Genomic DNA, 57,524 nt, shown 5'->3' with positions numbered 1-57,524 from the left:
GCGCAGTGCCGAGATCGTCTCGCGCGCCACAATACGACCACCGATGGCCGCCTGGATCGGGATCTTGAACATGTGCTGCGGGATCAGCTCTTTCAGCTTTTCGCACAGCGCGCGGCCCCGCTTTTCCGCCGCCGAGCGGTGGACCAGCATCGAAAGCGCATCGACCGGCTCTTCGTTCACAAGGATCGACATCTTGACCAGATCGCCCTCGCGGTAATCCGAAAGATTGTAGTCGAACGAGGCATAGCCCTTCGAGATCGACTTGAGGCGGTCGTAGAAATCGAACACCACTTCGTTGAGCGGCAGATCATAAGTGATCATGGCGCGCGGGCCGACATAGGTCAGATCGATCTGGATGCCGCGGCGCTCCTGGCAAAGCTTCATGATCGCGCCGAGATAGTCATCCGGCGTCATGATGGTTGCCTTGATCCAGGGCTCTTCAATCGCGTTGATCTTCACGATATCCGGCATATCGGCCGGATTGTGCAGCTCTTTCTGCGATCCGTCCTGCATGTTCAGGCGGTAGACAACCGAAGGCGCGGTCGTGATGAGGTCGAGATTGAACTCGCGCTCAAGGCGCTCCTGAATGATTTCCAGATGCAGAAGACCGAGGAAACCACAGCGGAAGCCGAAGCCGAGCGCAGCAGAGGTTTCCATTTCGAACGAGAACGATGCATCGTTGAGACGCAGCTTGCCCATGGCAGCGCGCAGATCTTCAAAATCCGCCGCATCGACCGGGAACAGGCCGCAGAACACGACCGGCTGTGCGGGCTTGAAGCCGGACAGCATCTTGCTCGTCGGGCGGCGATCTTCAGTGATTGTGTCGCCGACGCGGGTGTCCGCCACTTCCTTGATCGAAGCGGTGATGAAGCCAAGCTCGCCGGGACCGAGTTCGTCCACCTGAACCATCTTCGGCGTGAACACGCCGGTGCGTTCCACCGGATATTTCGCGCCCGTGCCCATCATGCGGATGGTCTGGCCCTTTTTTAGAACGCCATCAATGATGCGCACCAGAACGATAACGCCGAGATAGCTGTCATACCAGCTATCGACCAGCATGGCCTTGAGCGGCGCATTGCGATCACCTTCCTTCGGCGCGGGAAGCTGGGTGACGATGGCTTCCAGCACGTCTTCAATGCCGATGCCGGTCTTGGCCGAAATATGCACGGCCTGCGCCGCATCAATGCCGATCACTTCCTCGATCTGCTGCTTGACGCGCTCAGGCTCGGCAGCGGGCAGGTCGATCTTGTTCAGCACGACCACGATTTCATGATTGTTGTCGATGGCCTGATAGACATTGGCCAGCGTCTGCGCTTCCACGCCCTGAGAGGCGTCCACCACCAGCAGCGAACCTTCGCACGCGGCCAGCGAGCGCGAGACTTCATAGGCGAAGTCGACGTGTCCGGGCGTGTCGATCAGGTTCAGCACATAATCTTCGCCGTTCTTCGCCTTGTAGGTGAGACGGACGGTCTGCGCCTTGATGGTGATGCCGCGCTCGCGCTCGATATCCATCGAGTCGAGAACCTGATCCTTCATCTCGCGCGTGTCCAGCCCGCCGGTCAACTGAATGAGGCGGTCGGCCAGCGTCGATTTGCCGTGGTCGATATGGGCGACGATCGAAAAATTGCGAATATGGTCAAGTGGTGTGCTCATGCGCGCGATTTAACAGCAAGAAGCGGAATCTCAAAGCGGTTTTCGGATAAGATCATGCCGAAACCAAAAAACGAACATGGGAAAAACAGCCGCTAGCGTACTCGTGACAAGAAGTCCCCTTTGCCTTGTGGCCAAAAGGCGATAAATCACCGGCAATATAGATGCATCGTGGCCGCTCATTGCAAGCGGCACAACTGGCTTTCATGCAGGAGTTTAGGATGAAGACCGAACCGAACGAAGTCCACAACAGGCCGAAACTGGTCACCGTTTTCGGCGGCTCCGGCTTTGTCGGGCGCGCGGTCGTCGCAAGTCTTACCAAGCGCGGCTATCGCGTGCGCGTTGCCGTGCGCAAGCCGGAAGTTGCCTATTACATGGCTCCGCTCGGCAATGTCGGCCAGATCCAGATGGTGCAGGCCAATGTCCGCAACCGCGCTTCGGTCGAACATGTCGTCAAGGGCTCCGACCATGTCGTGAACCTCGTCGGCATTCTCGCCGAAAGCGGTCGCCAGCGCTTCAATACCGTTCAGGTGCTGGGCGCGAAAAACATCGCCGAAGCCGCCAAGGCCGCAGGCATCCGCATGACGCATGTGTCCTCGCTTGCTGCCGACGTCAATTCGCCATCGGATTATGCACGCACCAAGGGCGAAGGCGAAAACGCCGTTCTTTCCGTTCTGCCGGAAAGCGTCATCCTGCGCCCCTCGATCATTTTTGGCCCCGAAGACCGCTTCTTCAACCGCTTCGCCAACATGGCGCGCTTCTCGCCGTTCCTGCCGGCTATCGGCGGCGGCGAAACGAAGCTCCAGCCGGTCTATGTCGGTGATGTTGCGGAAGCCGTTGCCCGCGCCGTCGATGGCAAGCTGATGCCGGGTGGCATCTATGAACTCGGCGGCCCGGATGTGCAGCCGTTCAAGAACTGGATGAAGGACATGCTCGGCGTGATCGCCCGCAAGCGCCTCATCATTTCCATGCCCTGGTGGGTTGCCCGTTTGCAGGCAGCGATCCTCGGCCTGCTGCCGAACCCGATGCTCACCAACGATCAGGTGACGCTGTTGAAATTCGACAATGTCGTTTCCGAAAAGGCTATCAAGGAAGGCCGCACGCTGGAAGGCATGGGCATCACGCCGGAAGGCGTCGACGCCGTGCTGCCATCCTATCTGTGGCGCTACCGCGTTGCCGGCCAATACACCAAGACCGGCTTTGCGTGACTATCGCCAAGCTATAATTATCGCTGAATAAAAAAGCGCCACCAATCAATAATTGGTGGCGCTTCTTTTTTATATAGAAGCATGCACCTTATATTTAAATGATAGTACTCTGCAATCTATTGGTATTTCCAAACTGAAAGATTAGGCGCAATCTCGCTTCATGAATGAAGGGAGATTTGACGATCAAGTAAAATTATCAAGTTTTATTTCTTATTATTCAATTTTTTTGGAATTTAATATTGGAGAAATAATCATGAATAGTACGATTATGAAGATCGCTCTTGCATCTGCTTTACTTGCAGGAAGCATCCAGGCCAGTTCTGCCTGCATGTTGCAGACACCGCTGCCAGCATATTGTCACGTCAAATGCGTTATAGACACTTGGGGTCAAGGTTTCTGGCCCTTTGAAAAATGCTATATCGGCGCACCTGCCCCTAATCCAAATGCACATTGAAAAAAGCAGGGCGCAGTGTTTCTGCGCCCTGTCATCCTTGTTCATCCCCATACAAGCAATGCTGCCAGGCCCACCGATCCGACGATCAGGCGCCACCAGGCAAACAGCTTGAAGCCATGGCGGGACACGTAGTCGAGCAGATAGCGCACGACGAAAACGCCCGAGATGAAGGCCATCACGAAGCCGACGCCGATCAGCGCGGCATCGTTGAACGAGAGCATATCCCGGCTCTTGTAAAGGTCGTAGGCAAATGCGCCTGCCATGGTCGGCATGGCGAGGAAGAACGAAAACTCTGCCGCCGAGCGCTTGTCGGCCCCCAGCAGCAGCGAGCCGACAATAGTGGAGCCGGAGCGCGACACGCCGGGTATCATGGCCAGGCACTGGATGAAGCCGATGGCAAGGCACATGGGCAGCGGATAATCCATCACATCGTGATAGCGCGGACGCAGATTGAGCTGATCCACCCAGAGCAGAATGAAACCGCCGATGATCAGCATGATGCAGACCAGCATCGGCGTTTCAAACAGCACGCTCTTGATGAAGCCATGCGCCAGCGCACCGATAAAGGCGGCGGGGAGGAAGGCAACCAGAATGCCGAAGACGAAACGCCGCGTGCGGGCATCGCGGGGGAAATCGGTCAGGATTTTCAGAAGTTTTGCCGAATAGACGGTCAGGATGGCCAGAATGGCACCGAGCTGGATCAGTACCTCGAAAGTCTTTCCTGTGGATTCAAAACCGAGAAAATGGCCTATCAGCAGCAAATGCCCGGTGGACGAAACCGGGATAAACTCGGTCAACCCTTCGATGAGACCGAGAAACGCGGCTTCCAGCAGATTAAAAATATCCATGAAGTCAGTACCTTAGAATGGTTGGCACGATGATGGCATCTGAACCGGCTCGCATTAGCGGCTGTGGCGACTAAAACGGGCACTTCCAGCGATTGCTTGTCTCACGCAGACATAGCCCTTATAGACTTTATATTCCGTTGAGGCGGCGTCGAATCGCTCGGTAGCAGGAATAGCCTGCTGCATGAGCAAACGCCAGCCGCCGTGCTATCTCCGGACGTTCAATTCAAGCTTCAGTCGAGAGTATCGCGTCGATCATGCTTACGCTTTTTCATCATCCCATGTCTTCGGGTTCGCGCTATGTGCGGCTCATCCTCGGCGAGTATGGCGTTGAAGCAGAGTTGATCGAGGAACGACCGTGGTCGCGCCGCAAGGAATTTCTGGCATTGAACCCGGCGGGCACCCTGCCTGTTCTTCTGGCTGAAAACGACCTTCCGGTCGTCGGCGCGACGGTGATTGCCGAATACCTGGACGAAACGCGTGGCGCCTTGAAACGCAGCCGCCGACTTTTGCCGGAAAGCCCGATGGAGCGCGCCGAAGTGCGCCGCCTCGTTGACTGGTTCCTGCTGAAATTCGAAAATGAAGTGACCCGTCACATCGCCCGCGAACGTGTGTTCAAATTGCAAATGGCCGCCGAAATGGGCGGCAGCGCGCCGGATTCGACCGCTATCCGTGCCGCCCGCACCAATATCCGCCAGCACATGAAATATATCGACTGGCTGGCCGCAACCCGCGACTGGCTTGGCGGTGCGCATCCAAGCTATGCCGACATGGCTGCTGCAGCATGCATTTCCGTGCTGGACTATCTCGGCGAAATCGAATGGGGCGAGACCAAAGCGGCGCGTGACTGGTATGCACGCATGAAATCGCGCCCGGCTTTCCGCCCATTGCTTTCTGACCGCGTGCGCGGCCTTGCCCCGGTGGCCCATTATGGCGACCTCGACTTCTAGTTTGAAGACAGACAAGCTGAAGCGCTTCCTGATTGAAGAGGCGAAGGCGGTTGGTTTCGATGCCGTCGCCTTCACAACGCCGGATGCAATTCCGCAAGCGCCTGAACGGTTGCGCCAATATATTGCCGATGGCCACCATGCCGACATGGAATGGATGGAGGAAACCGAGGCGCGCCGCAGCGATCCAAGCGTGCTGTGGCCGGAAGTCCGCTCCATCATGATGCTGGCGATGAATTACGGGCCGGATGCCAATCCGCTTGCCATTCTGGAAAAGCGGGACCGCGCGGCAATCTCGGTCTATGCACAAAACCGCGACTATCATGACATCATCAAGGGCAAGCTCAAGCACGTGGCGAGCCGTTTTGCCGCGCGCGCCGGACAGGACGTCAAGGTTTTCGTCGACACCGCACCCGTTATGGAAAAGCCGCTGGCTGAGGCCGCAGGGCTCGGCTGGCAGGGCAAGCACACCAATCTGGTGAGCCGCGAGCTTGGCTCGTGGCTGTTCCTCGGCTCCATCTTCACAACGGCGGAAATTCCGCCAGACGCGCCTGAACGCGACCATTGCGGCTCCTGCCGCGCCTGTCTCGATGCTTGTCCGACCAAGGCTTTCCCCTCGCCTTATCGCATCGACGCAAGGCGCTGCATTTCCTATCTCACCATCGAGAACAAGGGGCCGATCCCGCACGAATTCCGTAAAGTCATGGGCAACCGCATCTATGGCTGCGACGATTGCCTTTCCGTCTGCCCTTGGAACAAGTTTGCGCAAGCGACCAGCGAAATGAAGCTGAAAGCCCGCGAGGACCTGAAAGCGCCGCGTCTGGCCGATCTGCTGATACTGGATGATCCCGCGTTCCGCACGCTCTTTTCCGGCTCCCCGGTGAAGCGCATCGGGCGTGACCGCTTCCTCCGCAATGTGCTGATCGCCGCCGGTAATTCCGGTGATGAAGCTCTTCTGCCAGATGTCGAACGACTGCTGGAAGACGAAGCGCCGGTCGTGCGCGGCGCGGCTATATGGGCCTTGAAGCAATTGGCCAATCCCGACCGTGTGGCTGAAATGCAGAAACGTCTGGCCTCATCTGAAGAGGATGCTACGGTACGGACAGAGTGGAATACGGAGATAGTCTGATATGCGCGTTTTTCTGTTCGGAGCCGGTTATTCTGCCCAGGCCTTTGCTCAAAGGATGACAGGTGAGGCGGAACGCATCGACGGGACAACGCGGCACGAGCAGAAATTCCCGTTCCTGGAAAAGGCAGGCATAAAGCCGATGCTCTTTGACGGTGAAACGCCCTCGCCCGATCTTCTGGACCGGCTTGCCCAATCGACCCATGTGGTTGTTTCAATCTCTCCCGGCGAAAGCGGCGATCCGGCGGTCGCCGTTGTTGAAGAAGCGCTTCGCCGTCCCGACAATACCATTCGCTGGATCGGCTATCTGTCGACGGTCGGCGTCTATGGCGACCATCAGGGCCAATGGGTGGATGAGACTGCTCCCTGCAAGCCTGCATCCCGACGCAGTCTGGAGCGCGTTGAAGCCGAAGAGGCATGGGGACAATTGAGCGAACGGCACGGAACGCCGCTCGCAATCTCGCGCCTTTCCGGCATTTACGGGCCGGGCCGCAATGCCTTCGTCAATCTTGAGCGCGGCACTGCAAGACGCATCATCAAGGACAATCAGGTCTTCAACCGTATCCATGTCGATGACATTGCCGGTAGCCTGCGCTTTCTGGCGGGAACCAACACGGGCGGCATCTTCAATATCACCGACAATGAACCAAGCCCGCCGCAGGATGTCGTCACCTACGCAGCCGAACTGATGGGCGTGACGCCGCCGCCGGAAGTCCCCTTCGCGGAAGCCGACATGACGCCGATGGCGCGTTCCTTCTATGGCGAGAACAAGCGTGTCTCCAACCAGCATATCAGGGATCTCGGCTACGAATTCGTCTATCCGGACTACAAAGCGGCCTTCTCGGCCATGTGGCGCGACGATAGCTGGCGCTGAAGTCGCGCCAATGCTAAAAGCAGGTCTGCAATCGAACCGGGACAACACAGAATGAGTAGCACCGAACTCGCAACCAGATAAGCCGCAACAGCCTTTCCGACCTGTTGCGGCATCTGCCCCGGACCAATTCCCCTTAAAGCGCATCCCGAAAAGCGTGTGACGGTTTTCGGATGAGACGCGCGTTTTAAAGAAGGCAGATCGCCGCCCGAATTCTTTCTCGAGCGGATACTTCGTCATGCCTTTTGATAACAAACAAACTCCACGCTGGAGTTATTCCCTGCCATTTGCGCTCGCGTTGATGGCTCCCTTCGACATTCTCGCCTCGCTGGCCATGGACATCTACCTGCCGGTCGTACCGTCCATGCCCGCGATCCTGCAAACGACACCCGCCATGGTGCAGCTAACGCTCAGCCTCTACATGGTGATGCTGGGTGTCGGGCAGCTTCTTTTCGGCCCGTTGTCCGACCGTTTCGGACGCAGGCCCATCCTGCTTGGCGGTGGACTGGTGTTCGCCCTTTCGTCCTTCGCTCTGGCGATTACCGACAATGCCACCGTTTTCGTGTTGCTTCGTTTCGTACAGGCAACGGGTGCCTCGGCAGCACTTGTCGCCACTTTCGCAACGGTCCGCGACGTCTATGCGAAGCGTCCCGAAGGCGCGACGATCTACGGCCTTTTCAGTGCCATGCTTTCCTTCGTCCCTGCGCTTGGGCCGATTGCAGGCGCCCTGATTGCAAAAGGTTTCGGATGGCGGACAATCTTCGCATTGCTTGGCGTTTTCAGTCTTGTCGCAACATGGCGCGCCTTGCGCCACTGGCACGAGACACGACCGACCGGCAGCGCGCCAGGCACAGGCGGTCTGGGGCGGATCATGAAGGATTTTCCCTTCTGGACCTATACGCTCGGTTTTGCGACGGCGATGGGCACGTTCTTCGTGTTCTTTTCCACCGCACCGCGCATTCTGATCGAACGCGGCGGCTTCCGGGAAACCGGCTTCAGTCTCGCCTTCGCAAGCGTTGCCATCGTCATGATCGCCGCCACGCGCATCCTGCCACGCCATACGCAGAAATGGGGTGCCCGTAAAAGCGTGGCTCTTGGCATGGCCGTGCTCCTTGCCAGCGCGCTCCTGCTTCTGGCCGGTGAGAAACTACTACAACCATCGTTCACAAGCCTCATCGTCCCGATGTGGCTTGCTGCTGTCGGGATTGTTTTCACCGCATCGATGACGGCAAATGGAGCGCTTGCAGCCTTTGATGACAATGCAGGCATGGCGGTCGCAGTCTATTTCTGCATTCAAAGCCTGATCGTCAGTCTCGCAGGAACCGCACTGGTCATTTTCCTGCCGGGCGATACTGCCTGGCCATTGATCGCTTTCTGCACATTCATGCCATTGCTGGTTCTGGCCATGCTCGTGAGGCTACGAAAGAACTGAGGGAAATGGCGGCCGGCAGCACAAACTGTCGACCGCCATTGAAGCCCTGCCGTTGACACAGCATAATGCCCGCAATTCGGTTGCCTTGATTCGCAGCCGCAGCCCCTAGAGCGCCGTGCGTCCAAATGGACGCTACACAAGGACGCTCTAACCGATAGAAACTACGCATCGTACTTTCCGAAAATCGTGATCGATTTTCGGGCCGATGCTGTAGGCAAAACATGGAATTGCCCCATGATCGCAAACAGATTGAAGAAGATCGTTCTCGCAGCCTCGCTGACAGCTATGATCGCGCCCGATTTCGTGCCAATGGCCATGGCAGAAGACATGCCCGCCAAACAGGCATTCGGTGGCGAAGCACTTCCCGTGCTGGCACAGCAGCCGCAATCCATCGGCTTTTATGCCAAGGGATGCCTCGCCGGTGCTGTGGCACTGCCGACGGACGGACCCAACTGGCAAGTCATGCGCCTTTCGCGCAACCGTCGCTGGGGCCATCCGCGCATGATCGGCCTTCTGGAAAAACTGTCCCGCGACGCGGCAAAGGATGGCTGGCCCGGCCTGCTCGTCGGTGACATCTCGCAGCCGCGTGGCGGCCCGATGCTGACCGGCCACGCCTCGCATCAGGTCGGCCTCGATGCCGACATCTGGCTGACGCCCATGCCGAAAAAACGGTTTAGCGACGCCGAACGCGAAAGCGTATCAGCCGTTTCGATGCTGAAACCGGATTCGCTTTACGTGGACCCGAAGAAATGGACCCCTGCCCGCACGGCTCTCATCAGACATGCCGCAAGCTATCCGGAAGTCGAGCGCATCTTCGTGCATCCGGGCATCAAGAAGCAGCTTTGCGACACAGTGACAGGTGATAGAAGCTGGCTCGGCAAGGTTCGCCCCTATTGGGGTCACTTCTACCATTTCCATGTGCGCCTGACCTGCCAGCCCGGTTCGCCCCAATGCAAGCCGCAGCCGAAAGTGGCTGCTGGCGACGGTTGTGACAAGTCGCTTGCCTGGTGGTTCACCGACGAGCCATGGAAGCCTGCAAAGCCTTCAAAGGAACCACCGAAAAAACCGCGCCCGGTGATGGTGTCCGATCTGCCCAAGGCTTGCGCTGCCGTCCTCAACGGTCCTGCGCCAAATTCGGTCGCAGATGTCACCTACGGCGTGCAGTAGAGGCTTTTAGCGCTTTTCAGGTCTTTGGCACTTCGCTATAGGTTTAAAACGATTTAGAATGCCGGAGCGGTTCCTGTTTGAACAGAACCGCTGGAACCGCTCCGGCTCTTTGTTTCATCGCATTTCCTCACGCAAAACCGTTACACACTTTTGCTGGAAATGCTCTAATGACAAGGTTATCAACTCGTAAGGTTGCTCATTCATGACGGAACGCCTGCGCATCGCATTGATCGCCCATGACCAGAAGAAGGATGACATGGTCGCCTTCGCAAAAGCGCATGAGCAGGCGTTGGCCCGCTATGACATCGTGGCGACGGGCACGACCGGCGGTCTCATTCTGGATGCCTGCCCTTCACTCAGCATTCAGCGTGTGAAAAGCGGGCCACTCGGCGGAGACCAGCAGATCGGCGCAATGATCGCGGAAGGCACGGTGGAAGTGCTCATCTTCTTCATCGACCCGCTGTCCCCGCTTCCGCACGATGTCGATGTGAAGGCGCTGACACGCCTCGGCAGCGTCTATGATATTCCAATGGCGCTCAATCGCGCGACAGCGGAAAAGCTGATCAAGGCGCTTGATTAGAGCGCATCCCGAAAAGTGTGAAACGGTTTTCGGAAATGATGCGCGTAAAAACAAATGATTAGAGCGCCGATCTGATCCAATCAGATCGAAACGCGCTCTAATCCTGCACAAGACAGGCTCGCCCGCGGAAGACCACTGCGGGCGGAAGACATAACCAGGGAGAGGACATGCTGGCGACTACAGCATGTCTCCCAAAAATGGGAACCGGTTTTGGACAAAGACATGCATGAAAACAAAGAGATAGAGTGGGCCGAACAGAGTTTCCGGTTTCCGGTACTCGTCGGCGATATCGGCGGCACCAATGCCCGCTTTGCTATCCTGGTGGATTCCAATGCCGAGCCGAAGGAGTTTCCTGTTCTCCAGACGGCAGATTATGCAACCATCGATGAGGCAATACAGAACGCCATTCTCGATCACACTTCGATCCGGCCGCGCTCTGCGATTCTCGCTGTGGCCGGTCCCGTCGACGGTGACGAGATCGACCTCACCAATTGCGACTGGGTCGTGCGCCCGAAGAAGATGATCGCCGATCTCGGCTTCGAGGATGTGACCGTACTGAACGATTTCGAGGCGCAGGCACTCGCCGTTGTGTCTCTCGGCAGCGATCATCTGGAGCAGATCGGCGGCAAGCCGGAAGAAGTGATTGCCACCCGCGTCGTGCTTGGGCCGGGCACGGGGCTTGGCGTGGCCGGTCTTGTGCGCACACGCCATGCATGGGTGCCGGTGCCGGGCGAAGGCGGCCATATCGATATCGGTCCGCGTAGCGAACGCGACTATCAGGTCTTCCCGCATATCGAACGCATCGAGGGCCGCGTTGCAGGCGAACAGATCCTTTGCGGGCGCGGCCTGCGCAATCTCTATCTCGCCATATGCGCCGCCGACAAGGTGACACCAACGCTGGAGACACCCGCCGATATCACCTCAGCCGGGCTCGACAGAAGCAATGCGCAGGCGGAAGAAACCCTGCATCTGTTCGTCACCTATCTCGGACGCCTTGCGGGCGATCTGGCGCTGATCTTCATGGCTCATGGCGGCGTCTATCTTTCGGGTGGCATTCCGCAGCGCATCCTTTCCGCACTAAAGGCAGGCGCTTTCCGTGAAGCCTTCGAAGACAAGGCCCCGCACAAGGCCATCATGCGTGACATTCCTGTCCGCGTGATCACGCACCAGCTTGCAGCCCTTTCCGGGCTTTCCGCCTTCGCACAGGCCCCTGCCCGTTTCGAAGTCTCGACCGAAGGGCGCCGCTGGTGCATTGGAGCATGATTCCGAAAAGTGGGAACCCGTTTTCGGGTAAAATCATGCTCAAACAAAAATTTAGAGCGGGATGATGGTTCAGCTTAAAAACATCCCGCTCTGACCAACAAAGCTTGAGGATGGTCAAGCCGCACGGATAACGTTATAGAAACGCTGCACTGAAATTGCCGACGGCTTTTGCAGTGCAGCGTTTCCGTATGGGAAGTCGTATTTTTCAACGATAGCCGCCGGGCCTGCCGGAGGGCTAAGAGACAAAAAGCGCTTTTGCACGTGAGTCTATTCAAGAAGAAAAACAAGAAGATCGATACGGGCGAAGCCACCCGCGTAATCCGGCGCATGATGTCGGAAAACATCCGCGAATATAAGAAGAACTACATTATCGCCATCCTCGCATCGCTCATCGTCGGCGGATCGAATGGCGCGCTGGCCTATCTGATGAAGCCGATGATCGACAAGATCTTCTACGAGCAGAATCTCGGTCTGGTCTGGGTCATTTGCGGCACATTGCTGGTCATCTTCATACTGCGCGGCTTCTCCGGCTACATACAGGCTGTCGAACTTGCCAAGATCGGCAACAATCTGGTCGCGCGCTATCAGAAGCGCATTTTCGACCATCTGATGAAGCTCGGTCTCGATTTTTACAACGATACGCGTTCAGGTCATCTGGCGGCGCAGATCAACCAGAATGTTTCCGGCATTCGCGACCTTCTCAACATGACAATTTCGTCGATCGCGCGCGACCTCATTTCGCTTATCGGTCTCGTCGGCACGATGTTCTATATGGACCCTATACTGTCCGTTGCGATTTTCCTCATCGGACCGCCCCTCATTCTGGCCGTTGCCTATATTTCGCGTCGCATTCGCTCCGTCACCCGCGATCTCGTGCATCTCAACTCCCATCTGCTGGGTGCGATGCAGGAATCGATTCAGGGCATTGCCATCGTCAAAGCCTTTACGATGGAAGATCAGTTGCGCGCCAAGATCGGCAAGCTCATCGACCAGTCTGAAGGCCGCAGCAACAAGATCGCCAAGGTCTCCGAACGCACGACGCCCATTTCAGAAATGCTGGCCGGTTTCGCCGTGGCGGGCGTGCTGGCCTATAGCGGCTATCGCGCAATTCTCGAACAACAGCCCCCCGGCGCAACCTTTGCCTTCATCACCGCAATGCTGCTGGCCTACGATCCGGCTCGCCGCCTCGCCCGCCTTCAGGTCGGTCTGGAAAAGGCGCTCGTCAATGCACGCATGATCTATGAGGTGCTGGATATAGAGCCGCGCCAGCGCGATCTTCCAAGCGCAGTGGAGCTGAAAGCGGGTCCCGGGGAAATCCGCTTCGAGGACATTTACTTCTCCTATAACGAGACCGCTCCGGTCCTGCATGGCGTCAGCTTCGTCGCCAAGGCGGGCGAAACCACCGCCGTGGTTGGCGCTTCGGGCGCAGGCAAGTCGACACTCATCAATCTCGTCCAGCGCTTCTACGATCTCGACAGCGGCAGGATACTGTTCGACGGACAGGATATTGCGCATGTCAAGAAGCGCTCGCTGCGCCATGGCATCGCCTATGTTTCGCAACAGCCCTATCTGTTTGAGGGCACCATTGCCGACAATATCCGCTATGGCCGCCCGGATGCGACGGACGAGGAAATCATCGAGGCGGCCAAGCTCGCCCATGCGCATGAGTTTATCCTGCAGCAGCCACAGGGCTACGATACACCGGTCGGCGAAAATGGTGTGACACTCTCCGGCGGCCAGCGACAGCGCGTTTCCATCGCCCGCGCCATCGTGCGCAATGCGCCGGTTCTCCTGCTCGACGAGGCGACTTCCGCGCTCGACAACGAATCGGAAAAGCGGGTCCAGCAGGCGCTGGAAGGCATCATGCAGAACCGCACCACAATCGTGATTGCGCATCGCCTTTCCACGGTGGTCAATGCGGATCGCATCGTGGTGATGGAAGCCGGTCGCGTGGTGGAAGAAGGCCGTCACGACGATCTGATCGCCATCCAGAACGGCGTCTATGCGCGCTTCTATCAATTGCAGAGCGGTAATGGCGATATCATCACCGAACAGACGGCTGAAGAATTGCGGACAGGAGAACCCGGATGAGCGGAGAAACGCAGAACAGCGAAATGGGCCTCGTCGTCGTCGGCGCTGGCGGGCGCATGGGACAGACCTTGATCCGCACTATCCAGACCATCGAAGGTGCGAAACTGGTCGGTGCTATCGAACGCTCCAGCTCTCCCCTTCTGGGCAGGGATGCGGGCGAAGTCACCGGTATCGGCCCGCTCGGCGTAACAATCACCGACGATCCGTTGCCGGTCTTTGCCAAGGCGCAGGGCGTCCTCGATTTCACGAGCCCTGCGGCAAGCGTGGAATTTGCAGGCCTTGCTGCGCAGGCGCGCATCGTGCATGTCATCGGTACGACGGGTTGCTCGGCTGAAGACGAAGAGAAAATCCGCGCCGCCGCCCGCCACGCAACCATCGTCAAGTCCGGCAATATGAGTCTCGGCGTCAATCTTCTGTCCGTTCTTGTACAGAAGGCGGCACAAGCTCTCGATCCAGCAGATTTCGACATCGAAATTCTTGAGATGCATCACAAGCACAAGGTCGATGCCCCCTCCGGCACCGCGCTGCTTCTCGGCGAAGCAGCGGCCAGGGGACGCGATATCGCACTGGCGGAAAACAGCGTTCGCGTGCGCGACGGCTATACCGGCCCACGCGAAACCGGCTCCATCGGCTTTGCAACGTTGCGCGGCGGTTCGGTCATCGGCGATCACTCGGTGATTCTTGCCGGTCCCGGTGAACGCGTCGTTCTCTCCCATCATGCCGAAGACCGTTCGATCTTCGCGCGCGGCGCCATCAAGGCCGCACTCTGGGCCTATGGCAAAAAGCCCGGTCTCTATTCCATGCTCGACGTTCTCGGGCTGAATGACTGATTATCTTTATTAACGGAGCGTTGCATATGTCTCGTACTCTCGTCCTGGTCCGTCACGGTCAAAGCGAATGGAACCTCAAGAACCTTTTCACCGGATGGCGCGATCCGGGCCTGACCGAACAGGGCCATGCCGAAGCCAAGGCCGCTGGCCAGCGCCTGAAGGCTGCTGGTCTCAAGTTCGACATCGCCTACACGTCCGCGCTGTCGCGTGCGCAGGTAACCTGCCAGCACATTCTTGATGAACTCGGCCAGTCTGATCTCCAGACGATCCGCGATCAGGCCCTGAACGAACGCGACTATGGCGATCTGTCCGGCCTCAACAAGGATGATGCCCGCGTCAAATGGGGTGAGGAACAGGTCCATATCTGGCGCCGTTCCTACGACGTCCCGCCTCCCGGTGGCGAAAGCCTGAAGGACACCGGCGCGCGCGTATGGCCATATTATCTGCACACGGTGCAGCCGCACGTGCTGCGCGGCGAGACGGTTCTGGTTGCCGCCCACGGCAATTCGCTGCGCGCGCTCATCATGGCGCTCGACGGCCTGACGCCTGAACAGATTCTCAAGCAGGAACTCAACACCGGCGTTCCGGTCGTTTACCGGCTCAATGCTGATTCGACAGTCGCTTCGAAGGAAATCCTCGAAGCTTAATAGCTGTCTGGCTGTGAATTTATCGGGCGCATCATCGCGCCCGTCCCTCTTTTCAACGCGAAAAAAGCATTGGCTGAAAAAAAGCTGGCTGAATGTCGAAAACGCGATTGACAGAGGCAGGTCGACCCCTTAGATGGGTCCTCGTCGCCCAGATGGCGGAATTGGTAGACGCACCAGCTTCAGGTGCTGGCGCTCGCAAGGGCGTGGAGGTTCGAGTCCTCTTCTGGGCACCATTCCTAAGTCTTCGAACCACTACCAAGGTTCAGAAGCATCCCAAAAAGCCCGCGCAAGCGGGCTTTTTTGCTTTCTGGCGGATTGTTCCGGCTGAACCGGCCTCCGAGCTGATTTTCCCTTTCGGAGGCTTCCCGCTTTTCCTGCCCCTGTTGCAACGGGTCGTCGTTCCGCGCATTCTCGTCATACGGAAATCGGAGGCGAGATGAGCCATGCAACAACCGGATTATGATCGGGACTTTGGCGAAATCATCCGCTGGCTGAAGCAGGAAGGCCTGATTCTGCAGACAGACCTCGAAGGCAATACGGAGCTTTCCACCCGCGCTGAGCGCATCGACCGCAAAAGGCGCAAGGCGGCAGAAATTCCTCCTGACAGCCCGCGACTATCCTGATCCGCTCCCAGCCTGTAAGCTGGAGCATGTCTCCCGAAAGTGGGAACCGGTTTCGAGATAAAGACATGCGTGAAAATAGATAGAGCGGTTCCAGCGGCTCTGTTTTTACCAGAACCGCTCTACGCCCCGCGTGGCGGGCTTTTCTGGGAGGAAAATCATGCGACGGATCATTGTTGGAACGTTTCTGAGCCTCGACGGCGTAATGCAGGCGCCGGGTGGACCGGAAGAGGATCGTACCGGCCAATTCGAATATGGCGGCTGGACAGTGCCCTATTGGGACGATGTGATTGCCGGAGCCATGGGCGAAAGCTTTTCCAAGCCGTTCGACCTGCTTTTGGGCAGGCGCACCTATGATATTTTTGCTGCCCACTGGCCGCATCAGGTGACAGACCCGAACGATCCCGGTTTCGTGCCTGGTGAAGGCGAGATCGCCAAAATGTTCAACGAAGTGACGAAATATGTCGCGACGCACAGGCCGGAAAGCCTGAACTGGCAGAACAGTGAACTGCTGGGCGATGATATCATCACCTCATTGAGAGCCATCAAGGCCACCGAGGGCCCTGACCTGTCAGTCTCGGGCAGCAGCGAACTGGTTCATCAATTGCTTGCCAGCGATCTGGTCGACGAATTGCAGCTGTTGATCTATCCGGTCGTCCTTGGCAGGGGTAAGCGACTGTTCGACGGGCAATCCATGCCATCGGCCTTCAAGCTGGTCAGTTCCACCACATCGCCCAGCGGCGTCATCATTGCCAATTATCAGCGTTCAGACGAACTCAAGACCGGTTCTTTCGCGATGGACCACCCTTCAGAAGAAGAAATCGAGCGACGCAAGAACCTTTCCTGATTTCAGCCAGGCTTCCGAACCATTGGAACAGAGTGCCCGGCTTCTCCGGCAAGGCTTTGTCAACAGCCCTATGAATTGTGCCTATTGCGCTGATCTCGCAATTGGCGGCACAATCCCGCGTCCTTAATTCATTTGCTTACAATTATAATGACGGGGAGCCAATATGCGCCGAAGAGGCTTGCTGGAGTTTGAAGGGAACAGAACGCTTTACGGCCTGTTTCTGTTCTGCGCGGTCTGCGCCATTGCAGGCAGTCTCATGAGCTATAGTGGCGAGGATTCCGCGGGGCGCTGGCTGCACTATCTGACCAAGCCGACGGCGACCTTGCTGCTGCTCGCCGCCGTGCTTTGCGCCGGGCGCCCCAAATCGAAATCCTATGGCTTTGCAGTCGCCTTTGGCCTGGCTTTCGCTGCACTCGGCGACTTATTCCTGATGCTGCCCGGCGATTATTTCATGGCAGGCCTGATCTGCTTTCTCATCACCCATTGCGCCTATATCTATGCGCTTTGCCGCAAAACACGCTTTGCAGCGCATAAGGGCGTCTTCATCCTTTTCGCCATCGCAGCCTTTGCAATCATAGCGGGCCTCTGGTCATCGCTGCCGACGCCCCTGAAAATCCCGGTCGTCATCTACGCTGCCGCGCTTTGCATTATGGCGGCGCAGGCGATGAGCCGCGCGCTCGGCACCGAGCCGGAAACGCCGCAACGTTATGCCGCCTGGCTTGCCGCAGCAGGCGGCCTCTTCTTCATGGCAAGCGACACGCTGCTTGCCTATGGACGGTTCAGCCTCGACATTCCGCTGAACGGCCTCTGGGTGCTTGCAACCTATTATGCCGCGCAATTCCTCTTTGCCCGCTCGACCGAGGATTTTGCCTATGGCGACTGAAGAACAGGCCTTGCAGCTCTCATTCGAGCGCCTGCGTCACGCATGGCTTGAAGACCGCCCTGCCTATGAACAGCGTCTGGACGACCTTAAGCGCCTGCGCGAGCGGCTCGAGGCAAGGCTGGATGAAATGGCGAAGGCCATCAGCGCGGATTTCGGCAACCGCTCGCTGCACGAAACATTACTCGGTGAGGTCAGTGTCGTCTTTGCCGAAATCGACGATGCCCTGCATAATCTCAAACGCTGGATGAAGCCGAAGCGCCGCAAGGCGGGCTGGAAAATGTGGCCGGCCAAGGCCGAAATCCGCTATGTTCCGCTGGGCGTGGTGGGGATCATCGCGCCGTGGAACTACCCGGTCAATCTTGCGCTGGCGCCGCTTGTCGCGACAATCGCAGCCGGAAACCACGTCTTCCTGAAACCGTCCGAACATACACCGCGCACTGCGGATTTCCTGCAAAGCCTGCTTTTGGAAGTGTTCTCGGAATACCGTGTCGCGGTGGCGCTCGGCGATGCATCGCTTTCCGCGCAATTCGCGTCGCTGCCATTCGACCACCTCTTTTTCACCGGCTCCACTGCCGTCGGGCGCAAGATCATGGCTGCTGCTGCACCGAACCTGACCCCGATCACACTCGAGCTTGGCGGCAAGTCGCCCGCCATTGTCAGTGAAAACGCCAATCTCAAACGCGCCGCCCGAGCAATCGCCACTGGCAAATTCTTCAATGCAGGGCAAACCTGCATCGCACCGGACTATGTTCTGATTCATCACAGCAAGCGCGACGAATTCATCAACCTTCTGCGTGCCGAAATGCAGGCGCGTTACGGCGGCGCATCAGCGGAAAAAGACCGCACTACAATCATCAACGATGCTCAGGAAGCGCGACTGTCCAAACTGCTGGCCGATGCCGCAAACGGGAGCGAGGCCGTCATTGAGCTTCCGGCTGGCTCCAATCAGTCGCGATCAATGGCCCCCGCACTTGTGCTGGAACCTGCCCCCGACAATGCGATCATGCAGGAGGAGATTTTCGGCCCGCTTCTGCCAATCGTCAGCTATCGCCTGCTCGACGATGCGATCGGTTTTGTTCTGAAACTTGATCGTCCGCTGGCCCTTTACTGTTTCAGCGACAACACGGCAGAGATTGAAATGATGCTCAGCCGCATCGTGGCTGGCGGCGTCTGCGTCAATGATACGCTCTACCATTTCGCCTGCAGCAACCTGCCCTTCGGCGGCGTGGGTGCAAGCGGCATGGGCCAATATCATGGACATGACGGTTTTCTGACCTTTTCAAAGGCAATGCCGGTCCTGACCAAATATGCGCCTGCGCCAAGCGATCTCATCAAGCCCCCCTATACCGGCATCACCGACCGACTGATCCGTTTCATTGCGCGATAAATCAGGGAACGGCACGAGCGGGTATCGCGTTACATCAGAGGCCATTGTGACGCGCATCTAATCCGAAAACTGTTTCACACTTTTCGGATTAGATGCGCTCCAGAGTTCGCCCAATTGTGTAGGGAATTGCTATTCAAACAGATGTACAATCCGACTATATTGAGGGGAAGAGAGTTTATCTCGCTGGCGGATGCTATAGTCTTTCGGAACCGAATACCTGACAGGTGAAAAACGGGTGCTGAAAAAGAAAGAACCAAACCGGATATCGAAGTCCATCCTGACTGCGATCCGGAACAGGCCGGGCTTCAGGCCGCTCAACGCCAATGTCACCGGCGGTGATATCGTCATTGCATCTTACAATGTCCACAAATGCATCGGCATCGACAAGCAGTTCAATCCGCAACGTACGGCCGAAGTCATCAGCGAAATCGACGCGGATGTAATCGCCCTGCAGGAAGCCGACAGGCGTTTCGGCGAGCGTTCCGGCCTGCTCGATCTCGGCCTGCTTGAACGCCGTCACGGGCTCATCCCAGTCCCCATCACCGCAACAATGCCAAAGGGGCATGGCTGGCATGGCAACGTGCTTCTGTTCCGCGAAGGCGTAGTGCGCAATGTGCAGCAACTCAAGCTTCCAGGCGTCGAGCCGCGCGGCGCTCTGGTCGCGGACCTGCAATTTCCGGCAGGGCCTCTCCGGGTGATTGCCGCGCATCTTGGTCTCTTGAAACGCTCCCGCGAACAGCAGGCCGAAAGCATCCTTACCGCCCTGCAGGAGGCTGACACACTGCCGACCCTGCTGATCGGCGACCTCAACGAATGGCGCATCGGCAAACGCTCTTCGCTCGCAGCCCTCATGCCGACATTCAACCATGTCGCGACAGCAGTCCCGAGTTTTCCATCACGTTTCCCGGTTTTTGCACTGGATCGCGTGTTGGGTGCACCGCACAATCTGGTTACATCGGTTGAAGTGCACAATACGCCGCTTGCACGCCTGGCGTCCGATCACCTGCCCATCAAGGCGCATCTCGATCTCAAATCGGCAACGAACCTGCTGGAAGAATACAGCCCGGAAATATTCACGAGCCGGACGGGGTAATACTTATAGATAGGGCGAACCCAGCCATATAATCCGGTCGAGAAGCCGTTCCAGAAATGGCCTGCTCTTGAGACGCGCAAGATTGACCTCGCGGCTCTCCTCTATCACCTTGCCGATGCGCTCTTCCACCTGACGGGCCACATCGCGGTCGAGGATTTCCAGATCGACCTCGAAATTCAGCCGCAGCGAGCGTGGATCGATGTTGGACGACCCGACATAGGACCATGCTCCGTCGATGGTCATCAGCTTCGAATGATTGAACGCCCCGCCTGCCCGCCAGATGCGGCAGCCATCCTTCAACAACTGGTCGAACTGGGCGCGCATGGCGCGATCTACCAGCTTCAGATTGTTGACGCCCGGCACGACGATATCGACCGACACGCCGCGCCGCGCCGCTGTCACCAGCGCACTGATCAATTCGCGATCCGGCAGAAGATAAGGCGTCATGATGAGAATATGCTGCTCGGCAATCGAGAAAGCGCCCATCATCATGCGCTGGTTGGTTTCCACATTCTTGTCCGGGCCTGATCCGACGACACGAACCAGCGTTCCCGTCCCAGGCGGATTTTCCGGCGGCGCTATCTTCCAGGCCTCGCCGGTCAGGAGTTCGCCGGTCGCAAAGCGCCAGTCTTCAGATGCGATATGGAAGAGGTCGGCAATCGCCGGGCCTTTCAGCTTGAAATGCGTGTCGAAGGCAACCCCATCGCCCGCTATCGCGCGCACGAAACCCGCACGAATATTCATACCGCCGGTAAAGGCGACCTTGCCATCGACGATGAGGATTTTGCGGTGGGTGCGCAAGTTCGCATAAGGCAGGCGCAGCCCGATGATGATATTGCCGTTGAACACATCGACGGCAACGCCTTTGTCCTTCAAAAGCTTCACGATGCTTGGAAAGGAATAGCGTGCGCCGACCGCATCGACCAGCACCCGCACTTCCACGCCGCGCTTGACCGCGTCACCCAAAGCATCGGCAAATTTTTCGCCAATCGCATCCCGGTCGAAAATATAGGTTTCCAGCATGATGCTGCGCTGTGCTCGGCCTATCGCATCGAGCATTGCCGCGTAAGCTTCGTCACCCGTTTCCAGCATATCGATGCTGTTGCCACTGGTGAAATCATAGAGGCTGACCGCATCGCCCAATATCTTCATCGCCCCGAACTGGCGTCCGAAGGCAGCCCGCACGAGGTCATTCGTCGTATCGAAATGCGACAGGTGGTAGAGCGCGATCTTGCCCATATTGGCGCGCTGGTGTGTAAGCGTCGAACGGCGGATGCGGTTCACGCCTGCAATGGCATAGACCACCGCTCCGACGATGGGCGACAGCATAATCACCCCCACCCAGCCGATGGCTGTGCGCACCTCTTCCTTCGTCATCGTCGCATGAATGGCAGCTATCGCGCCCAGAACGCCCGACAGAGCGAACAGGATATGCGGCCAGTAGTGGGAAACCAGATCGAACATCACATGAACTTTAAGCGGAAAACGACTGCAATAGCAAAGAGATATAATGCTCTGCGGAGCGAACGAACAGAGTAGACAACGACGATCCGACCCGCCTCGCACAAAAGCTGGTCAAATCCCGGACATGCCTTATATTGTTCACGAGGCATGACAATTTGAGGGACGTCTCATGACAACAGCTCACAATGATTTCGACCGCCCGACTTTTCCAAAGGAACTTTCCAGCAAGTGGGGATGGTTCGTCGCCCTTGGGGTCGCACTGCTGATCCTCGGAGGCATCGCCTTCGGTAATCTCGTTCTGGCCACCGTGGTGTCGGTCTACTATGTCGGCCTGATGATGCTGATCGGCGGTGTCATCGAGATCATTCACGCATTTGGCGTCAAAACCTGGGGCAGCTTCTTCTTCTGGCTCCTGAGCGGCCTGCTTTATATGGCAGCCGGCATTGTCGCCTTCATCAATCCGGTGCTGGCAGCCGGTGTGCTGACCTTCCTTCTGGCGGCAGCGCTGATCGGTTCCGGTGCCTTCCGTATCTGGCTCGGCTTCAAGTCGAAACCGTCCGCCGGTTGGGGCTGGATCGTCGCAGGCGGCGTCGTCACCTTGTTGCTGGGCCTCATCATCGCCATCAAATGGCCAGTCAACAGCCTGTTCATTCTTGGCCTTTTCCTGGCGATCGACCTGATCTTCCAGGGCTGGTCCTTCATCGCTTTCGGGCTTGGCATCAAGAGCCGATAAGCATAACCCATCACTGGCAAAGCGGCGCTCACTGCGCCGCTTTTTCATTTGAACTCGACCTTTCGGCCAAGTCCTGCTAGATGCTCCCCAACATCTTCGCGGCGCGCTTTCACGCGCAGCCCAACATTTCGCCATCACGAGTTTCTTCATGCCTGCTGACAATCCCGTTTCCAAGCGCCGCACATTCGCGATTATCGCGCACCCGGACGCCGGTAAGACCACGCTGACCGAAAAGCTGCTGCTGTTTGGCGGCGCTATCCAGCTTGCCGGTGAAGTGAAGGCCAAGAAGGATCGCATCCAGACCCGTTCGGACTGGATGAACATCGAACGCGACCGCGGTATCTCGGTCGTCACCTCGGTGATGACCTTCGAATACAAGGACTGCATCTTCAACCTGCTCGATACGCCGGGCCACGAAGACTTCGCAGACGACACCTACCGCACGCTGACCGCAGTCGACAGCGCCGTCATGGTCATCGACGCCGCAAAGGGTATCGAGCCACGCACGCTGAAGCTGTTCGAAGTCTGCCGCATGCGCGACATTCCAATCGTCACCTTCGTCAACAAGATGGACCGCGAAGCGCGCGATCCGCTCGAAATCCTCGACGAAATCGAAGAAAAGCTGGCGCTCGACACAGCGCCGATCACCTGGCCTATCGGCTCGGGCAAGAGCTTTGCAGGCACGTTCGACCTGCATAACAACACAATGCGCCGTCAGGACAATGAAGAGCAGCCGACCAAGGTCAGCGGCCCGGAAGAAGCCGCCGCGCTGCTGCCTGAAAACGAGCGTGAAGCCTGGCTGGAAAATACGGAACTGGCACGCGGCGTCTGCCGTCCGTTTGACCTTGCTTCCTTCCGCGAAGGCCATATGACGCCGGTCTATTTCGGCTCGGCGCTGAAGAATTACGGCGTGCGCGATCTGATCGAAGCCTTCTGCGATTTCGGCCCTTCGCCGCGCGACCAGCAGGCCGACACGCGCATGGTCGGTTCCACCGAAGACAAAATGACCGGCTTCGTGTTCAAGATTCAGGCCAATATGGACCCGAACCACCGCGACCGCATCGCCTTCCTGCGCGTTTGCTCGGGCAAGCTGTCACGCGGCATGAAAGCCAAGCTGGTGCGCACCGGCAAGCCGATGAGCCTGTCTGCGCCGCAATTCTTCTTTGCGCGTTCACGCCAGATCGCCGACGAAGCCTTTGCTGGCGACGTAGTCGGCATCCCGAACCACGGTACGCTGCGCATCGGCGATACGCTGACCGAGGGCGAGGATATCCTGTTCCGTGGCGTGCCGAACTTCGCGCCGGAAATTCTGCGCCGCGTGCGTCTGGACGATGCGATGAAGGCCAAGAAGCTGCGCGAAGCGCTGCAACAGATGGCCGAAGAAGGCGTCGTGCAGCTGTTCGTGCCCGATGATGGTTCTCCGGCGATTGTCGGTGTCGTTGGTGCGCTCCAGATCGACGTTCTGACCGAACGTCTGAAAGTGGAATATTCGCTGCCGGTCGGCTTTGAAATGTCGCGCTTCTCGGTCTGCCGGTGGATTACGGCAGATGATCCGGCTGAACTCGACCGCTTCATCGCATCTCATCGCGCCGACATTGCGCATGATCTCGACAATGATCCGGTGTTTCTGGCGCAGAACGGCTTTTCGCTCAATTACGAAGCCGAGCGCTGGAAGAATATCCGCTTTGCAACCATCAAGGACTATCAGGTCCGCGACAAGGCCTGATACGGTAATGTTATGACTGATCCTGTTCTGGCTGCTCTCGATCTGCCTGATGCCCTGCTGCATCGGCTTGCCGGTTATAGCAGCCAGCAGGATGAGCTTGGCCGCTCGACCGCCAATGTCCTGCTACTTGATCGTCATGGGCACGAACCGCTTGTTCTGAAAATCGAACCGGCAAGCACGGTCAGCGAACTGGCCGATGAGCGCGCCCGGCTTGAATGGCTTTCCGCACAGGGCCTGCCCTGCCCCAGGGTCGTCGCCTTTGAGACGATGGCCGACCGCCATTTTCTCCTGATGACGCGCTTGGCCGGGTCCGACCTCGCGTCGTCTGTCGGCACTATTCCGCCTGACCGCATCGTCTCCATTCTTGCCATGGCTTTGAAGGCACTGCACAGCGTCGACCCCGCGGCCTGTCCGTTCGACCACCGGCTGGAACACCGCATTGATGACGCGCGCAAGCGGGTCGAAGCCGGTGCCGTCGATGAAGATGATTTTGATGATGAGCGAGAAGGCCGCAGCGCCGACGATCTTTTCTCCGAACTATGCCGCCTGAAACCGTCGCAGGAAGATATTGTCGTCACCCATGGCGACGCCTGCCTGCCAAATTTCATGGCCAGCGACGGCGCTTTCACCGGTTTTATCGACTGCGGCAGGCTTGGCCTTGCAGACCGTCATCAGGATCTGGGACTAGCCTGCTGGAGCATCCGCTACAATCTCGGCGACGAGTGGGTGAAACCTTTCCTCGACCTCTATGGCGCAACGACCATCGACGAAACGAAAATCGCCTATTACCGCCTGTTGGACGAGTTTTTCTAGACAGCCAGCTTCATCACTTCGCGTCGATCAGCCGTTCAGCAATTTTCGCAGCCAGTTTTTCGGCCACTTCGCCTTTGCTCATTTCCGGCCATTCCTCAATGCCGGAGCGGCTTAGAATCCGCACACGGTTGTGGTCGCCGCCCATGACGCTGCTGCCATCCGCGCCATAAGAAACATCATTGGCGACGATCCAGTCCGCGCCCTTTTTCTCAAGCTTGGCTCTCGCATTGTCGGCCACGTCCTGTGTTTCAGCGGCAAAGCCGACCACGAGACCGGGACGCTTTTCGCTATGCCCAACTCCGGCCAGAATGTCGGGGTTCTCGACCATGGCAAGCGTCGGAGCGCCTTCTCCCGGCTTCTTCTTGATCTTCTGTCCGGCTTCATTGGCCGTGCGCCAGTCGGCAACAGCTGCGACCATGATCGCCGCATCGGCGGGCAAATGTCGCTCCACGGCAGCCTGCATTTCCCGCGCCGTCTCGACATGAATGACATCGACGCCTTCAGGATCGGCAAGAGTGACCGGACCGGACACCAGATGCACCGTTGCGCCCAGTCGCGCCAGTGCAGCTGCGATAGCGTGGCCCTGCTTGCCCGACGAGCGGTTGGCGATGTAGCGCACCGGGTCAATCGGCTCATGCGTCGGCCCGGACGTCATGACGATGGATTTTCCAGCCAGCGGCAGTGCGCGCGGAGACAACAGAGTTTCCACTGCCGCCACGATGGTCAGCGGATCGCTCATCCGGCCCGTTCCCGCTTCGCCGCTTTCCGCCATTTCGCCCTTCTCGGGGCCGATGAAATGCACGCCGTCCTTTTCCAGTGTCAGACGGTTGCGCCGGGTCGCCGGATTGTCCCACATGGCCGGGTTCATGGCAGGCGCAATCAGAACCGGGACCTTGCGCGCCAGCAGAACGGCGCTGGCAAGATCGTCCGCAATACCGTTAGCCATCTTGGCCATCAGATCGGCGGTCACAGGCGCAACGACGATCAGATCGGCATCACGCGCCAGTCGGATATGCCCGACATCCTGCTCATCCTCTCGCGAGAACAGATCGGTGAAAACATGATCGGCGGAAACCGCACCGATGGTCAGCGGCGTCACGAATTGCTGGGCAGCAGCCGTCATCAAGGGGCGAACCTGTGCGCCACGCTCGCGCAAGCGACGGATCAGGTCGGGCGTCTTATAAGCGGCAATACCGCCACCGATGATGAGCAGAACGCGCTTGCCCGCGAGTGACGCACCAGCCTTGCTCTGAACAGCCGGCGCAGGCGTAACCTGCGCAGTTTCTTCCAGCCCGGTCAGAAGAAGCCGTGCTTCCTCTTCCATGGAACGCCCGTTGCGCGCAGCGCGCATACGCAGCTTTTCCTTGGCGGCATCGTCGAGATTACGGATAGTGATACTGGCCATTTGATTGCACCCGCTTATTGCAAGTGCAATCAATGAAATCACTTTAAAAGTTACTTGTCACTCTAAAAGTGAGTTCACAGCCAGATATAGAGCTTGATCGCTATCGCTGCGAGCGAGATCGCAATCACCACCTGCGCGATGCGGCCCCAGCGCGAATGCTTGGCTTCGGCGCGACCGATAGCCTCCGCTGTCGCCTCGTCGAAACGCAAGCCCTTGGCGGCCATGTCGTCCAGCGCAACGGAAACACGCTCGACACGCGCCACAAGTTCCGGCGTCTTGCGCGTGAAATGCAGCAGCGAATAAGCACTGTCCTTCGCGTCGAGAAGCATGCCTTGCGGCCCGAGGTTCTTGGCGATCCAGTCGCCGACAACCGGTTCCGCTGCTTTCCACATGTTGAAATGCGGATCGAGCGTGCGCGATACCCCTTCCACGACGACCATCGTTTTCTGGAGCATCAGGAGTTCCGGCCGGGTCTCCATGTCGAAAAGCTCGGTCACTTCGAACAGCAGCGTCAAAAGCTTAGCCATGGAAATAGTTTCGGCAGGCTGGCCATGGATCGGTTCGCCAATGGCGCGAATGGCCTGCGCAAAGCTCGCCACATCATGCGTGTGCGGCACATAGCCTGCCTCGAAATGCACTTCTGCCACGCGCATGTAGTCGCGGGTAATGAAGCCATAGAGAATTTCGGCGAGGAAGCGCCGCTGCTGCTTGTTGAGCCGCCCGGTGATACCGAAATCAACCGCAACAATCAGCCCCTGATGATCGACGAACAGGTTGCCGGGATGCATGTCGGCATGGAAAAAGCCATCGCGCAGCGTATGGCGCAGGAAGGACTGGATCAGCGTTTCTGCAAGCTTCTTGAGATTGAAACCCGCGGCTTCAAGCGCCGAAACATCGGACATTTTGATGCCGTCGATCCATTCGAGCGTCAGCACATCGCGACCTGTACGTTCCCAATCGACATTGGGAACGCGGAAACCCGCATCGTCCTTGATGTTCTCGGCGATCTCGGAAAGTGCCGCCGCTTCCAGACGGAGATCCATCTCGATACGGGTGGTCTGCTGTAATGTCTCGACAACCTGCACCGGGCGCAGGCGGCGCGTGAAGGGAACGTGGCGCTCCTGCATGCGCGCAACCATGTAGAAGCCTTCAAGGTCGCGGGCAAAGCGGTGGCGAACGCCCGGACGAATGACCTTGACCGCTACTTTCTGGCGCGACCCGTCCTTCATGATTTCGGCTGGATGAACCTGTGCCATCGACGCTGCCGCTATCGGCGCATCGAAATGCAGGTAAAGATCGTCAATCTTGCGACCAAGCGACCCTTCGATAGCGGAAACCGCGTCGGCCTGCGGGAAGAAGTCGAGCCTGTCCTGCAAAAGTTCGAGATCGGCAGCAACATCGCGACCGACAATATCGGGCCGCGTCGCCAGAAACTGGCCGAGCTTCACATAGGACGGACCCAGCTTGTTCATGGCCCGCGACATGCGCTCTGAACGCTGCATGTGGCGTGCGCGCGGACGCGCCAGAATACCTGCAATCTTGTGCCCGAATGCCGGGAGGCCGGAAAGCCCCTCGACGGGAAGCGCACTGATGACGCCCTCGCGCGTCAATATCCATCCGGCCCGCATCAGCCGGAAAGCAGCGGAAAGATTGCTCATGCCTCGACGCCCCGTTTCTGACCCCAATTCATCACAGGCACAATCAAAGCTTCCAGCCGGAATGAAGCGCGGCAATGCCGCCAGTGAAATTGCGATAGCTCACGCGCTCGAAACCAGCCTTCTCGATCATCGCGGCAAAATCCTGCTGCTTGGGGAATTTGCGGATCGATTCAACCAGATAGCTGTAGGAATCGGCATCGCCGGTAATCATCTTGCCGATGCGCGGAATGGCATGGAACGACCACTGGTCGTAGACCTTGTCGAGAACCGGCAGTTCAACTTCTGAAAATTCGAGGCAGAGGAAACGACCGCCCGGCTTCAGCACGCGATAGGCTTCGGACAGCGCCTTGTCGATATGCGGAACATTGCGAATGCCGAACGAAATCGTATAAGCATCGAAGCTCGCATCTTCAAATGGCAGCTCTTCGGCACTGGCTTCAACAAATTCGAGATTGTCGGCAAGGCCCTTCTTGATCGCCCGTTCACGTCCCACGCCAAGCATCGAGCCATTGATATCGAGAATGGTGACGTGAGCCTGACGACCGGAAGCCTCGACAATGCGGAAGGCGATATCGCCGGTGCCGCCTGCAACATCAAGCGAGGTCCAGCCGGGGCGCTTCGATGGCGCAAGCCATGCGATCATCGCATCTTTCCAGACGCGGTGCATACCCGCCGACATGAGATCGTTCATCACGTCGTACTTGCTGGCGACCTTATGGAAAACGTCGTTGACCAGGCCTTGCTTTTCGTTTTCGTCAACCGCCTTGAAGCCGAATGAATGCTCCATGCCACCTTGTGCGCCCACGCGGTCCGCATTGCCGTTCTGCTGGCTCATAGCTCATCCTGCTTTTGAATATTAAGACGAAAACGATTTCCGTAATGCATATAAAGCTTGTGCTGGACGATACAAGCAGAGACCGTCCTCCACTACCCCTTTTGTGAAGGGACCTTGCGAACCGTCTTGCGTTAGCGTTTAAAAGTGGCCAAAGAGACATAAAACTGTGCGTGCGCGCTCGACACGCGTTTTCTCCGGCGCAAACTGCCGCTAAAGTCAAAAAGATAACAAGAAAAGTGGAAAGATCATGGGCGTTACAGTCGTCAGCCATCCGCTTGTCCAGCACAAGCTCACCATCATGCGCAAGAAGGAAACGTCCACAGCCAGCTTTCGGCGGCTGCTGAAGGAAATATCGCTGTTGCTCTGCTATGAAGTGACGCGCGATCTCGAACTGACCACCATGCCGATCGAAACCCCGTTGATGCCAATGGATGCACCGGTGCTCGAAGGCAAGAAGCTTGTCTTCGCCTCGATCCTGCGCGCAGGTAATGGGCTTCTGGAAGGCATGCTCGATCTGGTGCCCGCCGCGCGCGTCGCCCATATCGGCCTTTATCGTGATCACGACACGCTGCAGCCGGTCGAATATTACTTCAAGGCCCCGGAAGACATCGTCAACCGCCTCATCATCGTGGTCGACCCGATGCTGGCCACCGGGCACTCGGCAATTGCAGCCATCGACAAGCTGAAGGAACGCGGCGCGACCAATATCCGCTTCCTCTGCCTGCTGGCGGCTCCGGAAGGCATCAAGCGCTTTACCGAAGCTCATCCGGATGTCGACGTGTTCACGGCTTCCATCGACGAACGCCTCGACGAAAAGGGCTATATCGTTCCTGGTCTCGGCGATGCCGGCGACCGTATGTACGGTACGAAGTAAGCCCCAGCGCGCATCCCGAAAAGTGTGAAGCGGTTTTCGGGCCAGATGCGCGCTAAAATAAACAACGCAGAGCGGCCCGCGCCTGCTATCATGCCTGGAAACGGGGGCAGTATGGCGCGGGTTTTTACGATCCTTTTGGTATTTGCGGGACTGGCAATTGCCTTCCCGCTTCTGTTTGAAAAATTCGGGCAACAGCCGGAATCCGGTTCAAACACTTCCGCGACAGCTTCAACTGTTCCGTCGCAAACCCCCACCGCCTATAGCGGACGCCGCACGCAGATCGCGCCGGACAGTCGCGGCCATTTCATCACAGACATAAAAATTGCCGGGCAATACCTTCGTGCAATGGTGGATACGGGGGCGAGCGTGGTTGCGATCAACACAAACGCCGCGCGGCGCATCGGCCTGTCGCTCAAACCTGAAGATTTCAAATATCGCGTCTCGACCGCCAATGGTGAGACTGTCGCTGCGTCCGCCATCCTGCCAAGCATCGAAATCGGGCGTATTCGGATAGAGAATGTGGAGACCATGGTTCTTCGTGACAACGCGCTGTCCGATACGCTCCTCGGCATGAGCTTTCTGAAGCGTCTGCGTCATTATGAAGTTTCAAACGGCGTGCTCGTGCTGACGCAATGATGTGATACCGTACTTCCGATATGGATCGAAAGCGGCTAAACCCCGCTGACCACCGACGCCCAAATACCAATGGAAGCCAGCCATGACACCGGACCAGCGCCTGACCGAGCTCGAAATTCGCGTAGCCGAACAGGAAAAGACAATCGACGAGTTGTCATCCGTTCTGGCCGAACAATGGAAAACCATTGACCGGCTTTCCAAAAAGCTCGGCGCATTGACCGACCGCTTTCTGGAACTGGAAGAACAGACCGCACCGGACGTCCCGGTCACCAAACCGCCGCACTGGTAACACCATGCTTCAGATCGTCTCGCTCGCCGACCGCCCCGACCTCGTACCCATCTGCGCCACATGGAACCATGCCGAATGGGGTGAGTTTACCGGCTCGTCACTCGCACAGACCGCCGAGGCGTTTAGCGATATTTCCCGTGAAGACGATGGGCAGGTGGCGCGAGTCGCGCTCTGGAACGGGCAACCCGCCGGCCTTGCCCTTCTGATCCACAGCGATCTGGAAACACATCCGCATCTGAAGCCGTGGGTGGCAAGTGTTTTCGTCGCGCCTGACTGTCGCGGCAAAGGCATTGCCAGAAGTCTTGTCGGCGCAATCGAGGATGCCGCACGGGAACTCGGCTATGCGGAAGCCTATCTTTACACCGACAAGCCCGACCTTTACCGCCAGATCGGCTGGAGCGATTTCGAGCATCTGGAAGGCGACTATGCCGGGATGCTGATCCTGGAAAAGAAAATCGCGCGGTAAAGACCGCGCGATTTGCCATTATACGCTAGGTTTGATCTACTATCTCTGAGCGAGCGGGATCGGACAGCTCACGCCAGTGCCGCGCAATCCGCAATAACCGTTCGGGTTCTTCGCCAGATATTGCTGGTGGTAGTCTTCAGCATAATAGAGCTCCGGCGCATCCTCGATCTCGGTCGTGATTGGACCGAGACCGCGAGAGGCAAGCGCCTGCGAATAGGCTTCCCGGCTCTTTTCCGCCACGTCACGATCGGCCTTGTCGAAAGTATAGATGACCGAACGATAGGTCGTGCCAATATCGTTGCCCTGCCGCATGCCCTGCGTCGGATCGTGTTCCTCCCAGAAAAGGGTCAGCAATTCATCAAGACTCACGACCTTGGGGTCATAGACGACCAGCACAACTTCCGCATGACCGGTGAGGCCCGTGCAGGTTTCCTCATAAGTCGGGTTGGGCGTAGCCCCACCCGCATAACCGACAGCGGTTACATACACGCCTGGCACCTGCCAGAACAGGCGCTCGGCGCCCCAGAAACAGCCCATCCCGAACAGAACCTGCTTGTAGCCTTCCGGCCACGGCCCTTTCAGCGGGCGACTATTGACGAAGTGGGTCGCGGATGTCGGGATCGGTTGTGTGCGTCCCGGCAGAGCTTCATCCGTCGAAGGCATCTGCGTCTTCTTGCGATAGCTGTCCAAGAAACTCATAGTATCCACCTCCTGATTATCGAGCGGTGAAGCGTCCCAGAGGGCGCTCCCGACGATGACCGATTGCATAGAATAAAAGGGCGAGAATGCCGAAAAGAAGCCAGCCCGGTTGCTCAAGCAAAGGGATGCAGACGGCATTCCAGGCTCCTGCCCCTATATAGTGCGTCATGAAGGTTTCTGCATCGGCCAATGTTTCGGGCGCGTTACGCGACCACATGGACAAAAGCGGCTTTGCAATGAACTGCGACGCGCCGACGGACCGCGCGCCGTCAAGAACCGCGAAAATCACCGCGAAAGCCAGAAAAACAACCGCAAAACTACGCAATACAAATCGGATCACGATTCTCTGCCCCGGATTTCCTACCTTGATTTCGGTGTCGGTTTTGAGTCCGATCACCCGAAGATTTGTCTTTTTGATGTTGCTAAAGCATAGCACACAGAACCCGTCAGGCTCAAAGCCAGGCTGGAACACAATTGCCCGATCTAAATAAAATGTAATGGTTTCAGATAGTTATGTCATAAATATCGTTCTTTGCACAGGCTCGGCGATTTAGACGCAAAAACTTGCAAATAGCTGTTGAACATATGCATTTTCTGGCTATATTCGCGCCGCACCCGCTAGTTGGCGATTAACCAGCGCCTGTTTCGAAAAGCGGTGTCACGTTTGCAGTCAGTTTTCACCGTGAGACACGGTTTCCCGACAGCAAGGCAGACGGAGAGGTGGCCGAGTGGTTGAAGGCGCACGCCTGGAACGCGTGTATACGGGAAACCGTATCGAGGGTTCGAATCCCTCTCTCTCCGCCATTTCCCCCAGTGATATTCTTGTCAAACCATACTTCAGTTTACCTTTGCCTCAACTGACTTGGTGCGCCCTACATTTGCAACCTCAGTCAAAGGTTCGAATAGAGAAGCAATCAGCAATTGTTCGTGCTGGTCCCAACTGACAGCCATGTCGGTGTAGGACGAAAGATCGGCCAGTTGAAGGCCATCTATCTGCGCCCTCGCCAGATTGGCCCATCCAGAATGGAACCTGAAAACTGGGCATTGTTGAGGTTGGAGGAAAAGAAGCTTGTATGCGCGCAATTGCTTTGCGAAAAGTCGCAGTCGCGCATATCACAGTGCTCGAAGAGGCCCAAAACCTCCGGCTGTTGTTCTTGGAGCGGTTTCAGTTAAAACGGAAACGTGGAACCTCTCTATCTTTTCGCTTTTTCGTATTACCCTACGCAAAATCGCGTCGCACTTTTGCTCGAAAAGCCCTAGTTCAGGCCTTCTTCGTTGAACGCCTTTTGCACATTCGGGCGAGCCAGCACGCGCTTGCGTAGCTTCAGCGCCTTGGGATAAGCGCTCAAGTCAAGCTTGAGACCCACGCCCCAGCCGATAATGACAGACGCATAGGCATCTGGTTGCGTGAAGTCATCGCCAAGCCAATAGGCATTCTTATCCGACAGCATGGCTTCGAACTGACCCAGACGACGATTGATGTTGGCGATAACACCAGCCTTTGCTTCCTCGCTCAGGTTAGGAGCGAACAGACCGCTGAAGGCCGCATGCAAATCCGAGCAGAAGCCAAGGGCCTCCTGCAAGCGCGCGCGTTCGATCGTGCCATAGGCTGGCTTGAATGCCGCAACGTCGGAATGGTCACCGATATATTGGAGGATTGCTGCATTCTGCGTGATAACAGTGCCGGGCTTCACTTCCAGCGCCGGAACCGCGCCGCGCGGATTGACCGCGAAATAGTCGCCACCGTCCGCCGTCTTCTTGGCCTTGAGGTCCACGGCTTCCAGTTCATAAGGCAGGCCAGCTTCGCTCAGAATGATGTGGGGTGCGAGCGAGCAAGCACCAACCTTGTAATAAAGCTTCATAGAAATCTCCCATCGGTTTCGATGAAAGATTTCTACCAATTCTGGTGTGCCTCGCAAGGAATTGGGATCACAATTCTTTGTGTAACCCCATCATTCGAAAAATCATCCGCCGACGGATGATTCATCAGAAAAGCGATGCGATCCGTGCGGGCTTCGATGACTGCATTCGCGTCACGACAACCATCTTGTTGAACTCGCCGCGCTTGAAGGCACGCAGGAAACGCGGATAGTCCTTGAATACCACGCAGCCATTGGAATCGCCGCGGCGTCCCAGCATGAAAGTATGCGCCAGAAGACCATCGCGATTATAGCGGTTGTTGCCGTCGACAGGCGTGAGGCGGATCGCCTCCACGCCGTGGAACAGCGCCTCGCGCATGCGCAGATCATAAGTGTGAGGCGGCGTGGGTCCCCGGTTCTTCTGGTTTACGTAGCGCGGATTATCGCGCATCGGGCCGAGACCCGAATGGGCTTCAAGGCGCTCGCCGCTCGGCAGGTACACAGTGGCTGCGGAAATGTCGTAGATAGCAACCTTGCTGCGCGCGGCCTGATTGAAAAGCGGGCTGAACAGACCGGGGCGTGGTTCTTCGGTTGCACCGCTTTCCGGCGCATAGGCAAGCTCGGTCTTCTCATGCATGCGGGAACGGCGCAGCGAAGGCTTGGCGCCCGGCAGCGGCACATCATCGGGCAGGAATGCGTCTTGGGTGGCTTCGTCCTCTGCGGCCATATCCGTCTTCTGATCCGGAGCGAGCTGCGGAACGGGAACGGCATTGCCGGTGGGAAGGTGTGCCTGCTTTTCGGCGGCATCCATTTCTTCGGCTTGCGAAAGCGGATCGATCTTGTTGAAGGCTGCCGTTGCGTCCGGCGCAGAAGGCACTGGCGCATAGGCGACCACAGTCGTACCGGCTTCCGCAGCAGGTTGCTCTGGCTGAACACTCGCCACACCGGGTTCTTCGCGACGGACGCGATCAGCACGCAATTCGATGAGAGATGCCGTGTCGACAGGCTTGTCCTCGATTACGGAATCTGGACCGATATCGGCGATAATCGGCTCATCGCTCGTGTTTCTGGCCCGGCGCCAATCGAGATTGGAATAGGCGGTATCGGTGGTATAGGCATCGATGAAGCCTTGCCTGATGCGGCGCGACGGCGCGATTTTGTGATCGACGACAGCAAGCGCCTGCGGCGTGGTCAGGGAAACGCGGCGCATGATCGGTGCAACAGGTGCAAAGGCTGGCACGACCGTTTCCAGCGTACCGAGCGCAGTCATCATCCAGCTTCCTGCCACAAGGCCCGTCGCGGCAAACATCGCAACGCGCGTAAATCCCTTGAAACCGAATGGAAGCCTGATGCCATTGCTGCGCGGAGCCGCGTAGCCATACACTTCTGTTAAACACGCCATGATACAAAATCCGAGTGGAAATCAACTTTCACGGCACCGCCTTGCATGTCAGTTCGGCAAAAAGACGAGCAAGACATGGCAAGGCGGTGACTGGAAGGTCATCTCCAGCATCGCCAATTATGGTAACCAAATCCTTTACGTGATGAAGAAATCCGGTTCAGCTTGTCTCGGAAGCCGGATCAGGCAGTCAGAAGATACGCGCCCTGCTTGGCGCTCGGGAACTCAAGTCCTTCCACCGCAACGCGATTGCGTCCGCGATTTTTGACCCGCATCAGAGCAAGATCGGCACGTGCCGCCGTTTCCCACAAAGTTTCACCGCCGCGCACCATGGCGATACCGAAACTGCATGTCATTTGGCGATCCACGGGCAGCATCGGAAAACTGTAATGGGCGACGCGTCCGCAGAGCCTGTTGCCCAGTCTCTCGCATGTTTCGGCATCGCCCTGCACCAGCATAACGAACTCCTCGCCACCGACGCGTCCGACAATCGTCGAACTTGCTACCGTCATTTCCAGGATACGGGCGAACTCGACCAGAACCTGATCGCCGGTCGCATGGCCCAGATCGTCATTGATCAACTTGAAGTGATCTATATCCGCGATGATGACCCCATAATCACCGCGCTGGGCCTCAGCCAGGCGCAACTGGGCGTGGCGCTCAAGGCCGCGACGATTGAAAACACTGGTCAGCGGGTCGGAGTCCCGCTCCGCCTGCAATTCCTTCACCACATCGGAAGTCGTCACGACCAGAAGAACAAGCCCGGCAAAGACACCCGCAAAGGCGCCGAATATCATAATGCCCTGCCAATAGCGCGAATGTATCAACTCGGACGGCCGTGCAATTTCAGGGGAAAGCCTCAACGCCATTCCAGCCTGCACATAGAAATGCACCGTCAACAACAACAATGCGCCGAACAGCACGCGCTCTATCCAGCTTCGGCGTGCTAGATCACGCGCCTGAATGCAAAGAACAGCTATGAGGCTGCCCAGAGTCAGTTGGACCGCAGGCGCAATTCGAGCATAGCCCGTATCATTTGCAATGAAGTAGATCATTGCTCCCAGAAGTGCGAGGCCGATCAGGCCCGATGCAAGGCGGGAGTAATGCCTGCCCATCCGGATCATCACGCCTTCGCAGAGTAGCCAGCCGCCCATAAAGTGGAACGTCGTGGCAATCGGCGAAGTCAGGGGCAGGCTGTCCGAGATCAACGATATCGGAACCAGAAGCCCGAAAGCAAAGCTGGCAAAGCTCAGACCGAAAAGTAAAAGATGCCTGCGCTTCGTGTCGAGCATCCAGATGCCCAACATCGTCGCAGCAAACAGCAATACTACCAGCGGCGGCACAAACTTCACGAACAGGCCCTAAATCGGTTGAAAATGAGAATGCGAAAACGCTATTTCGAATTGAACCTGATGTGCAATTACAAACCAGGATCAAAGTCAAGTTGTTAGCTTGCAATATTGATGAGCATTAAATCCTAAAGTAGCAATACAGAGAATAAGCGATTGCTAAAAATAAATTGAAAACAACATCATTCGGCGAAAATCTCGTTTCACGCAGTTTTTACCTTGAGATTTATCCCCAGAAGCTTTTCGGCAATCATACAGCCGATGGGAATGGAAGACGTCGCCGCCGGTGACGGTGCGTTACAAACATGCAGCATTCTCTCCGTTTCCTTGAAGAGGAAATCATGCACCAATGTGCCGTCATCAAGAACGGCTTGCGCCCGTATTCCGGCGCCCGGCGCGCCAAGATCGGCAAGCTCCAGCGTCGGACAATATTTGCGGCACTCCTTCAGATAGCGCGCGCGAGAAGCGGAATTGCTGAACTCGGATAATGCCGAGCGCCAGTTCTTCATCGCCATCTTCCAGAAGCCAGGAAAGGTCGACATATCCGCGACATCGCCTGCACGGAAACTGCCTTTGCCGTAGCCTTCGCGCGAGAAACCCAGAACGGCATTCGGACCGACCGTGACGCCACCGTCGATCGTTCGCGTCAGGTGGATGCCGAGAAATGGCAGGTCGGGATCGGGGATCGGATAAATCAGATGCTTGACGATATTCGCCTTCGATTGCGGCAAGGTGTAGTACTCACCGCGAAACGGCACGATGCGATGGCTGATATCCAGCCCAGCAAGACGCGCGATACGGTCTGATTGCAGGCCAGCACAGGCAACCAGCCTGGAAGCGCGCACGGTTTCACCCTTCGCCGTTACCGTGACACCCTTGCCATCCTCCCGGATTGCCGTCACCGGCGCATTAAGCCGCACGACACCGCCGCGTTCCATGATTTCCGCAGCCATCGCCCGCGATACTTTTGCATAATCGACAATGCCTGTCGCCGGAACGAGCAATGCACCGAGCCCGGCAACCGCAGGCTCAACCTTGCGCAACGCCTGTTGGTCCACATGCTGGAAGGTGATGTCGTTCTGGATTGCGCGCTTGGCGAGCGCCTCCATGCGTTCAACCTCCTGCGAAGAGGTAGCGACCAGAAGCTTGCCGCATGTTTCGAAAGGAATGGAATATTGCCTGCAAAAGGCTTTCGTGGCCTCGGCACCTGCCCGGCACAATTGCGCCTTCAAGGAACCCGGCTGGTAATAGATACCGGCATGGATGACGCCGCTATTGTGTCCCGTCTGGTGGCGGGCGAAATCGCTTTCCTTCTCCAGCAGGATGACTCGCGCGCCCGGCTCCGCTTCCTGCATGGCTTTTGCTGTCGCGAGCCCGACAATGCCGCCGCCGATAACGCAATAATCATAATCTGCCACGAAGTCCCCTCCTCATGCCCTTTCCCGGCGCAAGCGCCCTGCCTTGCTAGCACTCGACAGGATCATTACCTGTTACTTATACGAATGCGGCCTTGGTTACAGCACCGCAAAATGGCATTCTTTGTCAAACTCGTTCCCCCATGCGGAGAAGTTCCATGCGCCATCAGTTCGACCTTTTTGCTCTTTCCCCAGCGGAAGGAGAGGAACGGGCAGAACTGCGCTATGCCCGCGCCAAACCCGGCAAGACGACCGGCATCGATGAAGCGGAGATGGTGAAGCGACTGAAGGACAGCGGACGTTACCGCATCTTGCAGCGGCTCGATCCACCACCGACAGTACCGGATGCCGACCGGATCGCCTTTCCGCGACTGGGCGTCGTCGTCGACACCGAAACAACCGGCCTCAATCCCGCACAGGAAGAAATCATCGAGATCGGTGCAGTTGCCTTCCGCTATGCGGACGACGGCTCCATCGGCGATGTCTGCGCGACGTTCGGCGCGCTACAACAGCCCTCCAAGCCGATCCCCGCCGACATCACCCGCATCACCGGCATTACCGACGAGATGGTGAAAGGCCAGACGATCCCGCGCGAAAAGCTGGACGCACTCATCGCCGAAGCCGATATTATCATTGCGCACAACGCAGGTTTCGACCGCCCGTTTCTCGAGCGTTTCTCAATCGCTTTCGCCAACAAGCCATGGGCCTGTTCGGTCAAGGAAATCGACTGGACCGCACGTGGTTTTGAAGGCACCAAGCTTGGCTACCTGATCGGCCAGAGCGGCTATTTCCACAACGGACATCGGGCCGAAGATGACTGTCAGGCCCTGCTCGCGGTGCTGAAGGAGCAGTCGGGCGAAACCACGCCCTTTGCCGAATTGTTGAAGGCAAGCCAGCGCGCGCGGATGCGCATCTATGCTGAAAACAGCCCGTTCGAAATGAAGGATCACCTGAAGGCACGCGGCTATCGCTGGTCGGATGGCACTGATGGACGCCCGAAATCATGGTGGACGGAAATCGGCGAAGAGGAGCTCGAAGCCGAACTTGAATATCTACGCACCGAAATTTATGGATGGCGCGATGCCGATCCGCTGATCCAGAAGCTCACCGCCGTGGACCGCTATAAGGAACGCGCACCGCTTCGCCCGAAGAAATAAAAAGGCCGCATCTGCGGCCTTTTTCTTGCGCGACTCCCTCATCCTGAGGAGAGGTCCTGAGCTTGTCGAAGGACATCGTCTCGAAGGGTGAGGAGGAGATGGGACAAAGCCCTAACCTTGCCGCTCCCCCTCGCCCTTCAAGACGGCGCTTCGCGCCTCCTCAGGATGAGGGGGACTGGTTTGGCGGTCAGGCGATAACCGGCCATGGCTTCTGCGCTGGCCGCATCCCTTCATAGGCCTGCGCCAGCCGCAACACGCCCAGATCGTCGAAACGCTGGCCGAAAATCTGCAAGCCGATTGGCAGTCCCGTCGACGTATAACCGCAATTGATCGAGATCGCCGGTTGCTCCGACATGTTCATCGCAACGGTGAAGGCGATGTGCTCGAAAGGTCGCTGCGGATCGTTGACCGGCGATGCCCATTCCGCCGGATAGGTCGGCATGGGTGCCGTCGGCGAAATGATGAAGTCGAAACCCTTGGAAGCTGCGAGCGCGGCATTGCGCATGGCGTCCATCTGGGCAAAGCCGAGATAGACTTCCTCGCCGGAAAGCCCTTCCGCCGTCTCGGTCCATTGATAGATGTAAGGCAGGATCTTCGCACGGTTTTCCGGCGTCATCTTTTTCACATCCGCCCAGGACCGTGCACGCCAGAAGCGGTCGAGACCGTCGATCATGGTACGGTTGAGGAATGGGGCGACCGGTTCGACAATTGCGCCCGCATCGGCAAAAGCCTTCGCGGCAGCTTCCACCGCAGCGCGGGTTTCATCGCCGGTCGGTTCACCAAAGCCGGCATCGAGCCACAGGCCGATCTTCAGACCTTTGACGTCGATATCAAGGCTCATCCAATCAATGTCCTGATAGGGCAAGCTCATGGCGTCGCGGCGGTCGGGTCGCGACAGCACCGACATGTAAAGCGCGCTGTCGGCAACCGTGCGGGTCATCGGACCGGCAACGCGGCCGAGAAATGCCGGATCAATCGGAATACGCCCGAAGGAAGGCTTCAAACCGACGAGACCGCACCAGCCGGCAGGCAGGCGGATGGAGCCGCCGATGTCGGTGCCAATATGCAACGGGCCATAACCGGCAGCACCGGCGCTGCCCGCACCGGCGCTTGAACCGCCCGGATTGGTGTTCAAATCCCACGGGTTGCGGGCAAGCTTGTGGAAGCTCGACAGGCCCGACGACAACATGCCGAGATCGGGCATCGTGGTCTTGGCGAGCAGAACGCCGCCAGCCTCGCGGGTACGTGCCGCAGGCGGTGCGTCAGCGGCGGCTGGCTTCAGCGGCAGCGCCGCGCAGCCAAGCGGAACCGCCGTGCCTTCAGTCGCGATATTTTCCTTGATCGTCAGCGGCACGCCATCGATGGGACCGGCAGGCTCACCCTTCGACCAGCGCGCTTCCGAGGCCCTGGCCGCCGCCCGCGCTGCATCGGGATCGTAAGCCCAAAGCGCATTCAGCTTCGGCTCATAGGCTTCGATGCGGGTGATGACAGCTTCGGTGACCTCGACCGGCGAAAGCGACTTCGCCTTATAGGCGGCCACGAGTTCGACGGCTGACAAATCGGCAAGATTCGACATTGGATATTTCCTCAAATCACTCAGGCAATTTCAGTGTGGAATCGGATCGCCGCGCGCGCTTGCGGCGACCGGAGAAAGGCTTTGGCACGGCGTCGACCAGCGCCCGCGTATAGTTATGCTGCGGATTGTCGAACACCGCATTGGTCGGCCCCTGCTCGACAATATTGCCGCGATAGATAACCGCAACACGGTCGGTAATCGCGCGCACCACGCCGAGGTCATGGCTGATAAAAAGATAGGAAAGACCGAACTTTTCCTGCAAATCCATCATCAGGTTCAAAACCTGCGCCTGAATGGAAACGTCGAGCGCCGAGACCGGCTCGTCAGCGACAATCAGCGCCGGTTTGGTGATCAGGGCGCGCGCAATGGCAATGCGCTGGCGTTGCCCGCCGGAAAATTCATGCGGATATTTTTCCGCAGATGCTTTGGGCAGGCCAACCGCTTCCAGCACTTCCGCAACGCGGTCGTCGCGGTCTTTGGAACTGGCGCCGCTTTCCAGCGACACGATCGGCTCGGAAATGATGCGCTTGACCGTATGGCGCGGATCGAGAGAACCGTAAGGGTCCTGAAAGATTGCCTGAAAGCCTTTGCGCGCTTCACGCAGGCCCGAGCGATCCAGCGCATAAATATCCTGACCGTTGATGAGAATCTGACCCGATTGCGGACGCTCCAGCCCCATCACCGCACGCGCCAGCGTGGATTTGCCGGAACCGCTTTCGCCGACGATGCCAAGGCTTTGCCCTGCTTCGATCTCGACATTCACCCCATGCAGCACGCGCAATGCGCTGGGCTTTGAAAAGAAAGATGCGCGCGGAAGCTGATATTCGCGCACCACATCGCGCACCTGCAAAATCATCTTGCTCATGAAACCACCTCGCCTTCACGCGGATGCAGGCAGGCGGCGCGATGCACGATGCCGTCATTTTCGGCAATGAAATCGAGACCCGGTATTGCCTGTCGGCAATCGTCCTGCACAAAGGCGCAACGGTCGGCGAAGGTGCAATGTGGCGGGCGCGCCAGCGGGTCCGGCACAACACCCGGAATGGCGGCAAGGCGCTGACGCCCCGTGCCGTGGTTGCGCACCAGTGCCGCACCATGGGGCGAGGCTGCAAACAAGCCACGGGCATAGGGATGTGCCATGCGGTGGAACACAGCTTCCGTGCGGCCCGTCTCGACAATGCGGCCCGCATACATGACGGCGATCCGGTCGGTCATTTCCGACACCACACCGAGATCATGCGTAATCAGCATCAGGGCGGTGCCGGTTTCGTCAATCAGTTCGTCCATCAGATCGAGGATCTGCGCCTGCACGGTCACATCAAGCGCCGTTGTCGGCTCATCGGCAATCAGCAGGTCCGGCTCGCAGGCAATTGCCATCGCGATCATCACGCGCTGGCGTTGCCCACCGGAAAGCTGGTGCGGATAAAGATCGAGATTGAAGCGCGGTGCTGGCAGCCCCACGCGATCCAGAAGGCGGCGTGCTTCACGCTCCGCATCGGTCCGGCTTTCGCCCAAATGCAGACGGCGGCCTTCGGCAATCTGCGCGCCGATGGACTTGACCGGATTGAGCGCCGTCATCGGCTCCTGAAAGATCATCGCCATGCGCCGTCCGCGCATCTTGCACAGTTCCGCTTCCGGCTTGTTCGCCAGATCCTCCCCGTCAAAGCGCAAGCGACCGCGCACCTGCATGCGCTCAGGCAGCAAGCCCATGGCGGCAAGCGCCGTGATCGACTTGCCACTACCGGATTCGCCCACGATGCCGAGGCGTTCGCCGCTGTTCAGCGTCAGCGTGATGCCGGAGACAATATCAGCCGAACGAGCACCAAAGGGCAGCTCGACGGACATGTTTTCCATTTCAAGAAGAGGCTTTTTGGACAGGGGTGCGATCATCTTTGCCTCCTGACGCGCGGGTCGAGCACATCGCGCAATCCATCACCCAGCATGTTGAGGCCAAGCACGGCAAACGTGATGGCGAGGCCGGGGAAAATGGCGAGCCATGGCGCGTCGTAAATAAAGGTCTGTGCGTCGTTGAGCATCTTGCCCCAGCTTGGCATCGGCGGCTGGGTGCCAAGCCCGACATAGGAAAGGCCCGCCTCGGCGACAATGGCGAGCGCGAACTGGATCGTCGCCTGCACGATCAGCACATGGTTGATATTGGGCAGCACATGCAAAAGCGTAATCGACACATCGCCACGCCCTGCGCAACGGGCCGCCTGCACATATTCGCGCTTCCAGAGCCCGAGCGATGCGCCGCGTGTGACACGCGCAAACACAGGAATGTTGAAAATGCCGATGGCGATCATCGCATTGACCGCACCGGGACCGAAAACAGCCGTGATGATCACCGCCGTCAGAAGCGCCGGAAAGGCGAAGGCCAGATCGGTCATGCGCATGACGAAACCGTCCACCATGCCGCCGCGTGCAGCCGCGAAAGCGCCCAGCGGAATGCCGATCCCGGCACCGACAAGCACGGCGATGATCGACACGGCGATGGAATTGCGCGCGCCGACCATGATCATGGAAAACACATCGCGACCGAAATTATCCGTGCCGAACAGATGATTGAGGCTTGGCCCCTGCAACTTGTCGCGGAAATTCATCGCCGTCGGCGAATAGGGAGTCCAGAAAAAGGAGATGAGTGCCATCGCAACCAGGATAACCGTGATCAGCGTGCCGATGGTCAGGCTGCGGCTCAAAAGCACCGTTCGGAAAATGCCGGGCTTCGGCAGGATTTGCGTGTCGCTCATCGGCTGCCTCCCGTCGAAAGGCGCGGATCGATGAAACCATAGACAAGGTCAACGATGAAATTGACCGCGATCACGGAAGCGGCAAGCAGCGTCACCAGCGACTGCACGGTGACGAGATCGCGCTGCGCGATGGCTTGAAACACCAGGCGTCCCAGGCCGGGCAGATTGAAGACGTTTTCGATGATGATGGTTCCCGCCAGCAGAAAGGAGAATTGCAGGCCGATGATCGTGACGACAGGGATCAGCGCATTGGGCACCGCATGACGCCAAAGTGCCGCCTTGCGTGTCAGGCCCTTGGCGCGCGCGGTCCGCACAAAATCCTCACCCAATGTTTCAATGACGGCGGAGCGCGTCACGCGGGCCAGAATAGCGGCAAGCGGCAGCGCAAGCGCCAGTGCAGGCAGAAACAACGAGCGGATACCGTTCCAGAAGCCGCCTTCCCAACCCGCAAAGCCCGAGGCCGGAAACCAGCCGAGCTGCAAGGCGAATAGCAGGATCAACAACAGGCCAAGCCAGAAATTCGGGATAGCGACGCCAACCTGCGCCACGCCCATAGAAAGCACGTCGCCGGTCTTGCCGCGCTTGGACGCTGCATAGACGCCGACCGGAATGGCAACCGCAACCGACAAAATCATCGACAAAAGCGCCAGCGGCAGCGTGACCATGATGCGCGGGCCGAGCAATTCGCTGATCGGAACGGAATAGGTGTAACTTGTGCCGAAATCGCCTTTAAGAAAGCCGCCGATCCATGTGAGATAGCGCCACCAGATCGGCTGGTCGAGACCGAGCTGGGTATGGAGCGCAGCCAATGTTTCAGGCTGCGCATTGATGCCGAGGATCACCGCCGCCGGATCGCCCGGCAGAATCTGCATCAGCAGAAAGACGATGACGGAAGCCGCAAGCGTCGTCAGCAAGAGCGAGACCAACCGCCCGGATATATAAGCCAGCAAAACGACCTCCTTGAAAAGACGGATATCCGCTTTCCACATTCCAACGCGCCGCACGCTCTCCCCTTATGTTTATGGAGCGCACAACCATTCTTGTTGTTCGCCGCCCCTTTGCCGAAGCGCCGGGGCGGAGGTTTTTATTCGGCCCAGTAAGCCTGGGTCAGATCATCAGCCGGGATCGGCATGTTCTTCCACAGACCCTTGACGTTCTTATTCCAGACGCCGATTTTCGGCAGCGCATAGAGGAAGACATTCGGTTCGTCAGCGGCCAGTTTTTCCTGCAACTTCTTGACGAGTTCGAGCTGTTCCTCGTCGCTGCCAGCCTCGGCATAGGCCTTGTAAAGCGCCTTATACTCCGGGCTGTTATAGTTGAAGTAGTACTTGTCGCGGGCATAGATATCGAGATCGCGCGCTTCGGTATGGGCGATGATCGTCGCGTCGAAATCCGACCGCTTGAACACCTGATCCAGCCACTGCGCAAACTCGATCGGCACGAGATTGACCTGAATGCCGACCTCCGACAGCATCGCCGCAATAATCTCGCCGCCGCGACGCGCATAGGCCGGTGGCGGAAGCGTGATGGTGATCGATGTGCCTGCCGGAACACCAGCCTCTTCCAGAAGCTGCTTGGCCTTGGCCGGATCATACGGATAGGTCTGCGAAAGATCGACATAGCCCGGATCAACCGGCGAATAATGCGAACCGATTGGCGTACCGAAGCCCGAATAAGTGCCTTCGATCAGCGCCTTGCTGTCGATGGCATGGGCCAGCGCCTGACGCACCTTCGCATTGTCGAAAGGCGCCTTGGCGTTGTTGAGCGACAGGATGACCTTGCCTGCCGTATCGCCAACTTCGACCTGCAGCTTGTCGTCACTTTTGAAGCGGCTGATCAGCTCCGGGGCCTGGAACATCGGGAACACGTCAATGTCACCCGCAAGGATGGCAGCAGCGGCAGCCGATGGATCGCTGACAAAACGGAACGTGACGGCGGAGAGCTTTGCAGGCTCACCCCAATAATCCGCATTGCGTTCCAGTTCGACGCGGTCGCCCTGCACCCAGCGCTTGAACTTGAACGGACCCGTGCCAACCGGCTTGGTCTTGTTTTCGCCAGCCGAATTCGGCGCGACCATCACCGCGTCGCCCCAGCCCATATTGAACAGGAAGTTCGAGGTCGGGCGCTTCAGCGTGACAACGGCCGTCGCCGGGTCAGGACATTGCGTGCTTTCAATCGGCGCAAACAGGCCCTTCTGCGCATTGGTGGAATCCGGAGCGACAGCGCGCTCATAGGAGAATTTCACCACCGAGCAGTCGAACGGCGTGCCGTCGTGAAACTTCACGCCCTGACGCAGCTTGAACGTATAGGTCTTCTTGTCGTCGGAGACAGTCCAGCTTTCGGCCAGAAGCGGCTTCACCGTGCCGTCTTCGACAATGCGCACAAGACCTTCATAAAGGTTGGCATAGGTAACCTGCCGGATACCGGCAGCGGCATTGGCAGTCGGGTCCAGACCCGGCGGCTCCAGCACTTCGCCGACCACCAGCGTGTCTTTCGCGAAGGCACCGTTGATCGATGCGAGCATCGCAGCCGTTATAAGCCCGGCTTTCAGTAAGTTACCCATGGGTTCCCCTATCCCTCCAACTTTTAAATCGAGCGCCCGCCATCCACGTCGAGCGCAACCCCCGTAATCATAGAGGCAGCAGGCGAGCAAAGGAAAGCCGCCGCTTCAGCCAGATCATCAGGTTTCAACAGGCGGCCCATCGGGATGGAATCGCGGAACTTCTTGCGGATTTCTTCGGTGTCCTCACCCATGAATGTGGTGAGAAGCGGCGTTTCACCGGCAACCGGGTTCAGCGCCACAACGCGGATTTTCGACGGTGCGAGTTCAATGGCGAGCGCCTTCGTTACCGAAACGACCCAGCCCTTGGTGGCATTGTACCAGGCGAGGTTCGGACGCGGGCGACCAGCGCCGGTCGAAGCGACGTTCAGAATGACGCCTTCCCCATTCTTTTTCATGTGCGGAATGAGCTTGCGCGTCATCAGATAGACGCCACGCACATTGACGCCGAGAATGCGGTCGAACTCTTCCGGCTCCACTAGTTCGGCATTTTGCGGTTTGTGACCGATGCCGGCATTGTTGATCAGAATATCGATCTTGCCGAATTTCGACAAAGCGGCTTCCACTGCCGCCTCGACATCAGCTTCCTTGGAAATATCGGCAGCCACGGCCAGCGCCGCATCGCCGATTTCGCCTGCGACGCGCTCAGCGCCTGCCTTGTCGCGGTCAACGATGACGACCTTTGCGCCGCCGTCAGCAAAGCGCTTTGCCATGCCTTCGCCAAACCCCGAACCTGCTCCCGTGATGAGCGCGACCTTACCTTCAAGCGACACTATGTTTCTCCCAAATGCTATTTTCATCGCATTTTCAGACGGGAAACCGGTTCCCACTTTCCCTGAAAATGCTAGTCTCAGCCATGCCAGACCGAGATGGTCTTCAGTGAGGCAAACCCGTAAAGCGCCTCAAAACCCTTTTCGCGGCCATGGCCGGATTTCTTCACGCCGCCGAACGGCAGTTCGATACCGCCGCCAGCGCCGTAGTTATTGATGAAGACCTGCCCGGAATGGATGGCCCGCGCCAGGCGGAACTGACGTCCACCATCATTGGTCCAGATGCCGCAGACGAGGCCGTATGAAGTCCCATTGGCAATAGCGATGGCTTCTTCTTCGGTGTCGAAAGGCAGAATGACCTGCACCGGACCAAAGATTTCCTCCTGCGCCAGACGATGATCGGCAGGCACGTCGCGGATCAGTGTCGGCAACACATAGGCCCCGCCTTCCGGCGCATCTTCGGTCAACACACCTTGCGCGGCAATGGCCAGCCCGTTTTCCTTCGCCAGATCGAGATAGCTTTCGACAATCGCCTTCTGGCGCTGCGACACCACCGGACCGACCGACGGATCAGCACTAGCCGGGCCAACTTTCAATGCGCAGTAGCGTTCGCTCATGCGCGCGACGACATCTTCATAAATGCTGCGCTCGACGAGAATGCGCGACGAAGCCGAGCAGGTCTGACCGGCATTCTGAATGCCCGCATTGACCAGAAACGGCAAAGCGCGGTCGAGATCGGCATCGGCGAAAACGATCTGCGGCGATTTTCCGCCAAGTTCCAGCGTAACAGGCACAGTGTTTTTGGCAGCTGCGGCTTGCACTGCTTCGCCCGTGCGCACCGACCCCGTAAACGAGATGTGGTTGACATCAGGATGCTCGGAAAGTGCGGCACCTGCTTCCGCGCCAAGCCCGGTGACGACATTGAGCGCGCCGACCGGCAGACCGGCCTTTTCGGCGATACGCGCAAATTCGAGAATGGTCAGGCAGGCTTCTTCCGCAGGCTTGACCACGGCTGCATTGCCCATGGCCAGTGCTGCGCCAAGGCTGCGACCCAGAATCTGCATCGGATAGTTCCACGGAATGATATGGCCCGTGACACCATGCGGTTCATAGATCGACAGAACCGTAAAGCCGTTCTGATAGGGCAGCGTGTCGCCATGCACCTTGTCAGCAGATGCACCATAGAATTCGAGATAACGCGCCAGCGCCACCACATCGGCGCGAGCCTGCGTGACCGGCTTGCCGACATCTTTCGATTCCAGATCGGTCAGGAGATCGATATTCTTCAATACCTCTTCCGAAATGCGGTGCAGCACACGGCCACGCTCGGTTGCTGTCAGCTTGCCCCAATCGCCGGAAAGCGCCTTACGGGCGGCCGCCACAGCCTGATAGATATCGGCCTTGGTGCCGCGCGCGATCAGCGCCAGATCGCTGCCATCGGAAGGGTTCTTGACGGTGATATGCTCACCGCCAGCCGCATCCTGCCACTGACCTGCGATGAAATTGCCATAACGGAGCAAGCCCGCTCCTCCCGTCTGGTTCTCATGCTTCATCTTCATTCTCCCGAAGAGGCTGTTCCGCCTCCAATCTTGCCGTGGTGGCACGGATATGCGCCCGCGCCAGCCGCTCCGCCTGTTCGCCATCACGCGCGGCAATGGCCTCAACGATTGCGCCATGCTCGCGGATGGCGTCGCGTGCGCGGTCTACCGACAGCGAAAAGGACGGCGCGAAAACTTGCGATGTCATGCGCAACAGCGGCACGAAGGCAATCAGCGAGGCATTGCCCGCCGTGTTCATCACCGCCATATGAAAATCGACATTGGACTGGGTGTAGGCTTTGGGGTCCCACGGATCGACCACCGCCGACTGCCCTGCAACATGGGTGCGCAATCTGGCGATATCCGCATCACTCGCCCGCTCGGCCGCAAAGCGCGCAGCCACACCGTCGAGCACTTCGCGCACGGCATAGGCGTCGATCAGGCGAGTGAGATCCGCGGAGGCGACGCGCACCCCCCGGCCCGGCAGATGGATGACCAGCCCGTCGCGCTCCAGAACACGCAGAGCTTCGCGCAAAGGCGTGCGGCTGATGCCGAACTCGGTGGCTATGTGCTCCTGCCGAAGGATCGCGCCCGGCGCATAAACACCCGCATAGATTCGCTCCCGAAGCGCCTCTGCCACTTCGTCCAGCAAACGGGTCTGACTGCGCCATTCAAAAGCCGCCAATAGAAAAGCCTCCCAACTTTTCCGGACAGAATATCCTGGATACAAAATCAGTCAATCTGAAAACGGATGCGCTTTTCAGAAATTAAACAGAGAATGAAAGACCGGAAATTTCGTGAACACCACTCGAAACGACACGATCAATCAGAACAAGCAATTATGCAGGGAAAGCGTGGATCGGCGACCTGTCTGAAGCCTTCTTAGTCTCCGACAATTTCCGCCAGCATTTCGGCAAGCTGACGGATCTGGTCGGGGCCATTGTCCATGTGCCGGATGACGATTTCCATCGGCTCAACGGACGGCAATCCCGCCGCGGCAGGCACCATCTGATGACCGGGAAGTGCTACACGCGTCGGAAGCAGGCTGACACCTAGCCCCTCGGCTACCGCACTTTGAATACTCGCCAGACTGGAGCTGGTGAAAACCACATGCCAGCGTCTGCCCACCCGATCGAGAGCCTCCATCATGTCGCTGCGATAAAGCCCGTTCGGCGGGAACACGACGAGCGGCAGCGGATCAACATGGGAAACAGGAAAATCGGCGCTATCGAGCCAGGACAGCGGTTCTGGCCAGTGCATGGTCCCCATCGTTTCGCCGCGCTTCTGTTTCACCATGACAAGGTCAAACTCACCGGTCTCGAAGCCTTTCTGCAAGTCACGGCTGAGACCGCTCGTCACCTCGAGTTTCGTGTTCGGATGTGTGCGCATGAAACGCGCCAGTGCAGGCGTAACCAGCTGTGAGGCGAAATCCTCCGGCAGGCCGAGGCGGAACACGGCAGCAAGTGCTGTGCCGGTCATCGCGGCTGCCGCCTCATCATGCAGATGCAGGATACGGCGCGCATAGCCCAGCAGCTTTTCGCCTGCATCCGTCGGGCGCACATCATGCCGGGCACGTTCCAGAAGCGCCTGTCCGGCAGCTTCCTCCAGCCTTATGATCTTCTGACTTATGGTCGATTGGGTCGAGTGCAACTGCAAGGCCGCAGCCGTAAAACTGCGGCTGTCGACGACCGCCGCGAAGGCCCGCAAAAGATCAAGATTGAAAGCAGTATTCATAAACCCACTGGATGTCAGTTCAACATTTAATTTCCGAATATGCCACCCTGCTTGTATGAACACAACAAGCAGGAGAACCAGCCGATGCGTCAAACGATATTCAGCTTGAGTGCCTTGGCATTGATTGCAGGAACGATAGTTATGACCGAACCGACATTGCCGGGCCACAACGCCGCCGCCCATGCTCAGGCCCAAACCTCGCTGCTTCAGGCCGCAGCGGCTGGCGATCTGGCCGCAGTCAACGCGACTATCAAGACCGGAGCAAACCTCGAAACACGCGGCAAAAGCGGTGAGACGGCACTTCTGGCGGCAACCCATGCCAATCACGTCGACGTCGCCCGTGCGCTCATCAATGCTGGCGCTGACGTCAATGCAAAGGATGCCATCAAGGACAGCCCCTATCTTTATGCGGGCGCACGCGGACACCTCGAAATTCTCAAGATGACGCTTGCGCACGGTGCTGACCTGAAGAGCACCAATCGCTATGGCGGAACGGCACTCATTCCCGCCTCCGAACGCGGACATGTCGAAACGGTGCGCACGCTGATTGAGGCTGGCGTCAAGGTCGATCACGTCAACAATCTTGGCTGGACGGCACTCCTCGAAGCCATCATGCTCGGGGACGGCGGCCAGCGTCATATCGATATTGTGAAGCTCCTCATCGATGCCGGGGCCGACGTCAATCTGGCAGATAATGATGACGTCACGCCGCTTCAGCATGCCCGCAGCCGCGGCTATGCGCCGATGGTGGCCCTGCTGGAGAAGGCTGGCGCGAAATGAGCAGCGACAGCACATATCTCGATCAGGCCATAAAGCTCGCCTTCGACAATGTCGAACAAGGCGGACGTCCGTTCGGTGCCGTGGTCGTCAAGGGTGGCAAGGTCATTGCCACAGGCGTCAATCGCATGCAGGCCGATTGCGATCCCACCGCCCATGCCGAATTGCTGGCGCTGCGCGCAGCGGGCAAGACGCTGCAATCGCCGCGTCTCGATGGCTGCGAAGTCTATGCAAGCGGCCAGCCCTGCCCCATGTGCTTTGCCGCGATGCGCATGGCTGGCGTCGAGAAAATCCGCTTCGCCTATTCCAATGAGCAGGCCGAACCATTCGGCCTTTCAACCGCAAAAATCGCTGCTGAGCTCGCCAAGCCTCTCAGCGCGCAGACCGGCATCAGTTTCGAACATTCCCCACCGGAAAAAGATCCTGAACTCTACGAAGTCTGGAGCATCAAGAACAAGGCAGGCGCCTGAAACATGCAGACCACCACCCATCCGGTAACCGGTAGCAAACAAGCTGCAAACATTGCCCTCATCGCGCTCGTCGTTCTGATCGGCCTCAACCTGCGTCCGTTCCTGACCGCGCCGGGGCCAGTACTTTCGAATATCGCAGCCGATACCGGAATGGGCTTTGGTGCGCTTTCCCTGCTCACCTTCCTGCCAATGATGCTGATGGGGCTTGGCGCTTTCGCGGCTCCGCGCATCCAGTCGCGGTTCGGCACCCGGCGCAGCATGTTCGCGGCACTTGCTATTCTTGCCGCAGGCTCCCTCCTGCGCGGCTTTGTGCCGGACGGCGTTTCGCTGGTTCTGACCGCCGTACTGTGCGGCGCAGGTGTTGCAATGATTCAGGCCTTCATGCCGGGCCTTATCAAGGCCAATTTCCCAGCAAGCATTGCCACTGTGACCGGGCTCTATTCTGCCATGATCATGGGCGGCGGCGCTCTCGGCGCACGGCTGACGCCATGGCTTGCGGGCAGCCAGCATAACTGGCACTTCGCCCTTGCCGTCCTTGCAATCCCCGCTGCCCTGGCCTTGCTGACGGCTATACCCATCCTCCGCGAGATGTCATCGTCGGGCAAAAAATCCGGAATAACCGGGCACCTGCTGCGGCGCCCTCGCACCTGGGTGCTGATGGCTGCTTTCGGTCTCGTCAATGCGGGCTACTCGTCCATAGTCGCCTGGCTCGCGCCCTATTATCAATCGCTAGGGCTTGCCGCCTCCACCACCGGCAATCTCGTCGCGGCGATGGCTGTTGCACAGGCGCTAGCGGCCTTCGGACTGCCGCTCGTCGCCCGCCACAGCACCGACCGCCGCCCGTGGCTGCTGCTGACATTGGCTATGCAGGCGACAGGCTTCGCGGGCCTTGCCTTCGCACCGCAGCTCTCGCCCTTTTTGTGGTCCGCGATCTGCGGCGCAGGTCTCGGCGGCAGCTTCGCGCTCGCCATGATTACATCGCTCGATCACCTGCCCAGACCTGAAGAAGCAGGCGCACTGGCTGCCATGATGCAGGGCGGTGGCTTTCTGATCGCAGCTCTCGGTCCCGTCGCAACCGCTTTCCTGCATGGGCTGACCGGCTCGTTTGCTTCCGGCTGGATCTTGCACCTTGTTCTGGTCGCAAGCATCTGCCCACTCTATCTGAGCTTCAATCCGCACAAATATGCGCATGTCATGAAACTGCCCGTTCAGGCGGAAAGTGGCACACAATAGCGTTACCCGGCCAGTTTATGGCCCGAAAACAGTTTTCGGCAGGCAATTTTCGGCTAGATAGCTTGCTGACCTTCCCAATAGGGTTAAGGTTATAGGAAACCTGTTTTTATTTGTGGCATTTGAAGCGGTTCCGGCGAACATGGAAGCGCCAGCCATATTGACCCGAATACTGGTATAATATGAAGCACGAAACCGCGATCCAACAAGGCACGTCCGTCGCTCCGGACGGTTTGCCCAAGCCGAGAATCTATTGGGCATGGGCAACCCTGATGGTCGGCCTGACGCTTGCCGTCATTGATGGCACCATCGCAAATGTCGCCCTCCCGACAATTGCCGCCGATTTTTCGGCTGGTCCTGCAGCCTCGATCTGGATCGTCAACGGCTATCAGCTTGCAATTGTGGTCACCCTGCTTCCACTGGCAGCACTTGGCGAAATCTATGGCTATCGGCGCGTTTATCTTGGCGGCGTGGCATTATTCACCGTCGCTTCCATCGCCTGCGTTTTCTCGCGCTCACTGGAAGCGCTCACTTTCGCCCGCATCATACAGGGGCTGGGTGCGGCGGGCCTGATGAGCGTCAACACTGCCCTTCTGCGCTATACGGTGCCGCAGGCGAAATTTGGCACGGCCATCGGCCTCAATGCACTCTTCGTCGCTGTTTCGTCGACCATCGGACCGACGCTTGCCGGTGTCATGCTGTCGTCCCTGAGCTGGCCCTGGCTCTTCGTCATCAATATCCCACTCGGCGTCGCTGCCGTCGTGATGGGCCTCAAAAGCCTGCCCGAGAATGACCGCTCTGCGCGTAAATTCGATGTGGTCAGTGCCATCCTGTCGGCACTTACTTTTGGCCTTCTGATCACGACCATCGACAGTGCAGGCAACGAAATCGGTTCCTTCGTCGTGCTGTTGCAGGCGGTGGGCTCCGTAACCGCGGCTGTTCTCCTCACACGGCGGTCGCTGCGCATGGCCGATCCGCTGCTGCCGCTCGACCTCTTGCGCATTCCCGTTTTCACGCTTTCCATCTGCACTTCGATCATGTCGTTTCTGGCGCAGATGATGGCGTTCATCTCACTGCCGTTCCTCTTTCAGGTCGTCTTTGGCTTCAGGCCTATCGAAGTCGGTTTCCTGATGATGCCGTGGCCCATTGCGCTTGCCATCGTCGCGCCGCTTTCGGGCAAACTATCCGACAAACACTCGCCGGCGATTCTGGGTCTGCTTGGCCTCATCACATTCGCCATCGGCCTTGCTCTGGTCGGCATGCTGCCGGAACATCCGTCAATCCCGGATATATGCTGGCGCATGGCAATTTGCGGAATTGGTTTCGGCCTCTTTCAGGCGCCGAACAATCGCATGATGATTACGTCTACCCCACGCTCACGCAGCGGAGCCGCAAGCGGCATGCTGGGCACGGCGCGCCTTCTCGGCCAATCGCTGGGTGCGGCCTTCGTCGCCTTTCTGCTGTCGCAATGGGGCGTGGAAGGAACTCCCTATATTCTCTTCTTCGCATCCGGCTTCGCGCTGTTTGCCTCGCTGATCAGCGTCACACGTCTCGGACGCTGACTTCATCCACAGCTTTGAACATAGCCGGAAAATATCTTGCACAAAGAAGCAAATTTCCCTGTTGCAATCTCCGAAGCGTTGGTCCATATAGCGCCTGCCTGACGGAAACGAACGGTTTCCAGAATGACTGGCGCGAGCGGGTGTAGCTCAGGGGTAGAGCACAACCTTGCCAAGGTTGGGGTCGAGGGTTCGAATCCCTTCGCCCGCTCCAGTTTTTCTTCAGATCAGGTTTTACGAAGGCTGCCGACAGGCGGCCTTTCGTGTTTTAGGGCAATGTTTCTGGAAGCAAATCGTCGCTAGTGGATTGAATTTGACGTTTGAATCCCGGCTGACATAGATGCTGTTTCAAACGTCAAATTCGAAAAATCCACTAGATACATATACTTCCTGGTGGTCTTTTTGATTCCAACATTTGCTCAGCGCTTGAACCGACGTATGCAAATGTTGGAATCAGACCACTACAGCAGCTTGAATGGCAGGCCCGAAACGAGCGCCTTTATATAGCGCTTCTTCTGAAAATAGCCGTTGAGGGAAATGCGCGGAATCGCTGCGGCTGACATCGCGCCCGTTTGCTGCAGCACACCGGGCTGGGTGGTCACACCCACATCGAAACCGGCTGCTGATACCGCCCTGATCTCACGTTCGCCAACTGCCGCCTTCCATCCATATGGATAGGCAAAGGATCGCGGCCTGTAACCGGCATAGCGTTGCACTGATTCGGTCGAATCAGCGATTTCCTTTACCAGCCGCTTGTCGTCGACACGGCACAGATTGACGTGAGTGACGGTGTGCGCTCCAAGATGCACAAGCGGGTCCAGCGCAAGAGTGCGCAACTCCGATGGGGTCATCACCGATTCATCGACAAGCGAAATCGCGTCGATCCCGACCGTTTGTGCAGCCGCATCTATGCGGGCGACTGCTTCATCCTCATCGAAACACTGCATGAACTGCACGAGTCGGGCGAAGGCCGCTGATTTCTGGGCAGGGGTTGCCGAACGGACATCGGCAGCACCGCCGCCAAAATTGAACTGAAAACCGTCGGCCTCCATCACCAGAGCCGCGATGGTTCGCCACCACATGGATCGCTTGCGCTCCACGAAACCCGTCGTGATGAAAATCGTGTAGGGAATGTTGTATCTGGCAAATACCGGCGCCGCAAATTCTGCATTGTTCCGATAACCGTCGTCGAGTGTGAAGGCGACATATTTCCGGGTATCGGCTTTCTCGGAAAGTAATCTCGGCAAGTCATGCAGATGCACCGGCACGAGGTCTGCTTCCAATGCCGCTTCTATCGCCATTTCAAGCGTGTGCGGTGTAATGGAGAGAATGGCGTTGGGGTCCGTCCGATCAATCGCATCTTCCGGTTTGACGTGATGCATCGTGAAGACGACACCGCGCCCACCGGCAGCAGGGAAAAGTGCTGGCGCGCCGGAAAAGGCTATAGCCTCCAGCCCCGCACGGATCAGCGGATATTTTAAACTGCCCTTTATCGACCGCAGCGACATCTTCTCGAAATTACTTCCCCCAAAGGCCAGACTTGGCGCAGGATCGTGCCCAGCAACAAACCCCACTCGCCTATAGCAATTTCATCTCCCCGCGTGAATTGCTTTCGCCGCGTCTTATTCCTAGAGCGCATCTTATCCGAAAGCCGTTTCACACTTTTCGGGATGCCCTCTAGCAAAAAAGCCGTACGCAAAGCGTACGGCCCTTTATCAAGTTGTTCGTCAGACTGAATAGTTCAAAGCGAAGTCGAGCTCTTCCACCAGTCGGTTCCGCCATCATGCGCATATTGGTCAATTTCAGCCAGTTCCTCAGCGCTGAATTCCAGTCCCTTCAGAGCTCCCAAAGAGTTTTCAAGCTGTGCGACCGAACTTGCCCCGATGAGCGAAGAGGTGACGCGCGGATCACGCAGCGTCCAGGCAATAGCCATCTGGGCCAAAGTCTGTCCGCGACGCTCCGCAATGGCGTTCAATGCGCGGATGCGACCCAGCAGTTCTTCGTTCTCTGCGCTGGCTTTCAGAGAGCCGCCCTGATTCGCCCGCGCTCCCTCCGGAATGCCGTTCAGATAGCGTGATGTCAGCAAACCCTGAGCCAGTGGCGAGAAGACGATGCAGCCGGTGCCCAGTTCATCCAGCGTATCGAGAAGCCCGTTCTCGATCCAGCGATTGAACATGTTGTAATTCGGCTGGTGAATAAAAAGCGGCACGCGCTCTTCCTGCAGGATCGCCGCCGCCTTCAGCGTCAGTTCCGGCGAATAGCTCGAAATACCGACATAAAGCGCCTTGCCCTGGCGATGCAGATGCGCGAGCGCTCCCATCGTCTCTTCCAGAGGCGTCGTGGCATCGACACGGTGCGAATAGAAGATGTCGACATAATCGAGCCCCATCCGCTTCAGCGACTGATCGAGACTGGCGATCAGATATTTGCGGCTGCCGCCAATTCCGCCATAAGGCCCCGGCCACATATCCCAACCGGCTTTCGACGAAATAATCATTTCATCGCGATAGGGCCGAAAATCACTGGCCATGATGCGACCGAAATTTTCTTCGGCAGACCCGGCAGGCGGCCCATAATTATTCGCCAGATCGAAGTGGGTTACGCCCAGATCGAAGGCGCGACGGAGTATAGCGCGACCGTTTTCGTAGACATCCCGGCCACCGAAATTGTGCCAAAGACCAAGCGATATGGCTGGCAAATCGATGCCGCTCCGGCCGGTACGGCGATAGATCATATCTGACTGGTAACGATCAGCCGCTGCAGAATAATGCATGACGCATCTCCATGAGTGAAATGGTTTGACCACGCATGGAAGGCAGCGCCGATCCCATGCATAACAGGTGTGGCGCATATTTGATCCCGATGGGAAGCTGGTGCAACGCCAATCTATTGACCGCTACTCAACGAAAGAATGACAGATACTCAACAAAACCGTCAGGGCGATGTGGCCTCCTCTGCGACGACTAATTTCGTAAGCCCCTGACCTTCCCGGATAATATCGATCAACCGCCGCAAACCGGATGGCACCTGTCGTCTGCTTGGATAATACATGGTCAGAGGCGGACCTTCCGAAGCCCAGTCAGGCAGCACAGCTTCAAGCGCACCCGTATCCAGGTAATTCTGGACCAAAGGCTCCAGACAATAGGCAAAGCCGATCCCACTCAAGGCAGCCTCGACAGCCTGCTCGGTCTCATTGGCACAAATCGGGCCCTTCACATCGACCCGGCGCAAGGAAGCTCCGTTCCCGAGCTCCCACGCATAGCGGGAATTGTCCCCGAGCCTTGTCTCTATGCATGGCAAGCGTAGCAGATCGTCCGGCGCCTCGGGGCGCCCTACCCTTGATATCAAGACAGGAGATCCGACCACGATCCATTGCAAAGGTCCAGTCAACGGTACACCGATCATATCCTGCGGCACCCGGTCGCCATAGCGAATCCCCGCATCGAAGCCTTCGGCAACGATATCGACCATCTGGTCATCTATCGTCATATCCAGATGCATATCGGGATAGGTTTGCGTATAGCGCGGCAGGATGGGGGCAATAATCAACCGAGCGGCATCACGTAACGCGTTGAGCCTTATGCGTCCGGATGGGAAATCGCGCTGGCTGGTCAGTGCCTCGACAGCCTCGGCTATAGCCCTTAGACCTGTTTCGAGTTGTTCAGCGAAAGCTTTTCCGGCTAGGGTTGGTTTGATGGATCGGCTTGTGCGATTGAGAAGGCGGACGCCGAGATCGGCTTCGAGTTTACGCAAACGATGGCTGATTGCGGATGTTGTGACACCGAGTTCGTTAGCGGCCTGTTTGATGCTCTGGCGTCGCACGATTGTGACGAATATGTTGAGAT

The 57,524-nt window shown here is 57.9% G+C and carries 55 protein-coding genes and 3 tRNA genes (1 of these 58 running past the window's edge); 32 read left to right on the top strand and 26 right to left on the bottom strand.

Annotation, left to right across the window (positions count from 1 at the left end):
• On the bottom strand, positions 1-1,653 hold the 5' portion of the coding sequence (gene lepA / locus F9K91_RS19940; RefSeq protein ID WP_151557653.1) for a translation elongation factor 4. 156 nt of this gene lie to the left of the window's left edge; only the first 1,653 of its 1,809 coding nucleotides appear in the window; it begins with the start codon at positions 1,651-1,653; its stop codon lies off the left edge, out of view.
• A 218-nt stretch (positions 1,654-1,871) separates the two neighbouring features.
• Between lepA and F9K91_RS19935 the strand changes: the two genes are divergently transcribed.
• The gene (locus tag F9K91_RS19935) at positions 1,872-2,858 is read left to right on the top strand and encodes a complex I NDUFA9 subunit family protein (protein WP_061345589.1); all 987 of its coding nucleotides are present in this window, start codon (positions 1,872-1,874) and stop codon (positions 2,856-2,858) included.
• A gap of 160 nt (positions 2,859-3,018) precedes the next feature.
• A complete protein-coding gene (locus F9K91_RS19930; RefSeq protein ID WP_151678563.1) occupies positions 3,019-3,312 on the top strand; it encodes a hypothetical protein in 294 nt (97 codons plus the stop codon).
• Between the two features lie 41 nt (positions 3,313-3,353).
• On the opposite strand, the gene F9K91_RS19925 is transcribed toward F9K91_RS19930, so the two are convergent.
• On the bottom strand, positions 3,354-4,160 hold the full coding sequence (locus F9K91_RS19925) for an undecaprenyl-diphosphate phosphatase (RefSeq protein WP_151678562.1): 807 nt from the start codon (positions 4,158-4,160) through the stop codon (positions 3,354-3,356).
• A gap of 254 nt (positions 4,161-4,414) precedes the next feature.
• Here F9K91_RS19925 and F9K91_RS19920 point away from each other — a divergent pair, with 254 nt between their 5' ends.
• The 16 genes from F9K91_RS19920 (at position 4,415) to F9K91_RS19845 (ending at position 19,941) form a co-directional block, all read left to right on the top strand.
• Positions 4,415-5,107: a glutathione S-transferase family protein gene (locus F9K91_RS19920; protein ID WP_010659404.1), complete on the top strand. Its 693-nt coding sequence runs from the start codon at positions 4,415-4,417 to the stop codon at positions 5,105-5,107.
• Entirely contained in the window at positions 5,088-6,233 is a 1,146-nt protein-coding gene (gene queG, locus F9K91_RS19915) for a tRNA epoxyqueuosine(34) reductase QueG (RefSeq protein WP_151678561.1), read from the top strand. Before F9K91_RS19920 ends, queG begins: the two co-directional genes overlap by 20 nt.
• Position 6,234: 1 nt before the next feature.
• On the top strand, positions 6,235-7,104 hold the full coding sequence (locus F9K91_RS19910; RefSeq protein WP_151678560.1) for an SDR family oxidoreductase: 870 nt from the start codon (positions 6,235-6,237) through the stop codon (positions 7,102-7,104).
• Positions 7,105-7,339: 235 nt separating this feature from the next.
• Positions 7,340-8,533: a CmlA/FloR family chloramphenicol efflux MFS transporter gene (gene cml, locus F9K91_RS19905; RefSeq protein ID WP_151678559.1), complete on the top strand. Its 1,194-nt coding sequence runs from the start codon at positions 7,340-7,342 to the stop codon at positions 8,531-8,533.
• 234 nt (positions 8,534-8,767) lie between these two features.
• A complete protein-coding gene (gene mepA / locus F9K91_RS19900) occupies positions 8,768-9,700 on the top strand; it encodes a penicillin-insensitive murein endopeptidase (protein ID WP_061345583.1) in 933 nt (310 codons plus the stop codon).
• A 202-nt stretch (positions 9,701-9,902) separates the two neighbouring features.
• Entirely contained in the window at positions 9,903-10,280 is a 378-nt protein-coding gene (locus F9K91_RS19895; RefSeq protein ID WP_061345582.1) for a methylglyoxal synthase, read from the top strand.
• A 222-nt stretch (positions 10,281-10,502) separates the two neighbouring features.
• Complete coding sequence (locus F9K91_RS19890) at positions 10,503-11,543, top strand: glucokinase (RefSeq protein ID WP_151678558.1); 1,041 nt, start codon at positions 10,503-10,505, stop codon at positions 11,541-11,543.
• 261 nt (positions 11,544-11,804) lie between these two features.
• Positions 11,805-13,634 (top strand): ABC transporter ATP-binding protein, encoded by a 1,830-nt coding sequence (locus F9K91_RS19885; protein ID WP_151557634.1) that lies wholly within the window; start codon positions 11,805-11,807, stop codon positions 13,632-13,634.
• The gene (gene dapB, locus F9K91_RS19880; protein WP_151678557.1) at positions 13,631-14,464 is read left to right on the top strand and encodes a 4-hydroxy-tetrahydrodipicolinate reductase; all 834 of its coding nucleotides are present in this window, start codon (positions 13,631-13,633) and stop codon (positions 14,462-14,464) included. The genes F9K91_RS19885 and dapB overlap by 4 nt, the downstream gene beginning before the upstream one ends.
• Positions 14,465-14,490: 26 nt before the next feature.
• Positions 14,491-15,111: a 2,3-bisphosphoglycerate-dependent phosphoglycerate mutase gene (locus F9K91_RS19875; RefSeq protein ID WP_061345579.1), complete on the top strand. Its 621-nt coding sequence runs from the start codon at positions 14,491-14,493 to the stop codon at positions 15,109-15,111.
• Positions 15,112-15,257: 146 nt separating this feature from the next.
• Positions 15,258-15,344 (top strand) — tRNA-Leu (locus F9K91_RS19870).
• 210 nt (positions 15,345-15,554) lie between these two features.
• On the top strand, positions 15,555-15,734 hold the full coding sequence (locus tag F9K91_RS19865) for a hypothetical protein (RefSeq protein WP_109988666.1): 180 nt from the start codon (positions 15,555-15,557) through the stop codon (positions 15,732-15,734).
• Positions 15,735-15,891: 157 nt separating this feature from the next.
• Positions 15,892-16,578, top strand: a complete 687-nt coding sequence (locus tag F9K91_RS19860; RefSeq protein WP_151678556.1) for a dihydrofolate reductase family protein — start codon at positions 15,892-15,894, stop codon at positions 16,576-16,578.
• 163 nt (positions 16,579-16,741) lie between these two features.
• Entirely contained in the window at positions 16,742-17,461 is a 720-nt protein-coding gene (locus tag F9K91_RS19855; RefSeq protein ID WP_151678555.1) for a lysoplasmalogenase, read from the top strand.
• A complete protein-coding gene (locus F9K91_RS19850; RefSeq protein WP_151678554.1) occupies positions 17,451-18,848 on the top strand; it encodes a coniferyl aldehyde dehydrogenase in 1,398 nt (465 codons plus the stop codon). Before F9K91_RS19855 ends, F9K91_RS19850 begins: the two co-directional genes overlap by 11 nt.
• Before the next feature lie 235 nt (positions 18,849-19,083).
• Positions 19,084-19,941: an endonuclease/exonuclease/phosphatase family protein gene (locus F9K91_RS19845; RefSeq protein ID WP_061345574.1), complete on the top strand. Its 858-nt coding sequence runs from the start codon at positions 19,084-19,086 to the stop codon at positions 19,939-19,941.
• 3 nt (positions 19,942-19,944) lie between these two features.
• On the opposite strand, the gene cls is transcribed toward F9K91_RS19845, so the two are convergent.
• Positions 19,945-21,405 (bottom strand): cardiolipin synthase, encoded by a 1,461-nt coding sequence (cls, locus tag F9K91_RS19840; protein ID WP_151557620.1) that lies wholly within the window; start codon positions 21,403-21,405, stop codon positions 19,945-19,947.
• Between the two features lie 169 nt (positions 21,406-21,574).
• On the opposite strand from cls, the gene F9K91_RS19835 reads away from it, so the two are divergent.
• The 3 genes from F9K91_RS19835 to F9K91_RS19825 all read left to right on the top strand — a co-directional run bounded on the left by F9K91_RS19835 (position 21,575) and on the right by F9K91_RS19825 (position 24,677).
• Positions 21,575-22,138 carry an HdeD family acid-resistance protein gene (locus F9K91_RS19835; protein WP_151557618.1) on the top strand — a complete coding sequence of 188 codons (564 nt, stop codon included), beginning with the start codon at positions 21,575-21,577 and terminating at the stop codon, positions 22,136-22,138.
• A 148-nt stretch (positions 22,139-22,286) separates the two neighbouring features.
• Positions 22,287-23,864, top strand: a complete 1,578-nt coding sequence (locus F9K91_RS19830; protein WP_078339961.1) for a peptide chain release factor 3 — start codon at positions 22,287-22,289, stop codon at positions 23,862-23,864.
• 12 nt (positions 23,865-23,876) lie between these two features.
• Positions 23,877-24,677 (top strand): APH(3')-II family aminoglycoside O-phosphotransferase, encoded by an 801-nt coding sequence (locus F9K91_RS19825; protein ID WP_151678553.1) that lies wholly within the window; start codon positions 23,877-23,879, stop codon positions 24,675-24,677.
• Between the two features lie 13 nt (positions 24,678-24,690).
• On the opposite strand, the gene coaBC is transcribed toward F9K91_RS19825, so the two are convergent.
• The 3 genes from coaBC to ubiE all read right to left on the bottom strand — a co-directional run bounded on the left by coaBC (position 24,691) and on the right by ubiE (position 28,575).
• Positions 24,691-26,082 carry a bifunctional phosphopantothenoylcysteine decarboxylase/phosphopantothenate--cysteine ligase CoaBC gene (coaBC, locus tag F9K91_RS19820; protein ID WP_151678552.1) on the bottom strand — a complete coding sequence of 464 codons (1,392 nt, stop codon included), beginning with the start codon at positions 26,080-26,082 and terminating at the stop codon, positions 24,691-24,693.
• A 74-nt stretch (positions 26,083-26,156) separates the two neighbouring features.
• Entirely contained in the window at positions 26,157-27,740 is a 1,584-nt protein-coding gene (gene ubiB / locus F9K91_RS19815) for a 2-polyprenylphenol 6-hydroxylase (protein ID WP_151557613.1), read from the bottom strand.
• A 43-nt stretch (positions 27,741-27,783) separates the two neighbouring features.
• Positions 27,784-28,575 (bottom strand): bifunctional demethylmenaquinone methyltransferase/2-methoxy-6-polyprenyl-1,4-benzoquinol methylase UbiE, encoded by a 792-nt coding sequence (gene ubiE / locus F9K91_RS19810; protein ID WP_061345568.1) that lies wholly within the window; start codon positions 28,573-28,575, stop codon positions 27,784-27,786.
• A gap of 247 nt (positions 28,576-28,822) precedes the next feature.
• Between ubiE and upp the strand changes: the two genes are divergently transcribed.
• The 4 genes from upp (at position 28,823) to F9K91_RS19790 (ending at position 30,840) form a co-directional block, all read left to right on the top strand.
• Positions 28,823-29,449 carry a uracil phosphoribosyltransferase gene (gene upp, locus F9K91_RS19805; RefSeq protein ID WP_006467614.1) on the top strand — a complete coding sequence of 209 codons (627 nt, stop codon included), beginning with the start codon at positions 28,823-28,825 and terminating at the stop codon, positions 29,447-29,449.
• A gap of 111 nt (positions 29,450-29,560) precedes the next feature.
• Complete coding sequence (locus F9K91_RS19800; RefSeq protein ID WP_151557611.1) at positions 29,561-30,085, top strand: retropepsin-like aspartic protease family protein; 525 nt, start codon at positions 29,561-29,563, stop codon at positions 30,083-30,085.
• Between the two features lie 82 nt (positions 30,086-30,167).
• Positions 30,168-30,374, top strand: coding sequence for a SlyX family protein (locus F9K91_RS19795; protein ID WP_010659381.1), 207 nt, complete (start codon positions 30,168-30,170; stop codon positions 30,372-30,374).
• A gap of 4 nt (positions 30,375-30,378) precedes the next feature.
• On the top strand, positions 30,379-30,840 hold the full coding sequence (locus F9K91_RS19790; protein ID WP_151678551.1) for a GNAT family N-acetyltransferase: 462 nt from the start codon (positions 30,379-30,381) through the stop codon (positions 30,838-30,840).
• 39 nt (positions 30,841-30,879) lie between these two features.
• On the opposite strand, the gene msrA is transcribed toward F9K91_RS19790, so the two are convergent.
• Positions 30,880-31,539: a peptide-methionine (S)-S-oxide reductase MsrA gene (gene msrA, locus F9K91_RS19785; RefSeq protein WP_151653430.1), complete on the bottom strand. Its 660-nt coding sequence runs from the start codon at positions 31,537-31,539 to the stop codon at positions 30,880-30,882.
• Positions 31,540-31,555: 16 nt separating this feature from the next.
• Positions 31,556-31,879, bottom strand: a complete 324-nt coding sequence (locus F9K91_RS19780; protein ID WP_151678550.1) for a hypothetical protein — start codon at positions 31,877-31,879, stop codon at positions 31,556-31,558.
• A gap of 374 nt (positions 31,880-32,253) precedes the next feature.
• On the opposite strand from F9K91_RS19780, the gene F9K91_RS19775 reads away from it, so the two are divergent.
• Positions 32,254-32,343: transfer RNA gene (locus F9K91_RS19775), tRNA-Ser, on the top strand.
• A gap of 185 nt (positions 32,344-32,528) precedes the next feature.
• Here the strand turns inward: F9K91_RS19775 and F9K91_RS26720 are convergent.
• From F9K91_RS26720 to lhgO, 5 genes are all read right to left on the bottom strand, one after another.
• Positions 32,529-32,675, bottom strand: a complete 147-nt coding sequence (locus tag F9K91_RS26720; RefSeq protein WP_412842183.1) for a pentapeptide repeat-containing protein — start codon at positions 32,673-32,675, stop codon at positions 32,529-32,531.
• A 120-nt stretch (positions 32,676-32,795) separates the two neighbouring features.
• Positions 32,796-33,401, bottom strand: a complete 606-nt coding sequence (gst, locus tag F9K91_RS19765) for a glutathione transferase (protein ID WP_151678548.1) — start codon at positions 33,399-33,401, stop codon at positions 32,796-32,798.
• Positions 33,402-33,525: 124 nt separating this feature from the next.
• Positions 33,526-34,800, bottom strand: coding sequence for a DUF2778 domain-containing protein (locus tag F9K91_RS19760; RefSeq protein ID WP_151678547.1), 1,275 nt, complete (start codon positions 34,798-34,800; stop codon positions 33,526-33,528).
• 179 nt (positions 34,801-34,979) lie between these two features.
• The gene (locus tag F9K91_RS19755; protein ID WP_208852714.1) at positions 34,980-36,149 is read right to left on the bottom strand and encodes a GGDEF domain-containing protein; all 1,170 of its coding nucleotides are present in this window, start codon (positions 36,147-36,149) and stop codon (positions 34,980-34,982) included.
• Positions 36,150-36,349: 200 nt separating this feature from the next.
• Complete coding sequence (gene lhgO, locus F9K91_RS19750) at positions 36,350-37,564, bottom strand: L-2-hydroxyglutarate oxidase (RefSeq protein ID WP_151678546.1); 1,215 nt, start codon at positions 37,562-37,564, stop codon at positions 36,350-36,352.
• 155 nt (positions 37,565-37,719) lie between these two features.
• Between lhgO and F9K91_RS19745 the strand changes: the two genes are divergently transcribed.
• Positions 37,720-38,718 (top strand): 3'-5' exonuclease, encoded by a 999-nt coding sequence (locus tag F9K91_RS19745; protein WP_151678545.1) that lies wholly within the window; start codon positions 37,720-37,722, stop codon positions 38,716-38,718.
• A 187-nt stretch (positions 38,719-38,905) separates the two neighbouring features.
• Here F9K91_RS19745 and F9K91_RS19740 read toward each other — a convergent pair whose 3' ends face one another.
• The 10 genes from F9K91_RS19740 to F9K91_RS19695 form a co-directional block, all read right to left on the bottom strand.
• Positions 38,906-40,294, bottom strand: coding sequence for an amidase (locus F9K91_RS19740; RefSeq protein ID WP_151678544.1), 1,389 nt, complete (start codon positions 40,292-40,294; stop codon positions 38,906-38,908).
• Between the two features lie 16 nt (positions 40,295-40,310).
• Positions 40,311-41,159, bottom strand: coding sequence for an ATP-binding cassette domain-containing protein (locus tag F9K91_RS19735; protein WP_151678543.1), 849 nt, complete (start codon positions 41,157-41,159; stop codon positions 40,311-40,313).
• Positions 41,156-42,184: an ABC transporter ATP-binding protein gene (locus tag F9K91_RS19730; protein WP_151558279.1), complete on the bottom strand. Its 1,029-nt coding sequence runs from the start codon at positions 42,182-42,184 to the stop codon at positions 41,156-41,158. The genes F9K91_RS19735 and F9K91_RS19730 overlap by 4 nt, the downstream gene beginning before the upstream one ends.
• Positions 42,181-43,041, bottom strand: a complete 861-nt coding sequence (locus tag F9K91_RS19725; protein WP_109369690.1) for an ABC transporter permease — start codon at positions 43,039-43,041, stop codon at positions 42,181-42,183. The genes F9K91_RS19730 and F9K91_RS19725 overlap by 4 nt, the downstream gene beginning before the upstream one ends.
• On the bottom strand, positions 43,038-43,991 hold the full coding sequence (locus F9K91_RS19720; RefSeq protein WP_151678571.1) for an ABC transporter permease: 954 nt from the start codon (positions 43,989-43,991) through the stop codon (positions 43,038-43,040). The genes F9K91_RS19725 and F9K91_RS19720 overlap by 4 nt, the downstream gene beginning before the upstream one ends.
• A gap of 134 nt (positions 43,992-44,125) precedes the next feature.
• Positions 44,126-45,604 (bottom strand): ABC transporter substrate-binding protein, encoded by a 1,479-nt coding sequence (locus F9K91_RS19715; RefSeq protein WP_151678542.1) that lies wholly within the window; start codon positions 45,602-45,604, stop codon positions 44,126-44,128.
• A gap of 23 nt (positions 45,605-45,627) precedes the next feature.
• Positions 45,628-46,374: an SDR family oxidoreductase gene (locus F9K91_RS19710; RefSeq protein ID WP_151678541.1), complete on the bottom strand. Its 747-nt coding sequence runs from the start codon at positions 46,372-46,374 to the stop codon at positions 45,628-45,630.
• Between the two features lie 77 nt (positions 46,375-46,451).
• Complete coding sequence (locus tag F9K91_RS19705; RefSeq protein ID WP_151678540.1) at positions 46,452-47,924, bottom strand: aldehyde dehydrogenase family protein; 1,473 nt, start codon at positions 47,922-47,924, stop codon at positions 46,452-46,454.
• Positions 47,914-48,594, bottom strand: coding sequence for a GntR family transcriptional regulator (locus tag F9K91_RS19700; protein ID WP_151558270.1), 681 nt, complete (start codon positions 48,592-48,594; stop codon positions 47,914-47,916). The genes F9K91_RS19705 and F9K91_RS19700 overlap by 11 nt, the downstream gene beginning before the upstream one ends.
• A gap of 197 nt (positions 48,595-48,791) precedes the next feature.
• The gene (locus tag F9K91_RS19695; protein ID WP_151678539.1) at positions 48,792-49,643 is read right to left on the bottom strand and encodes a LysR family transcriptional regulator; all 852 of its coding nucleotides are present in this window, start codon (positions 49,641-49,643) and stop codon (positions 48,792-48,794) included.
• A 141-nt stretch (positions 49,644-49,784) separates the two neighbouring features.
• Between F9K91_RS19695 and F9K91_RS19690 the strand changes: the two genes are divergently transcribed.
• The 5 genes from F9K91_RS19690 (at position 49,785) to F9K91_RS19670 (ending at position 53,893) form a co-directional block, all read left to right on the top strand.
• Positions 49,785-50,423, top strand: a complete 639-nt coding sequence (locus F9K91_RS19690) for an ankyrin repeat domain-containing protein (RefSeq protein ID WP_235913308.1) — start codon at positions 49,785-49,787, stop codon at positions 50,421-50,423.
• Positions 50,420-50,890: a nucleoside deaminase gene (locus F9K91_RS19685; RefSeq protein ID WP_151678537.1), complete on the top strand. Its 471-nt coding sequence runs from the start codon at positions 50,420-50,422 to the stop codon at positions 50,888-50,890. The genes F9K91_RS19690 and F9K91_RS19685 overlap by 4 nt, the downstream gene beginning before the upstream one ends.
• Before the next feature lie 3 nt (positions 50,891-50,893).
• The gene (locus F9K91_RS19680; RefSeq protein WP_151678536.1) at positions 50,894-52,123 is read left to right on the top strand and encodes a cyanate transporter; all 1,230 of its coding nucleotides are present in this window, start codon (positions 50,894-50,896) and stop codon (positions 52,121-52,123) included.
• A 179-nt stretch (positions 52,124-52,302) separates the two neighbouring features.
• On the top strand, positions 52,303-53,682 hold the full coding sequence (locus tag F9K91_RS19675; RefSeq protein ID WP_151678535.1) for an MFS transporter: 1,380 nt from the start codon (positions 52,303-52,305) through the stop codon (positions 53,680-53,682).
• Positions 53,683-53,818: 136 nt separating this feature from the next.
• A tRNA-Gly gene (locus F9K91_RS19670) sits at positions 53,819-53,893 on the top strand.
• 247 nt (positions 53,894-54,140) lie between these two features.
• Here F9K91_RS19670 and F9K91_RS19660 read toward each other — a convergent pair.
• The 3 genes from F9K91_RS19660 to F9K91_RS19650 all read right to left on the bottom strand — a co-directional run.
• Positions 54,141-55,187: a polysaccharide deacetylase family protein gene (locus F9K91_RS19660; RefSeq protein ID WP_151678534.1), complete on the bottom strand. Its 1,047-nt coding sequence runs from the start codon at positions 55,185-55,187 to the stop codon at positions 54,141-54,143.
• A 233-nt stretch (positions 55,188-55,420) separates the two neighbouring features.
• The gene (mgrA, locus tag F9K91_RS19655; protein ID WP_151678533.1) at positions 55,421-56,452 is read right to left on the bottom strand and encodes an L-glyceraldehyde 3-phosphate reductase; all 1,032 of its coding nucleotides are present in this window, start codon (positions 56,450-56,452) and stop codon (positions 55,421-55,423) included.
• Positions 56,453-56,613: 161 nt separating this feature from the next.
• On the bottom strand, positions 56,614-57,524 hold a 911-nt coding region (locus F9K91_RS19650), incomplete at its 5' end, for a LysR family transcriptional regulator (RefSeq protein ID WP_151678532.1).

This window comes from Brucella tritici (genome assembly GCF_008932295.1).
Taxonomy (GTDB): domain Bacteria; phylum Pseudomonadota; class Alphaproteobacteria; order Rhizobiales; family Rhizobiaceae; genus Brucella; species Brucella tritici.
Note: the sequence above shows the minus strand (reverse complement) of the source record. Positions and strands in the feature narration are given on the sequence as shown.

Excerpts from the sequence above, each read along its gene's own strand:
- F9K91_RS19895 (WP_061345582.1), top strand. The coding sequence starts at position 9,903 with ATGACGGAACGCCTGCGCATCGCATTGATCGCCCATGACCAGAAGAAG.
- F9K91_RS19685 (WP_151678537.1), top strand. The coding sequence starts at position 50,420 with ATGAGCAGCGACAGCACATATCTCGATCAGGCCATAAAGCTCGCCTTC.
- F9K91_RS19935 (WP_061345589.1), top strand. The coding sequence starts at position 1,872 with ATGAAGACCGAACCGAACGAAGTCCACAACAGGCCGAAACTGGTCACC.
- F9K91_RS19835 (WP_151557618.1), top strand. The coding sequence starts at position 21,575 with ATGACAACAGCTCACAATGATTTCGACCGCCCGACTTTTCCAAAGGAA.
- dapB (WP_151678557.1), top strand. The coding sequence starts at position 13,631 with ATGAGCGGAGAAACGCAGAACAGCGAAATGGGCCTCGTCGTCGTCGGC.
- F9K91_RS19850 (WP_151678554.1), top strand. The coding sequence starts at position 17,451 with ATGGCGACTGAAGAACAGGCCTTGCAGCTCTCATTCGAGCGCCTGCGT.
- F9K91_RS19680 (WP_151678536.1), top strand. The coding sequence starts at position 50,894 with ATGCAGACCACCACCCATCCGGTAACCGGTAGCAAACAAGCTGCAAAC.
- F9K91_RS19875 (WP_061345579.1), top strand. The coding sequence starts at position 14,491 with ATGTCTCGTACTCTCGTCCTGGTCCGTCACGGTCAAAGCGAATGGAAC.
- F9K91_RS19690 (WP_235913308.1), top strand. The coding sequence starts at position 49,785 with ATGACCGAACCGACATTGCCGGGCCACAACGCCGCCGCCCATGCTCAG.
- F9K91_RS19660 (WP_151678534.1), bottom strand. The coding sequence starts at position 55,187 with ATGTCGCTGCGGTCGATAAAGGGCAGTTTAAAATATCCGCTGATCCGT.
- coaBC (WP_151678552.1), bottom strand. The coding sequence starts at position 26,082 with ATGGCCAGTATCACTATCCGTAATCTCGACGATGCCGCCAAGGAAAAG.
- ubiE (WP_061345568.1), bottom strand. The coding sequence starts at position 28,575 with ATGAGCCAGCAGAACGGCAATGCGGACCGCGTGGGCGCACAAGGTGGC.
- cls (WP_151557620.1), bottom strand. The coding sequence starts at position 21,405 with ATGTTCGATCTGGTTTCCCACTACTGGCCGCATATCCTGTTCGCTCTG.
- F9K91_RS19925 (WP_151678562.1), bottom strand. The coding sequence starts at position 4,160 with ATGGATATTTTTAATCTGCTGGAAGCCGCGTTTCTCGGTCTCATCGAA.
- F9K91_RS19695 (WP_151678539.1), bottom strand. The coding sequence starts at position 49,643 with ATGAATACTGCTTTCAATCTTGATCTTTTGCGGGCCTTCGCGGCGGTC.
- upp (WP_006467614.1), top strand. The coding sequence starts at position 28,823 with ATGGGCGTTACAGTCGTCAGCCATCCGCTTGTCCAGCACAAGCTCACC.
- F9K91_RS19745 (WP_151678545.1), top strand. The coding sequence starts at position 37,720 with ATGCGCCATCAGTTCGACCTTTTTGCTCTTTCCCCAGCGGAAGGAGAG.
- F9K91_RS19740 (WP_151678544.1), bottom strand. The coding sequence starts at position 40,294 with ATGTCGAATCTTGCCGATTTGTCAGCCGTCGAACTCGTGGCCGCCTAT.
- gst (WP_151678548.1), bottom strand. The coding sequence starts at position 33,401 with ATGAAGCTTTATTACAAGGTTGGTGCTTGCTCGCTCGCACCCCACATC.
- queG (WP_151678561.1), top strand. The coding sequence starts at position 5,088 with ATGGCGACCTCGACTTCTAGTTTGAAGACAGACAAGCTGAAGCGCTTC.
- F9K91_RS19910 (WP_151678560.1), top strand. The coding sequence starts at position 6,235 with ATGCGCGTTTTTCTGTTCGGAGCCGGTTATTCTGCCCAGGCCTTTGCT.
- F9K91_RS19855 (WP_151678555.1), top strand. The coding sequence starts at position 16,742 with ATGCGCCGAAGAGGCTTGCTGGAGTTTGAAGGGAACAGAACGCTTTAC.
- F9K91_RS19790 (WP_151678551.1), top strand. The coding sequence starts at position 30,379 with ATGCTTCAGATCGTCTCGCTCGCCGACCGCCCCGACCTCGTACCCATC.
- F9K91_RS19920 (WP_010659404.1), top strand. The coding sequence starts at position 4,415 with ATGCTTACGCTTTTTCATCATCCCATGTCTTCGGGTTCGCGCTATGTG.
- F9K91_RS19890 (WP_151678558.1), top strand. The coding sequence starts at position 10,503 with ATGCATGAAAACAAAGAGATAGAGTGGGCCGAACAGAGTTTCCGGTTT.
- F9K91_RS19930 (WP_151678563.1), top strand. The coding sequence starts at position 3,019 with ATGAATGAAGGGAGATTTGACGATCAAGTAAAATTATCAAGTTTTATT.
- F9K91_RS19725 (WP_109369690.1), bottom strand. The coding sequence starts at position 43,041 with ATGAGCGACACGCAAATCCTGCCGAAGCCCGGCATTTTCCGAACGGTG.
- F9K91_RS19860 (WP_151678556.1), top strand. The coding sequence starts at position 15,892 with ATGCGACGGATCATTGTTGGAACGTTTCTGAGCCTCGACGGCGTAATG.
- msrA (WP_151653430.1), bottom strand. The coding sequence starts at position 31,539 with ATGAGTTTCTTGGACAGCTATCGCAAGAAGACGCAGATGCCTTCGACG.
- F9K91_RS19825 (WP_151678553.1), top strand. The coding sequence starts at position 23,877 with ATGACTGATCCTGTTCTGGCTGCTCTCGATCTGCCTGATGCCCTGCTG.
- mgrA (WP_151678533.1), bottom strand. The coding sequence starts at position 56,452 with ATGCATTATTCTGCAGCGGCTGATCGTTACCAGTCAGATATGATCTAT.
- F9K91_RS19865 (WP_109988666.1), top strand. The coding sequence starts at position 15,555 with ATGCAACAACCGGATTATGATCGGGACTTTGGCGAAATCATCCGCTGG.
- F9K91_RS19730 (WP_151558279.1), bottom strand. The coding sequence starts at position 42,184 with ATGATCGCACCCCTGTCCAAAAAGCCTCTTCTTGAAATGGAAAACATG.
- F9K91_RS19675 (WP_151678535.1), top strand. The coding sequence starts at position 52,303 with ATGAAGCACGAAACCGCGATCCAACAAGGCACGTCCGTCGCTCCGGAC.
- mepA (WP_061345583.1), top strand. The coding sequence starts at position 8,768 with ATGATCGCAAACAGATTGAAGAAGATCGTTCTCGCAGCCTCGCTGACA.
- ubiB (WP_151557613.1), bottom strand. The coding sequence starts at position 27,740 with ATGAGCAATCTTTCCGCTGCTTTCCGGCTGATGCGGGCCGGATGGATA.
- F9K91_RS19800 (WP_151557611.1), top strand. The coding sequence starts at position 29,561 with ATGGCGCGGGTTTTTACGATCCTTTTGGTATTTGCGGGACTGGCAATT.
- F9K91_RS19795 (WP_010659381.1), top strand. The coding sequence starts at position 30,168 with ATGACACCGGACCAGCGCCTGACCGAGCTCGAAATTCGCGTAGCCGAA.
- cml (WP_151678559.1), top strand. The coding sequence starts at position 7,340 with ATGCCTTTTGATAACAAACAAACTCCACGCTGGAGTTATTCCCTGCCA.
- F9K91_RS19830 (WP_078339961.1), top strand. The coding sequence starts at position 22,287 with ATGCCTGCTGACAATCCCGTTTCCAAGCGCCGCACATTCGCGATTATC.
- F9K91_RS19705 (WP_151678540.1), bottom strand. The coding sequence starts at position 47,924 with ATGAAGCATGAGAACCAGACGGGAGGAGCGGGCTTGCTCCGTTATGGC.
- F9K91_RS19735 (WP_151678543.1), bottom strand. The coding sequence starts at position 41,159 with ATGAGCAAGATGATTTTGCAGGTGCGCGATGTGGTGCGCGAATATCAG.
- F9K91_RS19760 (WP_151678547.1), bottom strand. The coding sequence starts at position 34,800 with ATGGCGTGTTTAACAGAAGTGTATGGCTACGCGGCTCCGCGCAGCAAT.
- F9K91_RS19715 (WP_151678542.1), bottom strand. The coding sequence starts at position 45,604 with ATGGGTAACTTACTGAAAGCCGGGCTTATAACGGCTGCGATGCTCGCA.